48 protein-coding genes and 2 pseudogenes (1 of these 50 running past the window's edge) are annotated in these 57,671 nt (G+C 60.4%); 32 read left to right on the top strand and 18 right to left on the bottom strand.

Annotated features, from left to right (window positions below):
* Positions 1 to 114: the beginning of an HIT domain-containing protein gene (locus tag TK42_RS16875; protein WP_032879698.1), read on the bottom strand. It extends 312 nt beyond the left edge of the window; 114 of the gene's 426 nt are visible here — the first part of the coding sequence; the start codon lies at positions 112 to 114; the stop codon falls past the left edge of the window.
* Positions 115 to 855: 741 nt separating this feature from the next.
* Between TK42_RS16875 and TK42_RS16870 the strand changes: the two genes are divergently transcribed.
* Positions 856 to 2,151: an OprD family porin gene (locus TK42_RS16870; RefSeq protein ID WP_032879697.1), complete on the top strand. Its 1,296-nt coding sequence runs from the start codon at positions 856 to 858 to the stop codon at positions 2,149 to 2,151.
* A gap of 181 nt (positions 2,152 to 2,332) precedes the next feature.
* Here TK42_RS16870 and TK42_RS16865 read toward each other — a convergent pair whose 3' ends face one another.
* Together TK42_RS16865 and TK42_RS16860 are read right to left on the bottom strand one after the other, a co-directional pair.
* On the bottom strand, positions 2,333 to 3,175 hold the full coding sequence (locus tag TK42_RS16865; RefSeq protein ID WP_032879695.1) for a mechanosensitive ion channel family protein: 843 nt from the start codon (positions 3,173 to 3,175) through the stop codon (positions 2,333 to 2,335).
* Positions 3,176 to 3,311: 136 nt separating this feature from the next.
* A complete protein-coding gene (locus TK42_RS16860; protein ID WP_003193880.1) occupies positions 3,312 to 3,797 on the bottom strand; it encodes a YajQ family cyclic di-GMP-binding protein in 486 nt (161 codons plus the stop codon).
* Positions 3,798 to 3,920: 123 nt separating this feature from the next.
* Between TK42_RS16860 and TK42_RS16855 the strand changes: the two genes are divergently transcribed.
* The 3 genes from TK42_RS16855 to TK42_RS16845 are packed head-to-tail and all read left to right on the top strand — an operon-like array spanning position 3,921 to position 7,502.
* Positions 3,921 to 4,838 (top strand): putative 2-dehydropantoate 2-reductase, encoded by a 918-nt coding sequence (locus tag TK42_RS16855; RefSeq protein ID WP_103734711.1) that lies wholly within the window; start codon positions 3,921 to 3,923, stop codon positions 4,836 to 4,838.
* Positions 4,839 to 4,884: 46 nt separating this feature from the next.
* Positions 4,885 to 6,921 carry an ATP-binding protein gene (locus TK42_RS16850; RefSeq protein WP_103734710.1) on the top strand — a complete coding sequence of 679 codons (2,037 nt, stop codon included), beginning with the start codon at positions 4,885 to 4,887 and terminating at the stop codon, positions 6,919 to 6,921.
* 2 nt (positions 6,922 to 6,923) lie between these two features.
* Positions 6,924 to 7,502 (top strand): cob(I)yrinic acid a,c-diamide adenosyltransferase, encoded by a 579-nt coding sequence (locus TK42_RS16845; RefSeq protein WP_005790941.1) that lies wholly within the window; start codon positions 6,924 to 6,926, stop codon positions 7,500 to 7,502.
* Between the two features lie 118 nt (positions 7,503 to 7,620).
* Here TK42_RS16845 and TK42_RS16840 read toward each other — a convergent pair whose 3' ends face one another.
* The 3 genes from TK42_RS16840 to secA form a co-directional block, all read right to left on the bottom strand.
* The gene (locus tag TK42_RS16840) at positions 7,621 to 8,565 is read right to left on the bottom strand and encodes a Nudix family hydrolase (protein WP_103734788.1); all 945 of its coding nucleotides are present in this window, start codon (positions 8,563 to 8,565) and stop codon (positions 7,621 to 7,623) included.
* 19 nt (positions 8,566 to 8,584) lie between these two features.
* A complete protein-coding gene (argJ, locus tag TK42_RS16835; protein WP_005790945.1) occupies positions 8,585 to 9,802 on the bottom strand; it encodes a bifunctional glutamate N-acetyltransferase/amino-acid acetyltransferase ArgJ in 1,218 nt (405 codons plus the stop codon).
* 124 nt (positions 9,803 to 9,926) lie between these two features.
* Positions 9,927 to 12,662, bottom strand: coding sequence for a preprotein translocase subunit SecA (secA, locus tag TK42_RS16830; protein ID WP_005790947.1), 2,736 nt, complete (start codon positions 12,660 to 12,662; stop codon positions 9,927 to 9,929).
* Between the two features lie 306 nt (positions 12,663 to 12,968).
* Here secA and TK42_RS16825 point away from each other — a divergent pair, with 306 nt between their 5' ends.
* Positions 12,969 to 13,424, top strand: coding sequence for a DUF721 domain-containing protein (locus TK42_RS16825; protein ID WP_005790949.1), 456 nt, complete (start codon positions 12,969 to 12,971; stop codon positions 13,422 to 13,424).
* Between the two features lie 3 nt (positions 13,425 to 13,427).
* On the opposite strand, the gene TK42_RS16820 is transcribed toward TK42_RS16825, so the two are convergent.
* Positions 13,428 to 14,906: a helicase HerA-like domain-containing protein gene (locus TK42_RS16820; RefSeq protein WP_103734709.1), complete on the bottom strand. Its 1,479-nt coding sequence runs from the start codon at positions 14,904 to 14,906 to the stop codon at positions 13,428 to 13,430.
* A gap of 205 nt (positions 14,907 to 15,111) precedes the next feature.
* Here TK42_RS16820 and TK42_RS27380 point away from each other — a divergent pair.
* The 5 genes and pseudogenes from TK42_RS27380 to TK42_RS16800 form a co-directional block, all read left to right on the top strand.
* Positions 15,112 to 16,143, top strand: a pseudogene (locus TK42_RS27380) (cache domain-containing protein); the annotation flags it as partial.
* Positions 16,144 to 16,236: 93 nt separating this feature from the next.
* Positions 16,237 to 17,001 carry a methyl-accepting chemotaxis protein gene (locus tag TK42_RS27375; RefSeq protein WP_371920269.1) on the top strand — a complete coding sequence of 255 codons (765 nt, stop codon included), beginning with the start codon at positions 16,237 to 16,239 and terminating at the stop codon, positions 16,999 to 17,001.
* A 148-nt stretch (positions 17,002 to 17,149) separates the two neighbouring features.
* Positions 17,150 to 18,271 (top strand): glycosyltransferase family 1 protein, encoded by a 1,122-nt coding sequence (locus TK42_RS16810; RefSeq protein WP_103734707.1) that lies wholly within the window; start codon positions 17,150 to 17,152, stop codon positions 18,269 to 18,271.
* Positions 18,264 to 19,007: a DUF2334 domain-containing protein gene (locus tag TK42_RS16805; protein ID WP_103734706.1), complete on the top strand. Its 744-nt coding sequence runs from the start codon at positions 18,264 to 18,266 to the stop codon at positions 19,005 to 19,007. The genes TK42_RS16810 and TK42_RS16805 overlap by 8 nt, the downstream gene beginning before the upstream one ends.
* On the top strand, positions 19,004 to 20,113 hold the full coding sequence (locus TK42_RS16800) for a lysylphosphatidylglycerol synthase transmembrane domain-containing protein (RefSeq protein ID WP_103734705.1): 1,110 nt from the start codon (positions 19,004 to 19,006) through the stop codon (positions 20,111 to 20,113). The genes TK42_RS16805 and TK42_RS16800 overlap by 4 nt, the downstream gene beginning before the upstream one ends.
* 124 nt (positions 20,114 to 20,237) lie before the next feature.
* Here the strand turns inward: TK42_RS16800 and purU are convergent, their stop codons facing one another.
* On the bottom strand, positions 20,238 to 21,086 hold the full coding sequence (gene purU / locus TK42_RS16795) for a formyltetrahydrofolate deformylase (protein ID WP_005790961.1): 849 nt from the start codon (positions 21,084 to 21,086) through the stop codon (positions 20,238 to 20,240).
* 350 nt (positions 21,087 to 21,436) lie between these two features.
* Here purU and mvaT point away from each other — a divergent pair, with 350 nt between their 5' ends.
* Positions 21,437 to 21,811 carry a histone-like nucleoid-structuring protein MvaT gene (mvaT, locus tag TK42_RS16785; RefSeq protein ID WP_005790963.1) on the top strand — a complete coding sequence of 125 codons (375 nt, stop codon included), beginning with the start codon at positions 21,437 to 21,439 and terminating at the stop codon, positions 21,809 to 21,811.
* Between the two features lie 90 nt (positions 21,812 to 21,901).
* Here the strand turns inward: mvaT and sbcB are convergent, their stop codons facing one another.
* Positions 21,902 to 23,329: an exodeoxyribonuclease I gene (sbcB, locus tag TK42_RS16780; RefSeq protein ID WP_103734703.1), complete on the bottom strand. Its 1,428-nt coding sequence runs from the start codon at positions 23,327 to 23,329 to the stop codon at positions 21,902 to 21,904.
* A 167-nt stretch (positions 23,330 to 23,496) separates the two neighbouring features.
* Here sbcB and TK42_RS16775 point away from each other — a divergent pair, with 167 nt between their 5' ends.
* Genes TK42_RS16775 through TK42_RS16750 form a run of 6 tightly spaced genes read left to right on the top strand, consistent with a single transcriptional unit; the run spans position 23,497 to position 30,167 of the window.
* Positions 23,497 to 24,189, top strand: coding sequence for an RDD family protein (locus TK42_RS16775; protein WP_032879683.1), 693 nt, complete (start codon positions 23,497 to 23,499; stop codon positions 24,187 to 24,189).
* Positions 24,186 to 25,166 (top strand): stage II sporulation protein M, encoded by a 981-nt coding sequence (locus TK42_RS16770; RefSeq protein WP_103734702.1) that lies wholly within the window; start codon positions 24,186 to 24,188, stop codon positions 25,164 to 25,166. The genes TK42_RS16775 and TK42_RS16770 overlap by 4 nt, the downstream gene beginning before the upstream one ends.
* On the top strand, positions 25,153 to 26,682 hold the full coding sequence (locus tag TK42_RS16765) for a DUF4129 domain-containing protein (protein ID WP_032879680.1): 1,530 nt from the start codon (positions 25,153 to 25,155) through the stop codon (positions 26,680 to 26,682). The genes TK42_RS16770 and TK42_RS16765 overlap by 14 nt, the downstream gene beginning before the upstream one ends.
* Complete coding sequence (locus TK42_RS16760) at positions 26,679 to 27,836, top strand: DUF4350 domain-containing protein (RefSeq protein WP_103734701.1); 1,158 nt, start codon at positions 26,679 to 26,681, stop codon at positions 27,834 to 27,836. The genes TK42_RS16765 and TK42_RS16760 overlap by 4 nt, the downstream gene beginning before the upstream one ends.
* A complete protein-coding gene (locus TK42_RS16755) occupies positions 27,833 to 28,828 on the top strand; it encodes a MoxR family ATPase (protein WP_078822203.1) in 996 nt (331 codons plus the stop codon). The genes TK42_RS16760 and TK42_RS16755 overlap by 4 nt, the downstream gene beginning before the upstream one ends.
* 7 nt (positions 28,829 to 28,835) lie before the next feature.
* Complete coding sequence (locus TK42_RS16750) at positions 28,836 to 30,167, top strand: DUF58 domain-containing protein (RefSeq protein ID WP_103734700.1); 1,332 nt, start codon at positions 28,836 to 28,838, stop codon at positions 30,165 to 30,167.
* A 9-nt stretch (positions 30,168 to 30,176) separates the two neighbouring features.
* On the opposite strand, the gene TK42_RS16745 is transcribed toward TK42_RS16750, so the two are convergent.
* Complete coding sequence (locus TK42_RS16745; RefSeq protein ID WP_032881230.1) at positions 30,177 to 30,536, bottom strand: PilZ domain-containing protein; 360 nt, start codon at positions 30,534 to 30,536, stop codon at positions 30,177 to 30,179.
* A 223-nt stretch (positions 30,537 to 30,759) separates the two neighbouring features.
* The gene (locus TK42_RS16740; RefSeq protein ID WP_103734699.1) at positions 30,760 to 31,134 is read right to left on the bottom strand and encodes a tol-pal system YbgF family protein; all 375 of its coding nucleotides are present in this window, start codon (positions 31,132 to 31,134) and stop codon (positions 30,760 to 30,762) included.
* 176 nt (positions 31,135 to 31,310) lie between these two features.
* Here TK42_RS16740 and pyk point away from each other — a divergent pair, with 176 nt between their 5' ends.
* On the top strand, positions 31,311 to 32,762 hold the full coding sequence (pyk, locus tag TK42_RS16735) for a pyruvate kinase (protein WP_005790976.1): 1,452 nt from the start codon (positions 31,311 to 31,313) through the stop codon (positions 32,760 to 32,762).
* Between the two features lie 160 nt (positions 32,763 to 32,922).
* Here pyk and TK42_RS16730 read toward each other — a convergent pair whose 3' ends face one another.
* Positions 32,923 to 33,855, bottom strand: a complete 933-nt coding sequence (locus TK42_RS16730; protein ID WP_078822206.1) for an iron-sulfur-binding ferredoxin reductase — start codon at positions 33,853 to 33,855, stop codon at positions 32,923 to 32,925.
* Between the two features lie 217 nt (positions 33,856 to 34,072).
* Between TK42_RS16730 and TK42_RS16725 the strand changes: the two genes are divergently transcribed.
* The 5 genes from TK42_RS16725 (at position 34,073) to TK42_RS16705 (ending at position 41,168) form a co-directional block, all read left to right on the top strand.
* Positions 34,073 to 35,596: a fumarate hydratase gene (locus tag TK42_RS16725; protein ID WP_032879675.1), complete on the top strand. Its 1,524-nt coding sequence runs from the start codon at positions 34,073 to 34,075 to the stop codon at positions 35,594 to 35,596.
* Positions 35,597 to 35,849: 253 nt separating this feature from the next.
* Complete coding sequence (locus TK42_RS16720) at positions 35,850 to 37,616, top strand: ATP-binding protein (RefSeq protein WP_103734698.1); 1,767 nt, start codon at positions 35,850 to 35,852, stop codon at positions 37,614 to 37,616.
* Entirely contained in the window at positions 37,610 to 38,935 is a 1,326-nt protein-coding gene (locus TK42_RS16715; protein ID WP_032879673.1) for a sigma-54 dependent transcriptional regulator, read from the top strand. The genes TK42_RS16720 and TK42_RS16715 overlap by 7 nt, the downstream gene beginning before the upstream one ends.
* A 206-nt stretch (positions 38,936 to 39,141) precedes the next feature.
* Positions 39,142 to 40,461 (top strand): MFS transporter, encoded by a 1,320-nt coding sequence (locus TK42_RS16710; protein WP_005790985.1) that lies wholly within the window; start codon positions 39,142 to 39,144, stop codon positions 40,459 to 40,461.
* A gap of 74 nt (positions 40,462 to 40,535) precedes the next feature.
* On the top strand, positions 40,536 to 41,168 hold the full coding sequence (locus tag TK42_RS16705) for a flavin reductase family protein (RefSeq protein WP_032879672.1): 633 nt from the start codon (positions 40,536 to 40,538) through the stop codon (positions 41,166 to 41,168).
* Between the two features lie 124 nt (positions 41,169 to 41,292).
* Here the strand turns inward: TK42_RS16705 and TK42_RS16700 are convergent, their stop codons facing one another.
* Both TK42_RS16700 and TK42_RS16695 read right to left on the bottom strand, forming a co-directional pair.
* Positions 41,293 to 41,541 carry a hypothetical protein gene (locus TK42_RS16700; RefSeq protein WP_032879671.1) on the bottom strand — a complete coding sequence of 83 codons (249 nt, stop codon included), beginning with the start codon at positions 41,539 to 41,541 and terminating at the stop codon, positions 41,293 to 41,295.
* A gap of 45 nt (positions 41,542 to 41,586) precedes the next feature.
* Positions 41,587 to 41,928: an antibiotic biosynthesis monooxygenase family protein gene (locus tag TK42_RS16695; protein WP_103734697.1), complete on the bottom strand. Its 342-nt coding sequence runs from the start codon at positions 41,926 to 41,928 to the stop codon at positions 41,587 to 41,589.
* A gap of 328 nt (positions 41,929 to 42,256) precedes the next feature.
* Here TK42_RS16695 and TK42_RS16690 point away from each other — a divergent pair, with 328 nt between their 5' ends.
* Complete coding sequence (locus TK42_RS16690; RefSeq protein WP_032879669.1) at positions 42,257 to 43,186, top strand: AraC family transcriptional regulator; 930 nt, start codon at positions 42,257 to 42,259, stop codon at positions 43,184 to 43,186.
* A 21-nt stretch (positions 43,187 to 43,207) separates the two neighbouring features.
* Here TK42_RS16690 and TK42_RS16685 read toward each other — a convergent pair whose 3' ends face one another.
* From TK42_RS16685 to edd, 4 genes are all read right to left on the bottom strand, one after another.
* On the bottom strand, positions 43,208 to 44,635 hold the full coding sequence (locus TK42_RS16685; RefSeq protein WP_201772885.1) for an ATP-binding protein: 1,428 nt from the start codon (positions 44,633 to 44,635) through the stop codon (positions 43,208 to 43,210).
* Positions 44,636 to 44,666: 31 nt separating this feature from the next.
* Positions 44,667 to 45,443: a response regulator gene (locus tag TK42_RS16680; RefSeq protein ID WP_282443035.1), complete on the bottom strand. Its 777-nt coding sequence runs from the start codon at positions 45,441 to 45,443 to the stop codon at positions 44,667 to 44,669.
* A gap of 94 nt (positions 45,444 to 45,537) precedes the next feature.
* Positions 45,538 to 46,494: a glucokinase gene (locus tag TK42_RS16670; RefSeq protein WP_078822212.1), complete on the bottom strand. Its 957-nt coding sequence runs from the start codon at positions 46,492 to 46,494 to the stop codon at positions 45,538 to 45,540.
* The gene (gene edd / locus TK42_RS16665) at positions 46,491 to 48,317 is read right to left on the bottom strand and encodes a phosphogluconate dehydratase (RefSeq protein WP_032879666.1); all 1,827 of its coding nucleotides are present in this window, start codon (positions 48,315 to 48,317) and stop codon (positions 46,491 to 46,493) included. Before edd ends, TK42_RS16670 begins: the two co-directional genes overlap by 4 nt.
* A gap of 222 nt (positions 48,318 to 48,539) precedes the next feature.
* On the opposite strand from edd, the gene gap reads away from it, so the two are divergent.
* From gap to TK42_RS27365, 8 genes and pseudogenes are all read left to right on the top strand, one after another.
* A complete protein-coding gene (gap, locus tag TK42_RS16660) occupies positions 48,540 to 49,541 on the top strand; it encodes a type I glyceraldehyde-3-phosphate dehydrogenase (RefSeq protein WP_005791003.1) in 1,002 nt (333 codons plus the stop codon).
* A 132-nt stretch (positions 49,542 to 49,673) separates the two neighbouring features.
* Positions 49,674 to 50,192 (top strand): RNA polymerase sigma factor, encoded by a 519-nt coding sequence (locus TK42_RS16655; protein WP_005791005.1) that lies wholly within the window; start codon positions 49,674 to 49,676, stop codon positions 50,190 to 50,192.
* 75 nt (positions 50,193 to 50,267) lie between these two features.
* Complete coding sequence (locus TK42_RS16650) at positions 50,268 to 51,236, top strand: FecR domain-containing protein (RefSeq protein ID WP_032879665.1); 969 nt, start codon at positions 50,268 to 50,270, stop codon at positions 51,234 to 51,236.
* A 115-nt stretch (positions 51,237 to 51,351) separates the two neighbouring features.
* Positions 51,352 to 53,916 carry a TonB-dependent receptor gene (locus TK42_RS16645; RefSeq protein WP_103734695.1) on the top strand — a complete coding sequence of 855 codons (2,565 nt, stop codon included), beginning with the start codon at positions 51,352 to 51,354 and terminating at the stop codon, positions 53,914 to 53,916.
* A gap of 137 nt (positions 53,917 to 54,053) precedes the next feature.
* Entirely contained in the window at positions 54,054 to 54,662 is a 609-nt protein-coding gene (locus TK42_RS16640) for a biliverdin-producing heme oxygenase (protein WP_078822215.1), read from the top strand.
* 108 nt (positions 54,663 to 54,770) lie between these two features.
* Positions 54,771 to 55,184 carry a YbaN family protein gene (locus TK42_RS16635; protein ID WP_103734694.1) on the top strand — a complete coding sequence of 138 codons (414 nt, stop codon included), beginning with the start codon at positions 54,771 to 54,773 and terminating at the stop codon, positions 55,182 to 55,184.
* Positions 55,185 to 55,310: 126 nt separating this feature from the next.
* Positions 55,311 to 56,591 (top strand): annotated as a pseudogene (locus tag TK42_RS27370) (HAMP domain-containing protein); the annotation flags it as partial.
* 102 nt (positions 56,592 to 56,693) lie between these two features.
* On the top strand, positions 56,694 to 57,449 hold the full coding sequence (locus tag TK42_RS27365; RefSeq protein WP_371920268.1) for a methyl-accepting chemotaxis protein: 756 nt from the start codon (positions 56,694 to 56,696) through the stop codon (positions 57,447 to 57,449).
* Positions 57,450 to 57,671: the final 222 nt, after the last annotated feature.

Genomic DNA, 57,671 nt, shown 5'->3' with positions numbered 1-57,671 from the left:
TGGCACCAGAATGAACCAGGGGTAATTGGCGTCATTGGACAGCAGCAGGCGACAGAGCGGGAAGTCCCCAATGGCCAAGGTATCTTGTTGCAGGCGTTGATCTAAGGCGAACACGTGGGCACTCCGTTCGGCAGGTCGGGACAGGCGCCCAGCATACCTTTGAACGCCTGAGGCTTCACGGCCAATCCTGGCACTGTTGAGGCAGGCGGGTAAAAAATGCACCTTTTGGAGGCAGAAAAACAGTTGATCTACGCTAGACCGGGCCTTTAGGGCACGCACCAAAATGACCCATTCGTGCGTCAAAGGGATCCGCCAATTACCCACTGATGGGGGTGAACCGGTAACGTTTTACCCAAGTGAAGGTTTTGCGGGGCACCCGACAGTGGTAACACCCTGGACGTCAAGCCCAAACCAAACGGCGTAAGAGGCCCGTGCTTATGCGGTTTTTACATTCCCATCACGTTTTTCACGAAAAAATGACATTCGGTCGCCCGTTTGAGCACGCTTGTTGCATTCACCCCCGTATCGTCGGCAACGGCACCCGTCTGGAAGCAGGTGTTTCGCGATAAAAGTAGCGGCGTTTCAGTGTGTATCAAGGAAGTGTTCAAACTTTGAAAGAAGTCTGAAAAACAGCATTGAAGTTGTCAGCCTGGATACATTTCTGGCTGTGAATTTGCGACATGGATCTAGCGATTTACGACAGCCTCGTAAAGAAGCTGAAAGGATAGTTGAGTAAGTATCGTCAATAGGGTCTGCGTGAGATAACTTTGCGCCGACACAAAAAGAAAGAGCCGCCCAGATAAAAATACAGGTGGGACGGCAGTACTCTTCCTAAAACCAAAGGAGCAAATCACGATGCGCGTGATGAAGTGGAGCATGATCGCCCTGGCTGTTTCAGCAGGCACCTCGCAGTTCGCAATGGCGTCCGCCCAGGACGATTCCAAGGGCTTTATTGAGGACAGTACGGCCAGCATTCTGACTCGTACCCTTTATTTCAGCCGTGACTTCCGTAACAACGATTCCGGCCAGAGCCGTCGTGAAGAGACCGGCCTAGGTTTCCACGGCCTATTCAGCTCGGGCTACACCCAAGGCACCATCGGTGTCGGTGTCGATGTCATCGGCTTGATGGGCATCAAACTGGACAGCGGCAAGGGCCGCGCGAACACTGGACTGTTCCCTAACGGCTCCGATGGCCGCGCGCAGGATGAATACTCTAAAGGTGGCGCCGCAGTAAAATTTCGCATTTCTAACACAGTGCTGAAAGTCGGCGATCAATACACTACCGCCCCCGTCTTTGCCTCGGATGACAGCCGCTTGCTGCCGGAACTGCCGCAAGGCATCTCCATCACCAGCAACGAAATCAAAGACCTGAAACTGGAAGCCGGTCACTTCACGTCGATTGTTGCTCAGGACCAAACCTACAGGGACAGTATCTCCAGCTCCGAGCCAGGCTCAAGCCGCGGCCTGCGAGACGCCAATTTCGTGGGTGGCGTTTACGCCTGGACTCCAGAGTTCACCACCAGCCTCTACTACTCGAAGGTCGAAGACTACTGGAAGAAGCTCTACGCCAACGTGAACTGGACTCATGCGCTTAGCGATGACCAGTCCGTGGCGGTCGATTTCAACATCTACGACACCAAGAGCGACGGCGCAGGCCTGGTACGTGCTGATAAAGACGGTACTACCAAACTCGACAACCGTGCGTTCAGCTTGCAAGGTGCGTACACCATTGGCGCTCACACCTTTACCCTCGCAGCCCAAAAGGTCAGCGGCGACGGCCAGTATGGCTACGGCGTAGACGGCGGCGGCACGGTTTTCCTGGCCAACTCCATCGCCCGTTCCGACTTCAACGCTGAAGGCGAGAAGTCGTTTCAAGCTCGCTACGACATCAACATGGCGACCTTTGGTATTCCTGGCCTGAGCTTCATGACTCGTTACGTAACAGGTAGCGGCGCCAACACCAACCTCACTAGCAACGGCAAAGAGTGGGAGCGCGATATCGAGGCTAAATATGTGATCCAAAGCGGTGCGGCCAAAGATCTGAGCCTACGTCTACGTCAAGCGACTTATCGCTCCTCGGATAACGTCTACGGATCGCCGTCTCTGGACGAACTGCGTCTGATCGCACAGTACCCGCTGAACATCTTGTAATTGCCGGTTTAATTACAACGATGACTTGAGGCCTCGGCCTTAAACAAAAAGCCGCTCCTCTGTTTAAACAGGGAGCGGCTTTTTTATTGCAGTTTTATTTCATCCCGAAAACAACTAGCAAGCTAAGTAACTAGCTTGTCAAAGCTGACCTTTCGGCCAACTTCGATAGCAGTACGCCAAGTTATTTCGGCGCACTTTCCTGCATCACGCGAATAACCCGTTGTGGAAACGGAATATCAATCCCTGCCGCTTTCAAACGGTCACGTGCCAGTTCATTAAACATAAACATCACGTCCCAATAATCCGGGGTATTGGTCCAGCAACGCAGGGAAACGGTGATGGAGCTATCACCCAGGGTCGATACCACCGCTACAGGCGCAGGATCAGCCAGCACGCGGGGATCTTTGGCCAGCTCCAGCAACACTTCACGGGCTTTTTGCAGGTCGGCCTCGTAGTCCACGCCCACATCAAAAACCACCTTGCGGGTCGGCTGGCGGTTGGTATTGGTGATGATGCCGTTGGACAGGATGCCGTTCGGCACGATCACTGTCTTGTTGTCACCGGTACGGATCACGGTGTGGAAGATCTGGATGCTATCGACGGTACCCGAGGTGCCCTGCGCTTCGATCCAGTCACCGATGCGGAACGGACGAAACAGCAGAATCAGCACACCACCAGCGAAGTTCGCCAGGCTGCCCTGCAATGCCAGGCCGATCGCCAGGGTTGCCGCACCGATGGCGGCGACGAACGAGGTGGTTGCCACGCCGATCATCGAGGCCACGCTGACGATCAGCATGACTTTCAGCGCAATGTTCGCCAGGCTGGTGACGAAGTGCTGCAGCGCCAGGTCGGCGTTGCGCACGGCCAGCAAACGGCCTACACGATGGGTAAAGACATTGATCAGCCACCAGCCAATGGCCAGGGTGATCACTGCCAGTAATACCCGGCTGCCATATTCCATGATCATGGGGATCCAAGACTGAGAGGTCTTGATCAGGTGATCCATTTCAGCGTTCAAATCCATCTACTTTCTCCTGTGGTGCGGCGATAGGGCTCTATTGACTGCCTGAAAACGCAATTGAGCCCCGAAGGGCTCAATTGTAGGCACTGATTCTGGGGCGTGGGACGTCAAAAACACCCACAGGTTCCCCAAAGTGCCATCAGTCGCGGAAGTTATTGAACTGCAGCGGCATATCGAAAGTCTTGGCACGCAGGGCCGCAATAGCCTCTTGCAGATCATCGCGCTTCTTGCCGGTGACACGCACCTGCTCGCCCTGAATGGCGGCCTGGACTTTCAGCTTGGCATCCTTGATATGCGCGACGATCTTCTTCGCCAGCTCCTTGTCGATGCCTTCCTTGAGCACGGCTTCCTGCTTCATCAGCTTGCCGGAGGCGTAGGCGTCCTTGACTTCAAGGCACTGCACGTCGATCTTGCGCTTGACCAGGGCCAGCTTGAGGATCTCGATCATCGCTTCCAGCTGGAAATCGGCTTCAGCGGTCAGGTTGACGGTCAGTTCCTTTTCCTTGAATTCGAAGCTGCCCTTGCCTTTCAGGTCATAGCGACGGTCCAGTTCCTTGACGGCGTTCTCGACGGCGTTGGTGACTTCGTGTTTGTCCAGTTCAGATACCACGTCGAACGAAGGCATGTGATTTCTCCAATATAAGGGGCGGGCTCAGTAGAGATGGAGCGCGCCCGAGCTAAAATTCCGGGGCATTATAGCGGTTCTTTCGCGCCGTTCACCGCTGGCGACCTTATGGAGCACACACTGATGTCGACCCCCTGGCATATTCTTGGCGCCGGCAGCCTGGGCACCCTCTGGGCCACGCGACTGGCGCGCGCCGGCGTGCCCGTCAGGCTGATTCTTCGTAACCAGGCGCGCCTGGCCAGCTATCGCGCCGGCCAAGGGCTGACCCTGGTGGAACGCGGTGTGGAACACACTTATCCGGTCATCGGCGAAACGCCTGACAACCCGGAGCCGATTCGGCGTCTGCTAGTAGCATGCAAAGCCTACGACGCTCAAAGCGCCATCGCCCAGTTGCAGCATCGGCTGGCGCCGGACGCCGAATTGATCCTGCTGCAAAACGGCCTCGGCAGCCAGGACGCAGTGGCTGCGCAATGGCCATCGGCGCGCTGCATCTTTGCCTCCAGCACCGAGGGCGCATTTCGCGATGGCGATTGGCGCGTGGTATTCGCCGGCCATGGCTACACCTGGCTGGGGGACGCGAGCCATCCCACCCCGCCGCTGTGGCTGGATGATTTGCAAGCGGCAGGCATTCCCCATGAATGGGCCACCGATATCCTGACGCGCCTGTGGCGCAAGCTCGCGCTCAATTGCGCCATCAACCCACTGACCGTGTTGTACCACTGCCGCAACGGCGGTTTGAGCGCCCACCACTGCGAGGTCGCCACGCTCTGCGCCGAACTGGCCGAACTGCTGGAGCGCTGCGGCCAGCCTGCGGCTGCACAGGACTTGCACAGCGAAGTCGAGCGAGTAATCCAGGCCACCGCCGCCAACTATTCCTCCATGTACCAGGACGTCGCCAACGCCCGACGTACCGAGATCAGCTACCTGCTGGGCTACGCTTGCCAGGCCGCGGCCCGCCATCAGTTGGCAGTGCCGCATCTGCAACAGGTGCACGCGCGCCTGGTGACGCATTTGCTCGCACGCGGATTGGCCAGCGACTGAGGCACGCGCTACCCTGCCTACCTGTCTATCACCTGGGAAAACCCTGATGCCACTGCGCCAGCGTCTTGAAAATCTACCGGTAGGGCAGAAACTGCTGGCGGCCCTGCTAGTACTGTTGACCACCGTATTGCTGGTGGCCAACCTGACGTTTATCAGCGCTGCTTACTGGATCTCCCAGGAAAGCATGGCCCCCCAGGCCTTGCAGGCCATCGGTCGGCTGGTGTCCAACCCGTCGCTTGCCGCACAGGCGCTTGAATCCCCGACCAAGGCCGAGGCACTGCTCAACGAACTGACCAGCTATTCACCGTTGCGCGCCGCCGCCCTGTATGACGGCGAAGGCAACCGCCTGGCGCAGATGCAACACGGCGACCGCCTGCACCTGCCGGACCACTACCGGCATATTGAAGCGTGGCGTGTTACCGAGTTTCGCAGCAACCAGGTCATCACCCTGCCCCGTGGCAACCAGCCTTCCGGGCATTTGTTGCTGGTGGCCACAAGTGAGCTGCCGGTGGCCTTCTATACCGGCACGCTGACCGCGAGCCTGGGCATCCTGATCTTCAGTGTGTTGCTGTGGCTGGTCATCGCCCGGCAGATCAAACGCCTGATTACCCGCCCCATCCATGAACTGGAAGAGCTTTCGCGCCAGGTCACCCGCGAAGAGAACTACGCCCTGCGCGCAGGGCCTGGCAACCATGATGAAATCGGCAGCCTGGCCGAAGCTTTCAACACCATGCTGTCGCGTATCGAAGCCCGCGAGCAGCAACTCAAGCGCGCCCGCGACGACTCCCAGGCCGCCTACGACCAGGCCCAGGGTTTGGCCGAAGAAACCCGGCATACCAACCGCAAGCTCGAACTGGAAGTTCAGGTGCGCAGCAAGATCGAGAAAAAACTCACCGGTTTCCAGAACTACCTCAACAGCATCATCGACTCGATGCCCTCGGCGCTGATCGCCCTGGATGAACAGCTCTACGTCACTCAGTGGAACCAGGAAGCCACTGCTCTCTCCGGCACGCGCCTGGACGAAGCCCTGAACCAGCCGATCTTTCTGGCCTTCCAGCCCCTCAAGCCGTACCTGCCACAAATCAAGGCAACGGTGGAGCAACACTCGGTGGAGCGGATAGAACGGGTCACCTGGATCAAGGACGACGAGCCCAAGCATTACGCCCTGACGTTCTATCCATTGATGGGCGGTGCCGGGCGCGGCGTGGTGATCCGGATCGACGACATCACCCAGCGCCTGTCCCTGGAAGAAATGATGGTGCAATCTGAGAAGATGCTCTCGGTCGGCGGCCTCGCGGCCGGTATGGCCCATGAGATCAACAACCCTCTGGGCGCCATCCTGCATAACGTGCAGAACATTCGCCGCCGCCTGTCCCCCGACCTGCCCAAGAACCTGGAGCTCGCCGAACAAGTGGGGATTGAACTGGACACGGTCAATCGCTACCTGCAAGGCCGCGAAGTCCCGCAGTTGCTCGACGGCATCCAGCAAGCTGGCGCCCGCGCCGCGAAAATCGTCACCCACATGCTCAGCTTCAGCCGGCGCAGTAATCGCCAGATGGCCCCCTGCGACTTGCCGGCCTTGATCGACCAGGCCGTGGAAATTGCCGGCAACGATTTCGACCTCACCATCGGCTTCGACTTCAAGGGCCAAGCGATCATCCGCCAGTTCGACCCGCAACTGGGCCCCGTGCCCGGCACCGCCAACGAGCTGGAACAAGTGCTGCTCAATTTGCTGAAGAACGCCGCCCAGGCCATTCACCTGCGTGAAGACGACAGCGAACCGGGGCGCATTATCCTGCGCACCCGCCTCAACCCGCCGTGGGCAGAAATCCAGGTGGAAGACAACGGCATCGGCATGAGCGAAAACGTGCGCAAACGCACGTTCGAGCCGTTCTTCACCACCAAGGAAATCGGCCAGGGCACCGGGCTTGGGCTGTCGGTGTCGTATTTCATCATTACCAACAACCACAAGGGCCAGATGGAAGTGCATTCCACCCTGGGCCAGGGCACGTGCTTTACCTTGCGCCTGCCGCTTGCCGGCAGCCTATTGCCCCCCACTGAACTTACCCAACTGGAGCACTGACCATGGGCTTTCGCCTGTCGAAGATCTACACCCGTACCGGCGACAAGGGCGAGACCGGCCTCGGCGACGGCCGCCGCGTGCCCAAGGACCACCCACGCGTGGAGGCGATTGGCGAGGTGGATACGCTGAACAGCCAGTTGGGCTTGCTGCTGGCCAACCTTGAAGAGCAAAGCGGCAAGCATCCGGCGCTAATGGATGTGATTGAGGTGCTCACACCTTGCCAACATCGCCTTTTCGACCTGGGCGGCGAGCTGGCGATGCCGGTGTACAAGGCATTGAATGCGGCGGAAGTGGATCGGCTGGAAGCGGCGATTGATCGCTGGAATGAGGAGGTTGGGCCGCTGGAGAACTTCATCCTGCCTGGCGGCTCGGCGTTGATCGCCCAAGCCCATGTGTGTCGTAGCCTGGCGCGCAGTGCGGAGCGGCGGTGTCAGCACCTGAATGCGCTGGAGCCGCTGGAAGGCGTGGGATTGGCGTATATCAATCGGTTGTCGGACTTGCTGTTTGTGGCGGCCAGGGTGATTGCCCGGCGCCAAGGTGTTGCTGAAGTGTTGTGGCAGGCGGCTGCCAAGCCACACTGAGATTTATCGGGTGACTGGCAAGACCTCATCGGGAGCAAGCCCCCTCCCACATTTTGAATTGTGAATACATTCAAGTGTGGGAGGGGGCTTGCTCCCGATAGGGCCCGTCAGCGCAACATCAAACCTGCGGCCAGAACGCCCGAATCCCAGCCACGCCTTGCGCCCCGGCTTCCCAGGCCTGCTCCCGCTGCGCAGGCCCAACCCCGCCCAGCAGAAACACCGGCTTACTGAACCCGGCGATCAACTGCGCCGCCTGCTCCCAACCTAAAGGCTGCGCATCCGGATGCGTCTGGGTCGGCTGTACCGGCGACAGCGTGACAAAGTCCACGTCCATCATCTCTGCCAGTGCCAGCTCTTCGGCGTTGTGGCAAGAAGCCGCCAACCAGCGATCCTTCGGCAGCGGTCGGCCTTTGCTCGCATACTTACGCAGTTGCGCCGAGGTCATGTGCCAGCCGGCGGCAGGGAAATCCCCCAGCCATTCGAACGGCCCTTTAAGCATCAGTTGTGCCTTGCCGGCACACAAGCCAACCGCATCCACCGCCAGATCGCGGTATTTGGGGTCATAACCGTTGGGCGCACGCAGTTGAACCAGCTTGATGCCACCAGCGATGGCCTTCTGGATACCGCGCAACAACATCGGGGTTTCCAGCTCACCGGGGGTGATCAGGTACTCGGCGGGCAGGCGCGCAGCAGCAACAATCGGCGCATTCGCCGCCGGGAACTCATAGTTGAGCAAGTCCCGCGGCGACACCCATTCCAACGGCTGCCCTTCGGCCCCATGAGGCTCGCCGGTAAAAGCCGAGACTTCCCAGACATCCAGCAATACCTGCTTGTCCGGGTAGTCGTGCTGCACCTTGATCAGCGGCCGCGCCGTGGTGACCTGGATACCCAGTTCTTCCTGCAATTCACGGGACAAGGCCGTGGAGACCGACTCATCGGCCTCCACCTTGCCGCCGGGAAATTCCCAGAGGCCGCCTTGATGCTGGGTATCGGCACGGCGCGCCAACAGGATCCTGCCGTCGACACCGCGGATCACCGCTGCTGCTACATGCACTCGTTTCACCACCAGTTTCCTCTTGGTATCAGGTACGGTATTCCGCGTTGATCTTCACGTATTCGTGGGACAGGTCGGTAGTCCAGATGGTTTCGCTGCACTCGCCGCGGCCCAGTTCGATGCGGATGGTGATTTCTTCCTGCTGCATCACCGCCGAGCCCTGGGCTTCGGTGTAGGTTTCGGCACGGGCACCGCGGCTGGCGATGCATACGTCGCCCAGGAACACGTCGATCTTGCTCACGTCCAGGTCCGGCACGCCGGCACGGCCAACGGCGGCCAGGATACGCCCCCAGTTAGGGTCCGATGCAAACAGTGCGGTCTTGATCAGCGGCGAGTGAGCAACGGTGTAACCCACATCCAGGCATTCCTGATGGTTGCCGCCGCCATTGACTTCAACCGTAACGAACTTGGTCGCGCCCTCGCCGTCGCGCACGATGGCCTGGGCCACCTCCATGCACACTTCAAACACGGCCTGTTTCAACGCCGCAAACAGCGGGCCTTCGGTGGACGTGATTTCCGGCAAGTTGGCCTGGCCAGTGGCGATCAGCATGCAGCAGTCGTTGGTGGAAGTGTCGCCGTCGATGGTGATGCGGTTGAACGACTTGTTGGCGCCATCGAGCATCAGGCGCTGCAGCACATCGCGGGAGACTTTGGCGTCGGTGGCGATATAACCGAGCATGGTGGCCATATTCGGACGGATCATGCCTGCGCCCTTGCTGATACCGGTCACGGTGACGGTCACGCCGTCATGCACGAACTGGCGGCTCGCGCCTTTTGGCAAGGTGTCCGTGGTCATGATGCCGGTGGCCGCAGCCGCCCAGTTATCCACAGACAGGTCATCCAGCGCAGCCTGAAGGGCGCCTTCGATTTTTTCCACTGGCAGCGGCTCACCGATCACGCCGGTGGAGTACGGCAGCACTTGGCTGGCGTCCACGCCGGCCAGTTGCGCCAGCTTGGCGCAGGTGCGCGCAGCCGCCACGAGGCCAGGCTCGCCGGTGCCGGCGTTGGCGTTGCCGGTATTGGTCAGCAGGTAGCGAATCGACCCGGCCACCCGCTGCTTGGCCAGGATCACTGGCGCGGCGCAAAAAGCGTTGAGGGTGAATACACCTGCCACGGTCGAGCCTTCGGCACAGCGCATCACTACCACATCCTTGCGCCCCGGGCGCTTGATGCCGGCCGAAGCGATACCGAGTTCAAAACCGGCGACCGGGTGCAATGTGGGCAAAGGACCAAGACCAACAGCCATGTATGCGCTCCTTGAAATAGATGATGTCTGTGCCGTCGCTATCGACGGTGGGAATTAATGGCAAAACGCCGCGACGGCTGGTGCCGGTCGCGGCGCGGGGGTGTTGCAGCGTCAGGCGAAAATCTTATTCGATCTGGCCGTGGCAGTGTTTGTATTTCTTGCCCGAACCGCAGAAGCACAGCTCGTTGCGGCCCAGTTTCTGATCATTGCGAACCGGGCTTTGAGCCAGGGCCACGTCGACCTCTTCACCCAACGCTTCAGGCGCTTCCAGGCCCGGAGCCTCGTCATGCTGGAACTGCATCCGCGCAGCCAGCGCCTCGGCTTCCTGACGCAGGCGTGCCTCTTCCTCGATCGGGTCTTCGCGACGCACCTGAACGTGGGACAGCACGCGAATCGAATCGCGCTTGATCGAATCCAGCAGCTCGGAGAACAGCGTGAACGACTCGCGCTTGTACTCCTGCTTCGGGTTCTTCTGGGCGTAACCGCGCAGGTGGATGCCGTGACGCAGGTGGTCCATGGTCGACAGGTGGTCTTTCCACAGGTCGTCCAGCACGCGCAGCACGATTTGCTTCTCGAAGGTGCGCAGTGCTTCGGCACTCGCCTGCTCTTCTTTCTCGTTGTACGCGGCCAGCAGTTCGGCCATCAGTTTTTCGCGCAGGGTTTCTTCGTACAGGTGGTCGTCTTCGTCCAGCCATTGCTGAACCGGCAAGTCGACACCGAAGTCGCTCTTCAACGCGGCTTCCAGGCCGGCAACATCCCACTGTTCAGGCAGGGACTGTGGCGGGATATGGGCGCTGACGGTGGCGTTGAGCACGTCCTGACGGAAGTCAGCGATGGTCTCGCCAATATTGTCGGCGGCCAGCAACGTGTTACGCATGTGATAGATCACTTTACGCTGTTCGTTGTTGACGTCATCGAACTCGAGCAGTTGCTTGCGAATGTCGAAGTTGCGGCCTTCGACCTTGCGCTGGGCTTTCTCGATGGCGTTGGTCACCATGCGGTGCTCGATCGCTTCACCGGACTGCATGCCCAGGGCCTTCATGAAGTTCTTCACCCGATCAGAGGCGAAGATGCGCATCAGGCTGTCTTCCAGCGACAGGTAGAAACGGCTGGAACCGGCGTCCCCCTGACGGCCGGCACGGCCACGCAGCTGATTGTCGATACGGCGCGATTCGTGACGCTCGGAGGCGATCACCTGCAAGCCACCGGATTCCAGCACGGCCTGGTGGCGCTTCTGCCAGTCAGCCTTGATCTGGGCGATCTGCTCAGGGGTCGGGTTGTCGAGCGAGGCCACTTCCACTTCCCAGTTGCCGCCCAACAGGATGTCGGTACCACGACCGGCCATGTTGGTAGCGATGGTCAGCGCGCCAGGGCGACCGGCCTGGGCAATGATCTCGGCTTCCTTTTCGTGGAACTTGGCGTTGAGTACCTTGTGCTCGATGCCTTCCTTGTTAAGCAGGTTGGACACGTGCTCGGAAGTTTCGATAGTGGCGGTACCCACCAGGATCGGGCGGCCCTTGGCCATGCCGTCCTTGATATCGTTGATGATCGCCGCGTATTTCTCTTCGGCAGTCAGGAACACCAGGTCGTTGTAGTCTTTACGCGCCAACGGTTTGTTCGGCGGAATGACCATCACGGCCAGGTTGTAGATCTGGTGGAATTCGAACGCTTCGGTGTCGGCCGTACCGGTCATGCCGGACAGTTTGTTGTACAGACGGAAGTAGTTCTGGAAGGTGGTGGACGCCAACGTCTGGCTTTCGGCCTGGATGTTGAGGTGTTCCTTCGCTTCGATGGCCTGGTGCAGGCCTTCGGACAGACGGCGACCGGGCATGGTACGACCGGTGTGTTCGTCAACCAGCACGACCTGGCCGTCCTGCACGATGTATTCGACGTTGCGATGGAACAGCTTGTGGGCGCGCAGGCCGGCATACACGTGGGTCAACAGGCCCAGATTGTGCGCCGAGTACAGGCTTTCACCCTCGGCCAGTTCGCCGATCTGGGTCAGCATCTCTTCGACGAACTGGTGACCGGCTTCGTTGAGTTCGACCTGGCGGGTCTTCTCGTCGATGGTGAAGTGACCTTCTTTGGTCACCACGCCTTCGACTTCCTCGATGTGCTGCTCCAGGCGCGGGATCAACTTGTTGATCTCGGTGTACAGGCGCGAGCTGTCTTCGGCCTGACCGGAGATGATCAGCGGCGTACGGGCTTCGTCGATGAGGATGGAGTCGACTTCGTCGATCACGGCAAAGTTGAGTTCACGCTGGAATTTTTCTTCCATGCTGAACGCCATGTTGTCGCGCAGGTAGTCGAAACCGAATTCGTTGTTGGTGCCGTAGGTGATATCGGCGGCGTAGGCAGCGCGCTTCTCTTCCGGCGGCTGGAACGGCGTTACCACGCCGACGGTCAGGCCGAGGAATTCATACAGCGGGCGCATCCAGTTGGCGTCCCGGCGGGCCAGGTAGTCGTTCACCGTCACAACGTGCACGCCCTTACCGGACAGTGCGTTGAGGTAAACGCCCAGGGTTGCCACCAGGGTCTTGCCTTCACCGGTACGCATTTCGGCAATCATGCCTTCATGCAAGGTCATGCCGCCGATCAACTGGACGTCGAAGTGGCGCATGCCCATAACGCGCTTACCGGCTTCGCGGGCGACCGCGAAGGCTTCGGGCAGCAGCTTGTCGAGGGTTTCACCTTTGGCTATGCGGGCCTTGAACTCTTGGGTCTTGGCGCGCAATTGCTCGTCCGACAGAGCAACCATCTGCTCCTCGAAGGCATTGACCAGCTGCACCGTCTTGAGCATGCGTTTGACTTCGCGCTCATTCTTGCTTCCAAAAAGTTTCTTTAACAAAGGCGCAAACATATCGGCAGGTTCTTCCACACATAGGGATGGAGGGCGCACCGTGAGTGGCCCGAGCAGCCCTCACGGCCGCATTGCGAACGCGCATTCTACCCGGAATCGTGGGTGAGGAAAGTAACGTTGTTTCCCGATGCAGGCGCGGCGCTATGAGAGGGCTTGTTTAAAATAAGGGCTTTTGCGCGAACTTCAACCCATAGAGCGCAGAAGTTACTTATTGATTTCATGGGTAAAGCCCAGCCAAGGCATGGCTGCGGGGCATACCGGCGCTTTCTGGTAAGATAACCGCTCTGTTACCTAAGGTGTCTAAACATGGCATTTCGCCCTCTTACAGCCCGCGCTCCCGGCGTGTTGCTTCGCGAAGCCAAGCCGTTGAAAGCCATCTTTGGCCATGCGCAACGCTTGGGCCGTTTGCAGCGCCTGCTTGAAAGCCAGTTGCAACCGGCCGCACGTGAGCATTGTCATGTGGCGTCCTGGCGAGAAGGCAATCTGCTATTAATTGTCACTGATGGCCATTGGGCCACACGCTTGCGCTATCAGCAAAAACGCTTGCAGCGCCAGTTGATGGTCTTTGACGAGTTCGCCGGTTTGACGCGCATTCAGTTCAAGGTACAGCCGCCCACCGTGCCGCAAGGCGCAGTGGGGCATACAATGGACCTGTCGGAAAATGCGGCCGAAACCCTCCAGGCAACCGCCGAAGGGATCAGCGACCCAGGCTTGCGCGCAGCCCTGGAACGGCTGGCCGCTCATGCCCGGCCCAAAGCCTGAACACTACTTGCGTTTGCTGCCGCCCAGCAACGAGCCCAACAGGCCACGTACCAACTGGCGCCCCATTTGATTGGCCGCCTGCTGCATGGCTGACTTCAGCGCCTTGCCGGCAGTAGTCCCCAGGAATGCACCGGCCTTGTCGGTAAAGCTCGGTTCTTCGGCGGTCGGTGCGGTTTCCTCGGTGGGCCCAAGTTCCTTGCGAGCCATCAGCACTTCATAGGCCGACTCCCGGTCAACCGGTTTGTCATAGCGGCCCAACAGCGGCGAACTGGCGACCAATGCCGCACGCTCTGCTGCGCTGAGCGGCCCGATCCGCGATTGCGGGGGAGCAACCAGTACGCGCTGGACGACTTCCGGGGTGCCCTTTTCCTGCAAGGTTCCCACCAACGCCTCACCCGTCCCCAACTCTGTGAGCACCGACAAGGTATCGAAGGTCGGGTTGGGCCGGAAACCGTCGGCCACCGCCCGCAGGGATTTCTGCTCTTTGGCGGTGAACGCACGCAAACCATGCTGAATGCGCAAACCCAGTTGCGCCAGCACCGTATCCGGCAAGTCGCCCGGCGATTGGGTGACAAAGTACACGCCGACGCCTTTGGAGCGGATCAAGCGTACGACTTGCTCCAGACGTTCCTGCAAGGCTTTTGGCGTATCCGCGAACAGCAAATGCGCCTCGTCGAAAAACAGCGCCAGCAGCGGTTTGTCGGCATCGCCACGCTCCGGCAACTGCTCAAACAACTCTGCCAGCAGCCACAACAGGAAGGTCGCGTAGACCTTCGGCGCTTCATGCACCAGCCGGCTGGCATCGAGCAGATGAATGCGCCCGCGGCCATCGCTGGCCGGTTGCAGAATATCTTCAAGTTGCAGGGCCGGCTCGCCAAACAAGGCTTCGGCGCCCTGCTGCTCCAGCACAGCCAGGCGTCGCAACAGCGCCTGGCTGGAACCGGTGGTCATCAACGCCGCGTCTTCACCCAGCAGCTCCGGGTGATAGCGCAGGTGATTGAGCAGTGCCTTGAGATCCTTGAGATCCAGCAGCAACAGACCTTCGCGGTCGGCCACCTTGAAGGTCGCATAGAGCGCCGATTGCTGGCTGTCAGTCAGCTCCAACAAGCTGCCGAGCAACAACGGGCCCATTTCGCTGATGGTGGTGCGCAGCGGATGGCCGGACTGCCCGTGGATATCCCACAGGGTGACCGGATACGCCTGGGCCGTGTAATCCAGGAACGGCATACCGGCAATGCGCTCGGCCACTTTGCCCTGAGGGTTGGCGGCGGCGCCCAGGCCACAGAGGTCGCCCTTGATGTCAGCGGCGAACACCGCCACGCCCGCATCACTGAAGGCTTCGGCCAGGCGCTGCAAGGTGACGGTCTTGCCGGTGCCGGTGGCGCCGGCGATCAACCCGTGACGGTTGGCCAGGCGCATGGACTGGGCGATGGGCTGGCCGTCAAGGCCGGCACCGATAAGCAGTTGTGTGGAGTCAGGCATTTCGTCACCTATGGTTAATCTTTAGTGCCGCGAGGTCGATATAGACGGATGTAAGCCCGACAAAGACTAAAAAATGGTCAGATAATTCCGATATGGACCAACGGAGCTATCACCAGAAATACCACACCTTTTTTAACGCTGCCATTTTGCGCCTCCCCTATAGGACGCGCCTCGGATATTAAGACCTTAGCGGACCCTACAAGCCATGAATAAAAATCTGCGCTTCAGCCACAAGATCCTGCTTGCAGCCTCCCTTATCGTCATCGCCGCCTTTGCGTTGTTTACCCTTTACAACGACTACCTGCAGCGCAATGCGATTCGTGACGATCTCAATAACTACCTGCACGAAATGGGCGACGTTACCGCCAGCAATATCCAGACCTGGCTCACCGGGCGTATCGCCCTGGTGGAAAACGCTGCGCAAAACATTGCCATCAACCCTGAACCGTCCGTGGTTGCCAGCCTGCTGGAACAGAAAGCGCTGACGTCTTCGTTCATGGCGACCTACGTGGGTGACAGCCAGGGCACCTTCACCATTCGCCCTGACACCAAGATGCCCGACGGCTTCGACCCGCGTGTTCGCCCCTGGTACAAGGGCGCCCAGGCCAGCAATGGCTCAACCCTGACCGAACCTTATATAGACGCGGCCACCGGGCAACTGATCATCTCCGTGGCCACCCCCAGCGCCAAGGGCGGCCAAAGTATCGGTGTGGTAGGCGGCGACCTGAGCCTGCAAACCCTGGTGGATAACATTGGCGCGCTGGATTTCGGCGGCATGGGTTATGCCTTCCTGGTCAGTGCCGACGGCAAGGTGCTGGTGCACCCGGACAAAACCCTGGTGATGAAGACCCTGGCTGACGTGTATCCAAAGGACACGCCGAAGATCAGCAGCGACTTCAGCGAAGTACAAGCCAACGGCAAAACCAACATCGTGACCTTCACCCCGATCAAGGGCCTGCCATCGGTGAACTGGTACCTGGGTGTGTCGGTGGATAAAGCCAAGTCGTTCGCCATGCTCAGTGAGTTCCGCACATCAGCCGTGATCGCCACGATCATCGCGGTGGTGATCATCATCGCCTTGCTGGGCATGTTGATCCGCGTGCTGCTACAGCCGTTGCACCTGATGACCCGGGCCATGCAGGACATCGCCGACGGCGAGGGCGACCTGACCCGGCGCCTGATCATCCAGAACAACGATGAGTTCGGCACCCTGGGTACGGCCTTCAACCGCTTCGTGGAGCGCATCCACACCTCGATTCGCGAAGTCTCGTCAGCCACCGAGCAGGTCAATGAAGTGGCGCTGCGCGTGGTCAGCGCCTCCAATTCGTCGATGGTCAACTCCGACGAACAGGCCAACCGCACCAACAGCGTCGCCGCCGCCATCAACCAACTGGGTGCCGCCGCCCAAGAGATCGCGCGCAACGCTGCGCAAGCCTCCAATCAGGCCAGCGACGCCCGGCATTTGGCTGAAGACGGCCAGCAAGTGGTTGAGCGCAATATCAAGGCAATGACGCAGTTATCGAGCATGATCAGCGCCTCCAGCAGCAATATCGAAGCACTTAACAACAAAACGGTGAATATCGGCCAGATCTTGGAAGTGATCACCAGCATTTCCCAGCAAACCAACCTGCTGGCGCTCAACGCCGCCATCGAAGCGGCGCGCGCCGGGGAAGCCGGGCGTGGCTTTGCGGTGGTGGCCGATGAAGTGCGCAACCTGGCCCATCGCACTCAGGAATCGGCGCAACAGGTGCAAACGATGATCGAGGAGCTACAAGTGGGCGCGCGCGATTCGGTCAGTACCATGAGTGAAAGCCAGCGTCACAGCCTGGACAGCGTTGAAATCGCCAACCTGGCCGGTGAGCGCTTGAACAGCGTGACCCAGCGCATTGGCGAGATCGACGGCATGAACCAGTCGGTCGCCACCGCCACTGAAGAACAGACCTCGGTAGTGGAGTCGATCAACATGGACATCACCGAGATCAACACCCTCAATCAGGAAGGGGTGGAAAACCTGCAATCGACGCTGCGCGCCTGCTCGGACCTGGAACAACAGGCCTCGCGCCTGAAGCAATTGGTGGGTAGCTTCCGGATCTGAGGTCCCCCACCTTAATCCACCTGTAGGAGCGAGCAAGCTCGCTCCTACACAGTGCATTTGTCCGCTCCCGCCACCTTCATCCTGCGAATCTAAACCGAACATCTATCCTTACCTCAGGTCCATCTAGGGAGAGCAATGGATCGGAGGGATGTTCATCGTGCATATCGCTGACATAACCATGTTCTACGCCCCGGCAAGCGGTGGCGTACGCACTTACCTCGATGCCAAGCATCGACGTCTGGCGCTCAAGCCCGGGATTCGCCATAGCCTGTTGATCCCCGGCGCGCACTTGAGCGAACAGGACGGGGTCTTCAAAGTACCGGCCCCTGCCCTGCCCTTTGGCAAGGGTTACCGCTTCCCCCTTCGCCTGGCGCCCTGGCGAAATGTCCTGCACGATTTACAGCCCGATCTGATCGAAGTCGGCGATCCATACCTGACTGCCTGGGCCGCGCTGGATGCCCGGCGTCAGTTGGATGTGCCGGTCATCGGCTTCTACCACTCCGACCTGCCGCTGCTGGTGAGCAACCGCATGGGTCCCTGGTTTACTCCCAACGTTGAAGCCTATGTCAGCAAACTCTATGGGAATTTTGACCGGGTGCTCGCCCCCAGCCAGGTAATGGCCGACAAACTGAGTGGACTCGGGGTAAAAAACGTCTTCGTCCAACCCCTGGGGGTTGACCTGCACACCTTCACCCCGGATGTGCGCGACCCCGGCCTGCGCGCCGAACTGGGGATTGGCGAGGATACGCGGCTGTTGATCTTCGCCGGACGCGGTTCCAAGGAGAAGAACCTGCCGGTACTGCTCAACTGCATGAAGCGCCTGGGCGAGGGCTACCACTTGTTGCTGGTGGGCTCCGGTATGACAGCCAGCGTGCCGGACAATGTCACTGTGATAGATGGTTTCCGCCCCGCTCACCATGTCGCCCGGCTGATGGCCAGCGCCGACGCCTTGTTGCATGGCGGCGACCAGGAAACCTTCGGCCTGGTGATTCTGGAAGCCATGGCCAGTGGCATCCCGGTCGTCGCCGTCGCGGCCGGGGCCTTTACCGAGATTGTCGATGAGCGCTGTGGCCTGCTGTGTGCCCCCAACGACCCCAAGGCGATGGCCGATTCGGTGCGCGAACTGTTCAGCACCGACAGCCGGCGTTTGGGCGCCCAGGCTCGGCGCCATGTCGAGCAGCATTACGCGTGGGACACGGTGGTCGACAGCCTGCTGGGGCATTACCACTCGGTGCTGGGCAGTCACAAGCCGATGCTCGCCCATGGCTGAACCTGCGCTGATGCTGGTGCTGCACGACGTGGCACCGAGCACCTGGGCCGACTACCGGCCCTTTGTCGAGGCCGTCGATGCCTTGGGCAACGTGCCCATCACCTGGCTGGTGGTGCCGGATTTCCATCACCATGATGCCCTGGCAGCCCACCGCGATTTTCGCCAGCTGCTCGACAGCCGCATCGCCAAGGGCGACGAATTGGCCTTGCACGGCTATTACCACTGCGACGACCAACCTGCGCCGCGTTCGCTGAAAGAGTGGTTCATGCGGCGCATCTACACCCATGAAGGCGAGTTTTACCAGTTGTCCGAGGCCGAGGCGTTACGGCGTCTTACTGCCGGCATCGAAATATTCCAGCGCAATGACTGGCCGTTGCACGGCTTTGTCGCCCCGGCCTGGTTGATGAGCGAAGGCACCCGCCAGGCGTTGCGCCAGTTACCGCTTTGCTACACCAGCGACCCGCAGCATCTTTATCGCCTGCCTGACTTCACTCCTATCGATGCCCCGGGTCTGGTCTGGAGCGCCCGCAGCGCCTGGCGCCGCGGGCTGTCCAAAGTGCTCAGCGACCGGCGCGAACAGCGCTGGCGCGAGGCCCCGCTGATCCGATTGGGATTGCACCCGGTGGACATGCGCCACGAGTTTTCCCGTCGTTATTGGCTGCAAACCCTGCAACGCCTGCTCAACGCGGGTCGTCGCCCCCACACCAAGGCCGCCTGGCTGAAGACGCTGTCATGAGCCGACTGATCTGGCTGCTGTTGGCCCTCTTGGTCGCGCTGTTGATACCCGTATGGCTGGGCGGCGGCGAAACGGTTGCGCGCCTGCGGCAGTTTCCCTTGCCCCAACTAGTGGGGATGTTTGCCATGATTATCGGCTGCTGGCTGATCAACAGCCTGCGTCTGCGCCTGTTGCTGGGCGAGCAAGGCAGCCAACTGGGACGACTCAAAAGCCTGGGGGCAGTGATATCGACCGAGTTCGCCATGTGCGCCACGCCCGGCGGCAGCGGCGGACCGCTGACCCTGATGGCGTTGTTGGCGCGCAATGGCATACGCCCTGCCCGTGCGAGCGCGGTATTCGCCATGGACCAGTTGAGCGATTTGCTGTTTTTTCTGTGCGCCTTGGCGGGAATCGTTTTGTATGCGCTGTTCCATAGCCTCAACCCGCGCCTGGAATGGTTGCTGGGGCTCAGTGTCATATCGATGATCGGCGGGATCATCAGTGGCCTGGCGGTGGTGCGTTTTCATCGTCGGCTGATTCGCCTGGCCGGCGCGATGCTCAAGGCCATTAGGGTAAGGGCCCCCACCCGTCGGCGCTGGGCTCGCAGGTTGCTGCGTTTTCTCGCGGCGTTCACTGCCACACTGAAATTACCCTGGCCCTTGTTGCTCGGAGTGTTCGCGCTGACCAGCCTGCATTGGTTGTTGCGCTACAGCGTGTTGTACCTGGCGCTGCGCGGTTTGGGCGGGGATGTGCAGTGGGCCTTGAGCTTCCTGATCCAGATGCTGTCCCTGACGGCGGGGCAGTTCAGTCTGTTGCCGGGCGGGGCGGGAGCGGCAGAGCTGACATCAGCGGCCTTACTGGCCCCCATGGTCGGCAAGTCCACTGCGGCAGCGGCAATCCTGATCTGGCGGGCGGTCACCTATTACTTCTATCTGCTGGCCGGCGCCCCGGTCTTTGTGCTGATGGTCGGCAAACCGCTGTTCAAGCGTCTTTTACAGGGTCGACAGGCGGCTCGTCCTGCGCCTGCAGCTGTTCCCACAAACGGGCCGCATCGGGAAACTCAGTACCATCCTCGGCGCCCAGTGCCTGCGGGTCGTAGCGACTCAGACAACCCTCGCCCACCGTAGCGGGCGCCCTGGAGGTGGCTTTATCGAGTGGATCGGTCATAGAGGCCTCCTTGATAGCAGGAATAAAAAAGGGCCTGAGGAGTTTTACTCCCAGGCCCCTGCTTATTCAACCAAACCCGAACGATCAGAACACCACGGTCTTGTTGCCGTGTACCAATACCCGATCTTCCAGGTGGTAACGCAGGCCACGGGCCAGCACCATCTTCTCGACGTCCCGGCCAAACCGCACCATGTCTTCGATGCTGTCACTGTGGCTGACACGCACCACGTCCTGTTCGATGATCGGGCCGGCGTCCAGCTCTTCGGTGACGTAGTGGCACGTCGCGCCAATCAATTTCACGCCGCGCAGGGAAGCCTGGTGATACGGCTTGGCCCCAACAAACGATGGCAAGAAACTGTGATGGATATTGATCACCTTGCCGGCGTATTCGCGGCACAGTTCAGGTGGCAGGATCTGCATATAGCGCGCCAGCACCACCACATCCGCTTCGTGCTGCTTGACCAGGCGCGACACCTCGGCGAATGCCGGCTCCTTGTCCTGCGGGTTGACCGGTACGTGGTAATACGGGATGCCATGCCACTCGACCATGCTGCGCAGGTCGTCATGGTTGGAGATCACGCAGGCGATCTCGCAGTCCAGCTCGTCGCTGTGCCAGCGGTGCAGTAGATCTGCCAGGCAGTGGGATTCGCGGCTGGCCATCAGCACCACGCGTTTTTTCTGTTCCGTGTCGGTGATGTGCCAGGTCATCGAAAACTCTTCAGCGATGGGCGCAAACGCCTCGCGGAAAGCTTCCAGGCCAAAGGGCAGCGTATCGGCACGAATTTCGTGACGCATGAAAAACCAACCGCTGAGATCGTCCGAGTGATGGCTCGCCTCGGTGATCCAACCATTGTGGGAAGCCAGAAAGTTACTGACCTTGGCAACGATGCCAACCCGGTCCGGGCAAGCAATCACCAGCCGAAAAGTGCGCATTAGGGGGAAACTCCAGAACTTCGCAAAGGCCGCTATTCTAGCGATTGCGCAGAAAAACTGCAGTATTCCTTGCGCCTTATTCTGCAGCCGCCTGGTGGCAACAGCCCTTAATAGCGTAAGGCTTTACCATCGCTATATGACCGTACAACGGTACGCCCAGACAGTTAGCGAAAAATTAAGGTATTTATCTTTCGGCGTAACGGCTGCCAATTAACACTTTTGCATCGCTTTGCCACAAACATTCAATCTGCTTCACATAAATATCTTCTTAAATGTTTACTTGGTGAAATTGCCTGACTATTATTAGGCCACTCACCCTGTCAATCAGCGTTCTACATAAGGTAGTCCACATGTCCCTGATCAACGAATACCGCGCCACCGAAGAAGCAATCAAAGAGCTGCAAGCCCGTTTGAAGAACCTGTCCCAAGACGACAAGCTGCAAACCGAGCTGGAATTCGAAGGCAAACTGCGCACCCTGATGGGTGAATACTCCAAATCCCTGCGTGACATCATCGCGCTGCTGGATCCAGAGTCGAAAGTTAAAGCGCCGCGCGGCGCTGTAAAAACTACCGGCACCAAGCGTGCTCGCAAAGTCAAGCAATACAAAAACCCGCACAACGGCGAAGTGATTGAAACCAAAGGTGGCAACCACAAAACTCTGAAAGAGTGGAAAGCCAAGTGGGGCGGCGACGTAGTTGAAGGTTGGGCGACTCTGCTGGGCTAAGCCTGGTCGGACGTTCACCCGATACGCTACACATTAAAAACGCCAGCTTGCTGGCGTTTTTTATTGTCTGAATACTCAGCAATTACCGGCCTACAGGCTCAGGCGGGCTGCTAAAGAATCGGCATAGTCCTGCCATTGATCCAGCACCTGGCACTGAAATGAGGTGGCACTAAGCGCCAACTCCTCGCGCGCCTGCTTAAATGCCATCAGGGTATTCGGTGCTCCCCACTGCGGATCTGACAAACGTTGCCGACAGAAAAGTCTCCAGCGTTGTTGCTCCTCTGTATTCAAGGTTTCAGGGAAGTTACGTGCGCGATAGCGAAATAATAATTCCGGCAAACGATGATCATCGAACGGCCACGATTGATGTGCTAATTGGGCGGGCTCTGCCATGCGAACTTGTTCACATAACCGGCGATCCCGATCGCCAATAAAACCATCGTAGAGCTGCTGCTCCGGGTCTGCATTCGAGGCAAAGTCTTCCTCGGCGTAAATGGCCGCCAACTTGTCGCGCCAAACTTCCTGTGCGTCAGTTAGCCGCAGCGCCCGCGCCTGATAGGTGCTCATATCCAATTGCAGACGCTCGCGGTCTTGCGCACGCAACACCTTCAACGGTGCTACCACCGGGCAGCGGTTGATATGCAACAACTTGAGGGGCACTGGCAGTTCACCGTCCGCCAACTCATCACGGCGTGTATAGAGGCGCTCGCGCAAGGTCTGTGCATCCAGGTCCAGCAACCCCTGTGGGTCGAGCCCAAGGTCGCAGACGATCAACGCATTGCGGTTGCGCGGGTGCCAGGCCAGGGGCAAGACCACGCCCAGGTAATGGCGCTCGGCGGAAAAACGCCCGGAGATATGCACCATTGGTTGCAACAACCGCACCTCATCCATAACTCGCTGCTTGCTGCGCAGTTGAAATAACCACTCGTACAGCCTGGGCTGCTTTTGCCGAACCAATCGCGCCAGGGCGATGGTTGCACGCACATCAGATAACGCATCGTGTGCCTGACCATGGTCGATACCATTGGCGTGGGTCAGCCGCTCCAGCTTGAGCGTCACGCGCCCGTCCTGCTCAGGCCAGATAATGCCCTCCGGCCGCAGCGCATAGGCAGTGCGCATCACGTCGATCAAATCCCAACGGCTGTTACCGCCCTGCCACTCGCGCGCGTAAGGGTCGAAAAAATTGCGGTACAGGCTGTAGCGCGTCATTTCATCGTCAAACCGCAGCGTGTTGTAACCGGCGCCGCAGGTGCCTGGCGCGGCCAACTCGGCGTGCACCCGGGTCATGAAGTCGGCTTCGGCAAGGCCCTTCTGTGCCAGGACGCCTGGCGTGATACCGGTGATCGCGCACGCAGCCGGATGGGGCAGAATATCGTCGCCGGGCTGACAATAAAGATTGATCGGCGCACCGACCTCGTTGAGTTCGAGATCGGTGCGAATACCGGCTACCTGGAGCGGGCGATCGTTGCGCGGGTTGATACCGGTGGTTTCATAGTCGTACCAGAAAATCGAGGTCACGGGCTATTCCTGTGCTGAAGACCGACAAAGTCTAGGCGCTGCAAGGTGCCTGGGGCCAGCGATACCTTTACTGTATAAATATCCAGCAAAACCTTGAGTGGTTGCTTCCAGCGTCGACACTGCTAGCATCCGTGTCTCCTAACCACTTTGCACTGCCAGGGATCGCAATGCCGCCAGCTCCTTTGGATACCCATTACCAAATCGAGACCCCGGAGGGGATCGACCTGCCCTTGCGCCCTGCCGGCCTGCCATCCCGGGCATTGGCTTTTGCATTCGACCTGGGTGTGCGTGGCATCATCATGGGCATCCTGCTGGTGCCCCTGGCGCTGCTGGGCAATATTGGCATCGGGCTGGGGTCGCTGCTGCTGTTCCTGGTGAGCTGGTGGTACATGGTGCTGTTTGAAGTGCTCAACCAGGGCTGCTCGCCGGGCAAGCAGGTCATGGGCCTGCGGGTGGTGCAGGATGACGGCACCCCGATTGGCTGGTCGGCGTCGCTGATCCGCAACCTGCTGCGCTTTGTCGACATGCTGCCTTTTGGTTATTTCCTCGGTGCGATCAGCTGCCTGCAACACCCGCACTTCAAGCGTCTGGGCGATCTGGCCGCCGGTACACTGGTGGTCTACCGCGAACTACCGCTGGTGCGCCCGCGTATCCCTCAAGCCGCCGCGCTGCGCCTGCCCTTTGCACTGGAGTTGAGCGAACAGCGGGCCATCCTCGGTTTTGCCGAGCGCCAGGCGGAGCTGTCTGCCGAACGCGTGCATGAACTGGCGGCGATCCTCGCCACGCCCCTGCAAGTACCTCCGGCGCGCGCCGTGGAGCAACTCAACGGTGTGGCCCGTGGCTTATTGGGGCCGACATGAAGCAGAGTCTTTTTGAAAGCCGCCACCAGCAGCAATGGCAAACCTACGCGCAGCAACTTGAGCAGTTGGAGCAAGGCAAAGCCAAGGCTGGCGGAGTGGCTGACTTCCCTCACCAGTATCGACGCCTGTGCCAACACCTGGCCCTGGCCCAACAGCGTGGCTACAGCAGCTACCTGGTAGACCGGCTGCAGCAACTGGCGCTGCGCGGCCATCAACAGTTGTATCGCCATCGCAGCCAACTGGCGGCCAAGATACTGGCGTTCCTGCTCGCCGATTTCCCATGCCTGGTACGTGAACAGTGGCGCTTCGTACTGATCGCCGGTCTGCTGTTCTTCGGCAGCCTGGTGGGCATTGCACTGCTGGTCTACCTGTTCCCCGACCTGATCTACAGCATCGTCAGCGCCCAACAGGTGGCCGAGATGCAGGGCATGTACGACCCCGCCGCCAGTCGTCTGGGGCGCGCTGCCGAGCGTGCAGCCAGCGAGGACTGGATGATGTTTGGCTATTACGTGATGCACAACATCGGCATCGCCTTCCAGACGTTTGCCGCCGGCCTGTTGTTTGGCCTGGGCAGCGTGTTCTTCCTGATTTTCAACGGCTTGGTCATCGGCGCGGTCTCAGGGCACCTGACCGACATTGGCTATGGTCAAACCTTCTGGTCATTCGTCATCGGTCATGGCGCATTCGAATTGAGCGCCATTGCGCTGGCCGGTGCCGCGGGTTTGCAATTGGGTTGGTCACTGATCGCTCCCGGGCGGCTGGCACGCAGCGAGGCCTTGCGCCTGGCAGCCCACAAAAGTGTGCGGATACTCTGCGGCGTCATGGTGTTTCTGCTGATCGCGGCGTTCATCGAAGCCTATTGGTCCTCCACCACCCACATCGAGCCCTGGCTCAAATACCTGGTAGGCACCGCGCTCTGGCTGCTGGTGGCCGTTTATCTGATCTTCGCCGGACGGACTCGCCATGCGCCTGACTGACGCCAGCGTGGTGATTCGCCCGCGTACTTCCTGGGAAGCCATGGACCTGGGCGTACTGATGGCCAGGGAACATCGTTTGCTGCTGATGGGCAGTTGGGCAATGGTGAGCCTGCCGGTGTTTATCTCGCTGACCGTGCTGCTGTGGAATTACCCGTCGCTGGCCATGTTTCTGTTCTGGTGGCTCAAGCCGGCCTTTGACCGCTTGCCGCTGTACATTCTTTCCAAAGCCCTGTTTGGCGAGCCCCCCCGTCTCAAACAGGCCGTTCGCCAGTGGCCGCAACTGCTCAAGGGCCAACTGTTCGCCAGCCTGACCTGGCGACGCCTGAGCATGAGCCGCAGCTTTACGTTGCCGGTAGGTCAACTTGAAGGCCTCGAGGGTCAGGCGCGGCAACAGCGCCTGGGGATATTGCTGCAACGTAACGCTGGTGCCGCCCGCTGGCTGACCATTATCGGCGTACACCTGGAAATCGGCCTGTGGTTCGGCGCCATGGCGCTGTTCTATTTATTCATCCCGCAGCAGCTGGAAATGGATTGGGACTGGCAACGCCTGGCACTGGCAACCAGCCCGAACGTGCTGTGGCTGGAGCACCTGGGCAATGCCTTTTACGCGCTGATCCTGGTGTTCTGGGAACCCATCTACGTTGCCTGTGGTTTCAGCCTGTACCTCAATCGGCGTACGGCTCTGGAAGCCTGGGACCTGGAGTTGGTATTGCGCCGTTTGCGTCAGCGCCTGAGCAGTGCTGCGTCGCTGTTGTTGCTGGTCGTCGGGCTGACGCTCATACCGTTCAGCCCACCCGCCATGGCCGATGAATCAACGGGCCATAAGCCACTCAATACCCAGGCTGCCAGTCAGTCCATCAAGGCACTGCTGGACAAGCCGCCCTTCAAGAATCCGGAAACCGTCACCCGTTATCGGTTTGGTGAAGAAAAAACACCGGTTAAAAGCACAGCCCGTGGCGACGGTAAATTACCCGGTTGGCTCCAGGCCTTACTCGACAACCTCAACAGCGACACCTTCAAACCCCTCGCCAAAACCCTGGAAATACTATTGTGGAGCCTGGTGATTGGTGGGCTGGCCCTGGTGGTGTGGCGTTACCGTGAGTGGCTACGCACCTTTGTCAGCCGCAGCCGGCGCGCCCGCCCTGCAACCGCCACACCTACCCCCGCTCAGTTGTTCGGGCTTGAGCTGGGGCTCGATACATTGCCGCAAGACATCGCCAGCGCCGCCGAACAACTATGGCCCACTCAGCCAAGGCAAGCCCTTGGCCTGCTGTATCGCGGCCTGCTCAGCCGGCTGCTGCATGAATTCGACCTGCCGCTCAAAAGCGCCGACACCGAAGGCCAGGTGCTGGAGCGCGTTCGACACTTGCAACAACCGCAGTTGCTGGCGTTCAGTGACGAACTGACGCGTCACTGGCAAAACCTCGCCTATGGTCATCGCCTGCCGCCCTCCTCGACCCAACAAAAGCTGTGCAGCGATTGGCGCGCTCTGTTCAATGACGGAGCCAGCCAATGAACCGGCCATTATCGTGGGTGGCGCTGCTGCTGGTGTGCCTGCTGGGCATGGGTGGCTTGTACGCCTGGCACAAGGCAATCCCCTATGACGAAATGGTGGATCGCGGCCCATCGCCGGATGCACTCGCCAATCCTTATCTGGCCGCCGAGCATTTCCTGCACCAGCAAGGCCTGGTGGTGGAACGCGCCAACGGCCTTGAACGGCTCGCGGACCTACCCGCCAAAGGTCATAGCCTGTTGCTGCTGGGGGAACGCAGCAACATGACCCCGCGCCAGGTCGAGCAACTGCTGGGTTGGACAAACGCCGGCGGGCACTTGCTGCTGGTCGCCGAGGCATTGTGGGACGAGGAGACCAGCAAGAGCGGCGACCTGCTGCTTGATCGCCTTGATATCCACCAGGCTTTGAGCGAAACCTTCGACGAACCGGCGCCTGCCCGTAAAAAGCCTGCGGCAGACTTGACCAGGCTTTATGTCGACAACGAAACCGCCTCGGCGTATTTCAGTTTTGACACCGACTTCAACCTCATCGACCCCAAACACCTGGCGCAGTTTTCCGCCAACAGCGCCCATTCAAGCCACCTGATGCAACTCAACCTGGGGCACGGCCGCGTCACTGTGATTACCGATAGCGACCTGTGGAAAACCCCAAGCATCGGCCAACACGATAACGCCTGGTTACTGTGGTACCTGACCCAGGAGACTGACGTCACCTTGCTGTTCAACAGTGAAACGGACGATCTGTTTACCCTGTTGATTCGATATTTCCCACAGGCCCTCGTCGCCCTTGCGGCACTGCTTGCCCTGGCGCTATGGCAGGCCGCCATGCGCCAGGGCCCGATCCAGGCACCGACGCCCAAGGCACGTCGGCAGCTCCAGGAACATTTGAAGGCCAGCGCCGATTTCCTGCTGCGCCGCAGCGGCCAGGGCACCTTGCTGCAAGCCTTGCAGCACGACATCCTGCGCGCCGCCCGGCGACGCCATCCAGGCTTTGAGCATCTCGATACAGCAGAGCAGTGGCAGGTGCTGGAACACCTGACGCGACAACCCCCTCACATCATCAGCCAGGCGCTCGAACCACTGACGCAGAAACGGCTCTCCAGCGCCGACTTCAGCCGACAGGTTGCGTGCCTGCAAACCCTCAGGAATGCCTTATGAGCGACTCTCCAATGGCCACCGCCCTGACCGCCGAGAACCTGCAACGTGCCAGCCAGCAAGCCCAGGCCCTGCGTGTGGAATTGCGCAAGGCAGTGATTGGCCAGGATCAGGTGATTGACGATGTGCTCACCGCCTTGATCGCAGGCGGCCATGTACTGCTCGAAGGCGTACCCGGGCTCGGCAAGACCTTGCTGGTACGTGCCCTGTCCCGATGCTTTGGCGGTGATTTCGCCCGTATCCAGTTCACCCCGGACCTGATGCCCAGCGATGTCACCGGCCACGCCGTGTACGACCTGCAGACCGAACAGTTCAAACTGCGCAAGGGGCCATTGTTTACCCACCTGTTGCTGGCCGACGAAATCAATCGCGCCCCGGCCAAGACCCAGGCAGCGTTGCTCGAAGCCATGCAGGAACGCCAAGTCACCCTTGAGGGCGAGGCATTGCCCATCGGCGAGCCCTTCATGGTGCTGGCGACCCAGAACCCCATCGAGCAGGAAGGCACCTACCCGTTGCCCGAGGCCGAGTTGGACCGGTTCATGCTCAAGGTCCGCATGGACTACCCCGACGCCCAACAAGAACTGGACATGGTCCGCGAAGTGACGCGCTCATCCAGGGCAGACATGCTGGATGTGCAGCCGTTGCGCACTGTGCTGCAGGCCGAGGATGTGGTGCTGATGCAGCAGATCGCCAGTGACGTGCCCCTGGATGAACAGGTGCTCGATTACGCTGTGCGCCTGGCGCGCGCCACACGCAGTTGGCCAGGACTGACCATCGGTGCCGGGCCCAGGGCCTCTATCGCCCTGGTACGCGGCGGCCGGGCTCGGGCGCTGTTGCGTGGTGCAGAATTCGTGACACCCGATGACATCAAGGGCTGTGCCCTGGCAGTGCTGCGGCATAGGGTACGCATCGCGCCGGAACTGGACATCGACGGCCTGGAGGTGGATCAGGTGCTCAAGCAGTTGCTGGATCAAGTAGCGGCGCCAAGGCAATGACACGCCCATGAAACCGACCCGTCTGCTCCTGATCTGGCTGGGTGTGCTGCTTGGCCTGAACACCTTGTTGGGCGCTTCCGTCGCGTTGCAGCTCAAGGTACCTGAAACCTTGCATTCAGTGGCCTGGGGCCTGCTGCTGGCTTTGCTGCTGCTGGCGCTGCTGGATGCCGTACGCTTGCACCGTCGCCCCACGGCGCGCGTCCACAGGAAACTGCCCGGCAGCCTGGCGCTGGGGCGCTGGGAAGAAGTGCGCCTGTGCCTGGAGCACGACTTTCCTCAGCCACTGACCGTGCAGGTATTCGATCACGTGCCCGATGGCCTGAGTGTGGATAACCTGCCTCAATCCATTGAATTGCGCCCCGGCGAGCGCGGCGAGTTGGGCTATCGCGTTCGTCCCTTGCGACGCGGACATTTCAGTTTCAGTCGCTGCGAACTTTGGCTGCCCAGCCCATTGGGGCTGTGGTCGGCACGGCGATGCGTCAAGACCCACGACGCCACCCGGGTCTACCCGGATTTCGCCCGCTTGTATGGCGCGCAGTTGCTGGGTGTGGATAACTGGCTGAGCCAGCTGGGCGTGCGCCAACATCAACGCCGGGGATTAGGCCTGGAATTTCATCAACTGCGCGAGTTTCGTGAAGGCGACAGCCTGCGCCAGATCGACTGGAAAGCCACCGCCCGTCAACGCACACCGATCGCCCGGGAATACCAGGACGAGCGCGACCAGCAAATCGTATTCATGCTCGATTGCGGCCAGCGCATGCGCAGCCAGGATGCCGAGCTATCTCATTTCGACCACGCCCTCAACGCCTGCCTGCTCTTGAGCTACGTCGCCCTGAGACAGGGCGACGCCGTGGGGTTGTGCACCTTTGCCAGCGACCAACCGCGCTACCTGAAGCCGGTCAAGGGCAGTGGCCAGTTGAACACTTTGCTCAATGCTGTCTACGATCTGGAGGCCACCCGAAACACCGCCGACTATGAGGCTGCCGCCCATCAATTGCTGGCACGCCAAAAACGCCGGGCACTGGTGATCATCATTACCAACCTGCGGGACGAGGATGATGAAGCGCTGATGAGCGCCGTCAAACGAATCGGTAGGCAACACCGCGTACTGGTAGCCAGCCTGCGAGAGGAAATCCTCGATCAACTGCGCCAGGCCCCTGTGCAAACATTGCCCGAAGCGCTGGCCTACAGTGGCACCGTCGATTACCTCAACAGCCGAAACCAACTCCATGATCGCTTGAGCGCTCATGGGCTTTCAATATTGGACACGTTGCCTTCAGAAATGGGCGCCACGCTGGTGACGCGCTACCTGGGATGGAAAAAAGCCGGGGTTTTCTAACTGCTGTGTTCAGACGGAGGCCTGTTGAGGATCAAAGCTGAAGTACTGCAACAGGGCATCAATCAATTGCCTGTACTCTTCGGATGCATTCTGCACCCGGAACCCGGAGTCATAGTGCTGAGGATTGACATCCTCATGACTCCATAAACAGGTCGCTGTGAGATCAATCGTCTGAAATTCGCCTTGTGCCGTTGGTACTTTCAGGCACAGCTCAAAATCCACATTGATCATCATGGGTAATTGGCTGATCAACATCAGCCCGTTTTCAGACACATTGCCCAAAAAACCGATTGGTTTGTCGGTGATACGGTTGAACACCTGCAAAAAGTAAGGCAATTGATGCCGTTCGATCCGTCGCGCAGTAAACATGATGAAAGTCGCCATCCAATAGCCAAGAGTCTGACTGTGCCAGTGATTCGGAGCGAGCAACCGCTCGCTCTCCCTGGATCCCGGTTTGACAACAGGTACCGCTCGTCACCAGACAGCTGCCAAATCCGGGCCTTGCATCCATTCGAATGAAAACTTATACAAACAGACCTTCAAAGAATAGCCCAAGACTGGCAACGGGCCAGCCATGAAATGACAAATTTCATTACAACGACGCTGGCCGTGGTTTTGCGACGCCACCGCCCTGGTAATGCCCCAGCTGCTGCAAGGTATCGAGCCGGGCGCGAGCGCGGTAGGCATACTCGCTCGACGGGTATTGGCTGATGATGAACTGATAGGTTTGTGCGGCATCGACAAACAGTTTCTGCCGCTCCAGGCACTGCCCGCGCAACATCGAAACCTCCGGTTGCACATAGCGACGGGTACGGCTTTCGCGATCGACCTGGGACAACTCCAGGGTGACACGTGCGCAGTCGCCCACCCCATAGGCACGGTAGGCGTTGTTCAAGTGGTGGTCCATCGACCAGCGGGTACAGCCGACAACACTGACGGCCAGGGCAGCAACAAGCAAAATTCGCATGGGGGTTCTCCTGTCTTGTGCAGTGTATCGACCCCCGGGCGAAAATCTTCAAGGCTGTTTGCCCATCCAACTGCAGCAAAAACAAAGGCAATCGTCGATAAGTAGTGCAAACGAACAATGACTACAACGAAAGAGCATAGTAGCCTTCCCCAGCGCTTGAACTCAGGAGTCTGTGCATGTCCGTCCGTCGTACCAAAATCGTCGCCACCCTTGGCCCGGCCAGCAACTCGCCGGAAGTCCTCGAACAGCTGATTCTGGCTGGTTTGGACGTCGCCCGTCTGAACTTCTCCCACGGCACCCCGGACGAGCACAAGGCTCGCGCCAAGCTGGTGCGTGACCTTGCCGCCAAGCATGGCCGCTTCGTCGCATTGCTGGGTGACCTGCAAGGCCCGAAAATCCGTATCGCCAAATTCGCCAACAAGCGGATCGAGCTGAAGATCGGTGACAAGTTCACCTTCTCCACCAGCCACCCGCTGACCGAAGGCACCCAGGACGTTGTCGGTATCGACTACCCCGACCTGGTCAAGGATTGCGGCGTCGGTGACGAACTGCTGCTGGACGACGGTCGCGTGGTGATGCGCGTCGACACTGCGACCCCGACCGAGCTGCACTGCACCGTGATCATCGGCGGCCCGCTGTCCGACCATAAAGGCATCAACCGCCGCGGTGGCGGCCTGACAGCGCCGGCCCTGACTGAAAAAGACAAGGCCGACATCAAGCTCGCCGCCGAAATGGAAGTCGACTACCTCGCGGTGTCCTTCCCTCGCGACGCCGCCGACATGGAATACGCCCGTAAACTGCGCGACGAAGCCGGCGGTACCGCCTGGCTGGTAGCGAAGATCGAACGTGCCGAAGCCGTGGCCGACGACGAAACCCTCGACGGTCTGATCAAGGCATCCGACGCCGTGATGGTTGCCCGTGGCGACCTGGGTGTGGAAATCGGTGACGCCGAGCTGATCGGTATCCAGAAGAAGATCATCCTGCACGCACGCCGCCACAACAAGGCGGTGATCGTCGCGACCCAGATGATGGAGTCGATGATCCAGAACCCGATGCCGACCCGCGCCGAAGTGTCCGACGTGGCCAACGCCGTGCTCGACTACACCGACGCCGTGATGCTCTCGGCTGAAAGTGCCGCCGGCCCGTACCCGCTGGAAGCCGTCCAGGCCATGGCACGCATCTGCGTCGGCGCGGAAAAGCACCCGACCAGCAAGACCTCCAGCCACCGCATTGGCAAGGTCTTCGAAAGCTGCGACCAGAGCATCGCCCTGGCAGCCATGTACACCGCCAACCACTTCCCGGGCGTTAAAGCGATCATCGCCTTGACCGAAAGTGGCTACACGCCGTTGATCATGTCGCGCATTCGCTCCTCGGTGCCAATCTACGCGTTCACCCCGCACCGCGAAGCCCAGGCCCGCGCAGCCATGTTCCGTGGCGTATACACCATCCCGTTCGACCCGGCGTCGCTGGCACCGAACGAAGTCAGCCAGAAGGCTATCGACGAATTGGTCAAGCGCGGCGTCGTGGAGAAAGGCGACTGGGTCATCCTGACCAAGGGCGACAGCTACCACACCACCGGTGGCACCAATGGCATGAAGATCCTGCATGTGGGCGACCCACAGGTCTGAGTGACAGGCTGAAAAATTAAAAGCCCCGCCATGAGAATGGCGGGGCTTTTTGCATTTCAAATACCGGCTCAGGTGTTAAACCGTCGGGCCTCATCGGGAGCAAGCCCCCTCTCACAGTTAATCGCGTACACCCGCAAAGCCTGTACTCGACAGTCAGCACTCAACCACGGGGCAGGAACACATCGGCCAACAGTTGATTACGCGGCAGCCCCGCCAGAAACAAGCGCTTGGAAAAGGCTTCGACGCTGGCAGGATGCCCGCAGACCAAGGCCAGGGTTTGTCGCGAAGCAAGCCGCAGTTGCCCCAATGCCTGGGCCAACTCATCTGCAGTCCATAACTCCACCACAAGGTTCTGATGCTGCGCGGTCAGCGCCGCCAGGGGTTCGGCCAGGTAGTGAGCCTGGGCATCATGGGCCAGGTGAATGACGCGGATGGCACCCTGGTGATCCTGGCGCAGCGCTTCGCGCAATACCCCCCACAACGGACCCAGCCCAGTGCCGGAGGCCAGCAGCCACAAGGGCCGGGCTTGCCAGTCAGGGTCGTAGTGCAACGCCCCGCCGCGCAACTCGCCCAAGCGTAACGGCTCACCGACTTTGAAGTGGCGAGCAGCATCGCTGAATTCCCCGGGTTGACGGCAATCGATATGAAACTCCAGGTACGGGTCCTGCTGGGGCACGCTCGCCAGGGAATAGGGGCGTGCCACCTGCCCTGCCCACAACACCAGATGCTGCCCGGCGCGGTACCGCAGGCCACGCTCGGGTTGAAGGCGCAGGCGCAGCACCGTCGGACTCAGCCAATCGGCACCCTCCACCCGCGCAGGCAGGCCATCACGCAACGGATCAAACGCCTCGACCCTCAGATCAGCGCTGATCCGGCACTGACACGCCAGGCGCCACCCGTCCTGGCGTTGCGCCGAGCTCAGCGCGTCAGGCTGCTGGTCGTCGACTTCGCCCTGGCAACGCACCAGGCACGCATGGCAACTGCCGGCCCGGCAACTGTAGGGCACGGCCACACCTGCCTGATTCAAGGCATCCAGCAGGTTGCTGCCGGTGGTGACCGGCCAGTGGCGTTCGCCGACGTACAGTTCAGGCATATCAAGGTCTCAAGCATAAGGAGCGCGCACAGGGAATCATGCCTGCGACAGTTTGACCATAGTCGGGTGTATCGGCCACCGTGCCGGGTTATACTGCCGCGCCTTTTTAGCGTCGCGCCTGCACCACTTTGGCGTGCCTTGGAAAGGTGGGCTCAGCCGACCGATGCAGCACTGAACCCACCTTTATTGAATGTTCCCTTATAGAGGAGCGCGACTCATGACTGTGATCAAGCAAGACGACCTGATTCAGAGCGTTGCCGACGCCCTGCAATTCATTTCCTACTACCACCCCGTTGATTTCATCCAGGCCATGCACGAAGCCTACCTGCGCGAAGAATCGCCGGCGGCCCGTGACTCCATCGCCCAGATCCTGATCAACTCGCGCATGTGTGCCACCGGCCATCGCCCGATCTGCCAGGACACCGGTATCGTCACCGTGTTCGTGCGCGTAGGCATGGATGTGCGCTGGGACGGCGCCACCATGGGCCTGGACGACATGATCAACGAAGGCGTGCGTCGCGCCTACAACCTGCCGGAAAACGTTCTGCGTGCCTCGATCCTCGCCGACCCGGCAGGCGCGCGCAAGAACACCAAGGACAACACCCCTGCGGTGATCCACTACTCCATCGTCCCGGGTAACACCGTGGAAGTGGACGTGGCGGCCAAGGGCGGCGGTTCCGAAAACAAGTCGAAAATGGCTATGCTCAACCCGTCCGACTCGATCGTCGACTGGGTGCTCAAGACCGTTCCGACCATGGGTGCCGGCTGGTGCCCACCAGGTATGCTCGGCATCGGCATCGGCGGCACTGCCGAGAAAGCCGCGGTAATGGCCAAGGAAGTGTTGATGGAATCCATCGACATCCACGAGCTGAAAAAGCGCGGCCCGCAGAACCGTATCGAAGAGATGCGCCTGGAGCTGTTCGAGAAGGTCAACCAACTGGGCATCGGCGCCCAGGGCCTGGGTGGCCTGACCACCGTGCTCGACGTGAAGATCATGGACTACCCGACTCACGCCGCGTCCCTGCCGGTGTGCATGATCCCCAACTGCGCCGCCACCCGTCACGCGCACTTCGTGCTCGACGGTTCGGGCCCGGCGTCGCTGGAAGCGCCATCGCTGGACGCCTACCCGGAAATCGTCTGGGAAGCCGGCCCATCGGCCCGCCGCGTCAACCTCGATACCCTGACCCCGGAAGAAGTGCAGAGCTGGAAGCCGGGCGAAACCGTATTGCTCAACGGCAAGATGCTCACCGGTCGCGACGCGGCGCACAAGCGCATGGTCGAGATGCTGAACAAGGGCGAAACCCTGCCGGTGGACCTCAAGGGCCGCTTTATCTACTACGTCGGCCCGGTTGATCCGGTGCGCGAGGAAGTGGTTGGCCCAGCGGGCCCGACCACCGCGACGCGGATGGACAAGTTCACCCGTCAGATCCTCGAGCAGACCGGCCTGTTGGGCATGATCGGCAAGTCCGAGCGCGGCCCTACCGCTATCGAAGCGATCAAGGACCACAAGGCCGTGTACCTGATGGCCGTGGGCGGCGCCGCCTACCTGGTGGCCCAAGCGATCAAGAAGTCCCGCGTGGTGGCGTTCGCCGAGCTGGGCATGGAAGCCATCTACGAGTTCGACGTGAAAGACATGCCGGTCACCGTTGCAGTCGATAGCAACGGCGAATCGGTACACATCACCGGTCCTGCCATCTGGCAGAAAAAGATCAGTGAGAGCCTGGCGGTGGAAGTGCAGTAAGCGCTTTCTCCACAAGCATAAAGGCGACTGCGGCCCATGGCCCAGTCGCCTTTTTTATACCTGAAGCGATTGCCATGGCGAACTCTGTCAAATGTGGGAGCTGGCTTGCCTGCGATGACATCAACTCGGTGTGACTGAAGCACCGAGGTGTCTGCATCGCAGGCAAGCCAGCTCCCACACAAGCTCGTTCGCCACAAGATCCAGACAGCTCATGCTATGGTGCTCGCCCCTCACTGTGCCTGCTCATCATCGTATGATCGTGATCCCTCGCCCTCTGCGTCTGACATTTTACTCGTTGCTGATCATCGCCGGCGCAGTGCTGGCCGCCGCCTTGGCCACCCGCCATGCCGAGCGCCAGGCCCTGGTGGATGAAGCCGCTCGAGCCAATCAACAGCTGGCGTTGTATGCCAACTCGCTGCATACCTTGATCGAACGCTACCGCGCCCTCCCCGCCGTGCTGGCGCTGGATTCGGAAATGATCAGCGCGCTGAAGGGCCCACTCGATAGCGCCACCCAGGATGTACTCAATCGCAAGCTCGAACGCATCAACGGCGCCGCCCAGTCCTCCACTCTGGAGCTGATGGACCGCACCGGCCTGGCGGTGGCCGCCAGCAACTGGAATTTGCCCAGCAGCTATGTCGGCCACAATTACGCGTTCCGTCCGTATTTCAGCCAGACCTTGAGCCAAGGCACGGGGCGCTTTTACGCGGTGGGGGTGACGACCGGCATTCCGGGGTATTTCCTGTCCAGCGCGGTGGTCGATGAACACGAGCAGTTCCTCGGCGCCATGGTGGTCAAGCTGGAGTTTCCCGAACTGGAACGCGAATGGGCTCAGGGCAATGACTTGCTGCTGGTCAGCGATGCACGCGGCATTGTGTTTATCGCCAACCAGCCGGGCTGGCGTTATCGCAACCTGCGGCCGCTATCAGAGAGTGACCTGGCGGAACTCAAGGCCACTCGCCAATACGACAAGAAGCAGCTGCAACCATTGGAGACCCAGACCCTGCAGCGCTTCGACGACAACAGCCACCTGATGCGCGTCAACGGCCCGGACGGCAGCGCCAACTACATCTGGGAATCCCTGCCGCTGAAAGCCGAAGGCTGGACCCTGCACCTGCTGCGCAAACCGCAGTTCCCGTTTGAAGACCAACGCAACGCCGGCCTCGCCGCCGCCGGGTCCTGGCTGGCGCTGGTGTTTCTTGTGCTATTCCTGAGTCAACGCTGGCGCCTGGCTCGCCTTCGCCAACGCAGCCGCGAAGAACTCGAACACTTGGTAGAAGAACGCACCCAGGCCCTGCGCACCGCCCAGGATGGCCTGGTTCAATCAGCCAAACTGGCGGCGCTGGGGCAGATGTCCGCCGCCCTTGCCCATGAGATCAATCAACCGCTGACCGCACAACGCATGCAGCTGGCCACCCTGCGGCTGTTGCTCGACCATGGCCGTGTGGACGACGCCTACAAGGCGCTCACGCCGTTGGATGACATGCTGACGCGCATGGCCGCGCTGACCGGCCACCTCAAGACCTTCGCACGCAAAAGCCCCAGCGGCCTGCGCGAACGCCTGGATCTGGCCACCGTGGTCGACCAGTCCCTGCACCTGCTTGACGCGCGCCTACGCGATGAGGCCATCGGCGTGGTGCTGGACCTGGCCCGCCCGGCCTGGGTACGCGGCGATGCGATTCGCTTGGAACAGGTGCTGATCAACCTACTGCGCAACGCCCTGGACGCCATGGCCGACAAGCCGCGCAAACGCCTGGAAATCCGTCTGCACGCCGATCAGCAGCTGTGGCAGTTGAGTGTCAGCGACAGCGGTGGCGGAATTGCCGAAGAACATTTGAACAACGTATTCGACCCGTTCTTCACCACCAAACCGGTGGGTGACGGGCTCGGCTTGGGCCTGGCGGTGTCCTACGCTATCGTGCATGAATTGGGCGGGCGCCTGATCGCCGGCAATCGTGGCGACGGCGCAGTCTTTACCCTGACCCTGCCCGTCGCGCTGGAGACACCTGGCCTATGTTGAACGCAGTGATTGTGGTGGATGACGAAGCCAGCATTCGTACGGCCGTCGAGCAGTGGCTGAGCCTGTCGGGGTTTGACGTTCAGTTGTACAGCCGTGCCGAGGAATGCCTGGCGCACCTGCCGAAGGACTTCCCCGGGGTGATCTTGAGCGATGTGCGTATGCCCGGGCTCAGTGGCCTTGAATTGCTGGCCGAGGTACAGCGGCGCGATGCCGACTTGCCGGTGATTTTGCTCACCGGCCATGGTGACGTGCCGATGGCCGTCGAAGCCATGCGCGACGGCGCCTACGACTTCCTGGAAAAACCCTTCAGCCCGGATGCCCTGCTCAACAGCCTGCGTCGGGCGCTGGACAAGCGCGGCCTGATCCTGGAAAACCGTCGCCTGCACCAACAGGCCGATCACCGTGCACAACTGGAATCCAGCTTGTTGGGGGTGTCCAAGGGCCTGCAAACCCTGCGTCGCCAGGTGCTGGACCTGGCGACACTGCCGGTCAATGTGTTGATCCGTGGCGAGACCGGCAGCGGTAAAGAACTGGTTGCCCGCTGCCTGCATGATTTCGGCCCACGAGCCAAAAAGCCGTTTGTGGCGCTCAATTGCGCGGCTATCCCCGAGCAATTATTTGAAGCCGAGCTGTTCGGCCACGAAAGCGGCGCCTTCACCGGCGCCCAAGGCAAGCGTATCGGCAAGCTGGAGTACGCCCATGGCGGCACCGTGTTCCTCGACGAAATTGAAAGCATGCCCCTGGCGCAACAGGTAAAACTGCTGCGCGTGTTGCAAGAGCAGAAGTTGGAGCGATTGGGTTCCAACCAGAGCATCAATGTCGACCTGCGCATCATCGCCGCTACCAAGCCGGACCTGCTCGAAGAAGCACGCGCCGGGCGTTTTCGCGAGGACCTGGCTTATCGCCTGAACGTCGCACAACTGCGCCTGCCGCCCCTGCGCGAGCGTCGCGAAGACATTCCGTTGTTGTATGAGCATTTCGCCCAAAGCGCTGCCGAACGTTTGGGCCGCCATCTTGAGCCATTGAGTGGGCCGCAGCTGAGTCGCCTGCTCAGCCATGACTGGCCGGGCAACGTACGTGAACTGGCCAACGTCGCCGAGCGCCAGGTGCTGGGGCTTGGAGAGCCTGAACCTGAAGGTATTGAACCTGGGCAATCGCTGGCGGCGCAGCAGGAGGCTTTCGAGGCGCATTGCCTGAAAGCCGCGCTGACCCGGCATAAAGGCGATATCAAAGCGGTGCTGGCCGAGCTGCAACTGCCGCGTCGGACCTTTAATGAAAAGATGCAGCGGCATGGGTTGGTGCGGGAAATGTTCCTCTGATCCTGCTTATGTAGCTCGCGAAGGGTCCAGCAGCCATAAGCGGATTTCCGCTCATCCCGCAAAAATAATCGGCAACTTTCCGCTCAAAAAAACCTCGCAACCCTTCTATTCCGGGCCTTCATCCACTTGGCACAGCTTCTGCTATAGCCCAAGCCAGGCAGTGCTCAAGCACGCTCCATAAAAACAACTAGATGAAGGATCCTTCAATGGATAACTCCAACTCCCTGCCTCTGGGATCGGCGTCTGCGCCGGCAAAAGAACGCACCACTTCCAGCCGCATCAAGTCGATCTTCAGTGGATCGGTCGGCAACATGGTCGAGTGGTACGACTGGTACGTCTACGCCGCCTTCTCGCTGTACTTCGCCAAGACGTTCTTCCCCAAAGGCGACACCACCGCCCAACTGCTCAACACCGCCGCGATCTTCGCCGTGGGCTTCCTGATGCGCCCTATCGGTGGTTGGCTGATGGGCCTGTATGCCGACAAGGTCGGGCGTAAAAAAGCCCTGATGGCCTCGGTCTACCTGATGTGCTTCGGCTCGCTGCTGATTGCCCTGAGCCCTGGCTATGAACTCATCGGTATCGGTGCGCCGATCCTGCTGGTGTTTGCCCGTTTGCTGCAGGGCCTGTCGGTCGGTGGCGAATACGGCACTTCCGCCACTTACCTCAGCGAGATGGCGACCAAGGAACGTCGTGGTTTCTACTCCAGCTTCCAATACGTGACCCTGATCTCCGGCCAACTCATCGCGCTGGCGGTGCTGATCGTGCTGCAACAACTGCTGACTACCGAACAGTTGTACGCATGGGGCTGGCGTATCCCGTTCGCCATCGGCGCCTTGTGTGCAGTGGTCGCGCTCTATCTGCGTCGTGGCATGGAAGAAACCGAGTCGTTCACCAAGAAGGAAAAGGCCAAGGAAAGCGCAATGCGCACCTTGATGCGCCACCCCAAGGAACTGATGACAGTGGTCGGCCTGACCATGGGCGGCACCCTGGCGTTCTACACCTACACCACCTATATGCAGAAATACCTGGTGAACACGGTCGGCATGAGCATCTCCGACTCCACCACCATTTCGGCAGCCACGCTGTTTCTGTTCATGTGCCTGCAGCCGATCATCGGCGGGCTTTCGGATAAAGTCGGTCGTCGCCCGATCCTGATTGCCTTCGGTGTCCTGGGTACCCTGTTCACCGTGCCGATCCTCACCACCCTGCACACCATCCAGAGCTGGTGGGGCGCGTTCTTCCTGATCATGGCAGCGCTGATCATCGTCAGCGGCTATACCTCGATCAACGCCGTGGTGAAAGCCGAACTGTTCCCCACCGAAATCCGCGCCCTGGGCGTGGGCCTGCCGTATGCGCTGACGGTGTCGATCTTCGGCGGTACCGCTGAATACATCGCGCTGTGGTTCAAGAGCATCGGTATGGAAACTGGCTACTACTGGTACGTGACCGCGTGTATCGCAGTGTCGCTGATGGTCTACGTGACCATGAAAGACACCCGCAAGCACTCGCGGATTACCACGGACTAAAAAATGTGGGAGGGGACAACCCCCCTCCCACATTGGATATGATGTGGGCCCCAGAATCGAGAGCAGAACAGGTCATGTCCGACGATATCCACTTCTACGAACCCGCCAACGGCCACGGCCTGCCCCATGACCCGTTCAATGCCATCGTCGGCCCACGCCCGATTGGCTGGATCTCCTCGCACGACAGCGAAGGCCGCCTGAACCTGGCGCCTTACAGCTTCTTCAATGCATTCAACTACATCCCACCGATCATTGGGTTTTCCAGTGTGGGGCGCAAAGACAGCTTGAATAACATTGAGCAAACCGGCGAGTTTGTGTGGAACCTGGCCACTCGCCCGTTGGCCGAGCAGATGAACCAGAGTTGCGCGGCGGTCTCACCGGATGTGAATGAATTCGAGTTGTCCGGCCTGACGCCGGTGGCTTCGAAAGTCGTCGCTGTACCCCGCGTCGGCGAGAGCCCGGTGTCGTTTGAATGCAAAGTGACGCAGATCATCCAACTGCAACGCGCCGACAAGGAGCTGGTGCCGAGTTGGCTGGTGCTGGGCGAAGTGGTTGCGGTGCACATCGCCAAGTGGTTGCTAAAGGATGGGATCTACGACACTGCTGCCGCCGAGCCGATTTTGCGCGGCGGCGGCCCGGCGGATTACTTCCAGTTGGGGCCGCAAGCGCTGTTCAAGATGTACCGCCCAGGCGCCACAAAACCCTGACTGAAATGCAATAAAAATGTGAGAGGGGGCTTGCCCCCGATGGCTATGTATCAGCTTAAAATTTGCTGGCTGATACACCGCTATCGGGAGCAAGCCCCCTCCCACATTTGATCGGCAGCGTTCGTTAGTTGGAAGCCGTTGCCCAAGTCAGTTGACCTTCCGCGTCCACGTCGACCAGGTCCTCTAGCTGCACAGTGGCCGCATCATCGGCATCCGAAGCCGTCTTGAACTTCTGCCCGTCAAGGATCTTGTGGAACTTGGGGGCGCCCATGCCATCCAGTGCCTTGACGGCGATGGCAGCGCTATAGCCACCCTCTTCTTCACGCACCAAGGCGGAAACGGCTTCGTGGTGGGCAAATTGTTTACGTGCCATGTTGCAGGTCCTGGCCAATGGAAAAGTCGGCCATTGTAAACCGGTTCAACCGGCCAGTTGCAGGTACTCGCCGTAGGCGTTGACGGCAGATGAATCGGTGAAGGTCTGGAAGTCCATGCTGCGCACGACCATGTCGTTGAGCAACTCCGTAAAAATCATCAAGGTCGGTGAGCTGAAGTAGGCACTCATGGCCTCCTCGCTGCTCCAAAAACCTGATACCAGCCATATATCAGGATCGACCTGGGAATGCTGCAACGAAAATTGCAGGCAACCTGGGGCTTGGCGGCCCGGTTCGATCAAACTGCTCAAGCGTGCACCGAGTTCGGTGCTGCACCCGCTACGGGCGCGGATAAAGGCCATGTGGCTCGCGGGAATGGGGGTGGACATGTTCGACTCTCCCGTTGAGAAGTGATGCTCGGCAAGCACGGTGAGGGTGTGTTGCCACAGGATCAAAGATAGCGGCCCAGCTGTGGATGCGGTTAGTCGATTCCTGCAGGCTTATTGCACAATCCTGCGAGAAACATAGAGAGGACGTTTGGCCCCCGGGATTTATTCCATGCACCGGTCCAGTGTTTCAGGGAGATGACAGGCGGCCTGCTTGCCTGATTCACTACCTATCGCAGGATCAGGCAAGGATCCTGCAGAATCGACGTAACACTTTTTGAAAAGCTGCCGCTAAGCTGAGCCCATCAAAGCAGCGTGTAGAGGACGCCCCATGTCGTCGCCCGAACCAAAGCCCATCCCCGTCGATGCCGAGATGGAGAAACAACGCGCCGAGCTGGCCAGTATCGTGCACCGCCACACCTGGGAAGATGGCTCCTACGGCACGGCGATCACCTCGCTGTATCTGAACCGCCACAACACGCCACGGGATTTCATGCCGGTGCTGGTGGAACCTGCGCTGTGCATCCTCGCCAGCGGCAGCAAGGAAGTGCGCCTGGCCGACGAAATCTTTGCCTACGACCCGCTCAATTATCTAGTGTTCTCGGTCGCCATGCCGGTAGCCGGCAGAATCATCGATGCCACCCCGCAAGACCCCAACCTGTCGGTCCGCATCAATATCGATCCGGCCCAGCTCACCGCGCTGATTGCCGAAGCCGGGCCTATGGGGGTGCCGTCGCGTCCCACCTCTCGCGGCATGTATGTGGACCGCATCGACACCCCGTTGCTCGACGCCGTGCTGCGCCTGGCCCGCCTGCTGGACACGCCCAAAGACATCGCCATGCTCGCGCCGTTGATCAACCGTGAAATTCTCTATCGCTTGCTGCGGGGCCCACAGGGTTATCGCCTGTATGAAATTGCCGTGGCCAACAGCCAGAGCCATCGCGTCAGCCAGGCGATCAAGTGGTTGAACGGCAACTACGAACAACCGCTGCGCATCGACGACCTGGCCAAGGAAGTGAACCTGAGCGTCTCGACCTTGCACCATCGCTTCAAGGCGATTACGGCCATGAGCCCGCTGCAGTACCAGAAGCAGCTGCGCTTGCAGGAAGCCCGGCGCTTGATGATTGCCGAAGGACTGGAAGCCTCGGCCGCGGGGTATCGGGTGGGGTATGAAAGCCCGTCGCAATTCAGCCGGGAATACAGCCGGTTGTTTGGGGCGCCACCGCTGCGCGACCTGGCCCGGTTGCGCCAAAGCATCTGATGTACGCAGCTCAGGTGTTTGTTAGTCCAAGGTTCTTGGTAGTTGCAGGGTGACGCGCAGGCCGCCTTCGCGCAGGTTCTGCAAACTCACTTCACCGCCATGGCTATGGGCAATGTTGCGCGCGATCCCCAGCCCCAGGCCATACCCCTGCTGCTGGCCGGCCAGGCGAAAGTGCGGTTCGAACACCTGCTCCAGACGCTGCTCCGGCACACCGGGGCCTTCGTCATCCACATGCAGGACGAACTGCACACCATCGTCCTCGATATGCAGATGCGCGTTCTGCCCGTACTTCAAGGCGTTGTCGATCAGGTTACCGATGCAACGCTTGAGCGCCAGCGGCTTGCCCGGGTAGGCCGCCAGGGCCGCGCCTTCAAGGGTTACCCGCCCGTTGCCGTTGGGCGCCAGGTACGGTTCCACCAGGCATTCGAGTACATGATTGAGGTCAACCGGCTGGATGTTTTCGTGGATGTCGGTGTCTTTCACGCATTGCAGCGCGCCTTTGACCAGCAGTTCCAGCTCATCCAGGTCGCGGCCGAATTTGGTTTGCAGGTTCTCGTCTTCGAGCAATTCCACACGCAACCGCAGGCGGGTAATCGGGGTGCGCAAGTCGTGGGAAATTGCGCTGAACAACTGGCTGCGTTCGGTCAGGTAACGGCTGATGCGTTCGCGCATTGCGTTGAATGCGCGGCCCACCTCCACCACTTCACTGCCGCCGCCTTCGGCCACCGGTTCTACATCAGCTCCCAGCGACATATCCCGCGCTGCCCGCGCCAGGCGCTTGAGCGGCCGGCTTTGCCAATGCACCAGCAAACCGATAAACAGCAGCAAAAAACCACTGGTCAGCACGATAAACCACACCTGCTGGGACGGCAGGCCCTGTTCTTCAAGGCTGGTGTACGGCTCTGGCAACAGCGAGGCGATGTACAGCCATTCGCCGGGAGCCAGTTGAATCTGGGTGACCAATACCGGTGGGTTAACCGGCTCCAGGGTTAACGCGTAATGGGCCCAGGAGCGTGGCAGTTCGTCGAGCTTGAGGCCGGCATTGAAGATGCGCAGGTCTTCGGCGCTGACGAACTCCACCGAGATATGTACATCGGCGCCCAGGGTTTGGCGTAGCACCTCATCGACCGCCTCCAGCACCGCTTGCTTGCGTGGCGTCTGCGGCAGGATCGCCATATCCAGCGGGCGATCATTGAGGGTCACTACAAAGCGGGTACCGCCCATGCTGCGCAACTGATCAAGGACCAAAGGTCGATAGGCCACCGGCAGCGAACGGAAATAACTCACGCTGGCGGTCATCGAGTGCGCCAGGCTGCGGGCGCTGGTCACCAGGCCCTCAAGCTGGGTGGCGCGCAATTGCGACACCCAGATCACGCTGGACAGCGCCTGGGCGAACAGCACGGCGAGCAAGGTCAGCAGCAACATGCGCCCCAGCAGCGAGCGTGGCACCGGAAAGCGGCGGCGGCGCTCGGTCAAAGGTTCAGTGGGCATTGCCGGCAACCACGCTGGCTGCCAGTTGATAACCGCTGCCGCGCACGGTGCGGATCAGCCTCGGGGGTTTTTCGGTATCGCGCAGGCGTTGGCGCAGACGGCTGACGGCCATATCGACGATACGGTCAAGCGGCATCAGGTCACGGCCGCGGGTAGCGTTGCCGATAGTGTCGCGGTCGAGGATCTGTTGCGGGTGATCAAGAAACAACTTGAGCAAGGCAAAGTCAGCGCCGGAAAGGATGACCTCTTCGCCATCAACGTGAAACAAGCGGTGGCTGATCATGTCCAGGCGCCATTCATCGAAGACCAGCACATCACCGCCAGTGCTGCGCTCCTGGCCGAATTGGCAACGGCGCAGCAGCGCCTTGATCCGCGCCTGCAACTCGCGAGGGCTGAACGGCTTGCCGATATAGTCGTCAGCGCCCAGTTCCAGGCCGATCACGCGGTCGGCTTCGTCGGAACTGGCGGTGAGCATGATGATCGGTACCTGCGCCTGGCGCGGGTGCTGGCGGATCCAGCGGCACAGACTGAACCCGTCTTCATCCGGCAACATCACATCGAGGATGACCAGGTCGCACGGCGCCTCGTTCATCGCCTGGCGGAACCCCGCACCATCGGCCACGCCACGGACCTGGAAGCCGGCGCGACTGAGGTAGGTTTGCAGCAATTCGCGGATCTCCTGGTCGTCGTCGACGAGGAGAATGGATTTACTGATTACGCTCACGGGGGCCTCCTTGTTGTTATGGGGTGTTCTGTAGGGCCTCATCGGGGGCAAGCCCCCTCCCACATTTGCCTGCATTCCAGAGTTGGAACGCGGTCAAATGTGGGAGCGGGCTTGCTCGCGAAGAGGCCATCACAGCCTATGCAAAAGCCTGCTCAAGCGCCACGCCAGCCCCGGTCAGCCCCGAATACGGCGCTGTCACCAACCACACCGGAATACCTTTGAAGTAGTCGCTCATGCAGCCTTTATCCGCAAAACTTTTGGCGAAACCGCTGGCGATAAAGAAGTCGGCAAACCTGGGTATCACCCCACCCACGATGTACACGCCACCGCGCCCACCGGTGGTCAAGACGTTATTGCCCGCGACCCGCCCCAGCCAGATGCTGAACTGGTCCAGCACTTCCATGGCTACCGCGTCACCGGCCAGGCCCGCTGCGGTGATGGCTTCGGGCGTATCCAGCACCGGCTCGTGCCCGTCCACCGCACAAATAGCGCGATACAGACGCGGCAACCCGCCGCCGCTCAATACGGTCTCGGCGCTGACATGGCCGATCTCCGTGTAAATATGCTGCCACAGCTGGGTTTCCCGCGGGCTGCTCAGGGGCAGGTCGACGTGCCCGCCCTCCCCCGGCAATGCCGCGAAACGCCCGGCGCCAAGGTCCAGCAAGGTGCCAACGCCCAGGCCAGTGCCCGGGCCGATCACCACCGCTGGGCGCAAAGGCTCCGGCGTGCCTTCGCAGACCACGCGGAACTCGTCGGGCTTAAGACGCGTCATGCCCAGGGCCATGGCCGAGAAATCATTGACCAGCAGCAGTTCATCCACTTGCAGGGCTTGGCAAAACGCCGTCTTGCTCAGGCGCCAGTGATTGTTGGTGAACTTGAACTCCTCGCCACTCACCGGCCCGGCCACCGACAGGCACACCGCACCGATGTCCCCGATTTCCAGGCCTTCCTCTGCAAGATAGACCTTGATCGCTTCTTCAGGGCTTTGGTGATCCGCTGTGGCATGCACGCGGATCGAATGCAGCTCCTGATCTCGCCATAACGCAAAACGGGCGTTGGTACCCCCGATATCACCGACCAGCGCAAGCTTCACTTAAGCGTCTCCAAGGCAGAGGTAAAGGCGCTGGCGCCCTGCTCTGCGGAGCTTGCGGCCAAGCGCATGAATGCAAACAGCTCGCGACCTGCTCCCACGTTATTGCCCAACAGGCCCGTGGCAGGCGCGCGCGCTGCAAATACTTCGGCGTCCACTTTAAGCTCCAGGGTGCCGGTGACGCCATCGACGCGGATGATATCGCCATCCTGCACCCGCGCCAGCGGCCCGCCGCTCTGGGCTTCGGGGTTGACGTGGATCGCGGCAGGGATCTTACCCGAGGCGCCGGACATTCGCCCATCTGTTACCAACGCCACTTTGAAACCACGGTCCTGCAACACGCCGAGAAACGGGGTCATCTTGTGCAATTCCGGCATACCGTTGGAACGTGGCCCCTGAAAGCGCATCACCGCAACGAAGTCTTTTTCCAGCTGGCCCGCCTTGAAGGCGTCGGCCAGGTCTTGCTGGTCCTGGAACACCACCGCCGGCGCTTCAACCACCTGATGCTCGGGCGCGACAGCCGAAACTTTCATCACGCCACGGCCAAGGTTGCCTTCCATCACGCGCAAGCCGCCTTCCGGCGAGAACGCACGGGCCACGGGGCGCAGGATGGTTTCGTCGAGGCTCTCGATCGGGCCATCGCGCCAGACCAGCTCGCCGTCCACCAGGAACGGCTCCTGGATATAGCGGCTCAAGCCCTTGCCGGCCACGGTGTTGACGTCTTCGTGGAGCAGGCCGGCTTCGAGCAGTTCGCGGATCAGGAACGACATGCCACCCGCCGCCTGGAAGTGATTGATGTCGGCCTTGCCGTTTGGGTACACGTGGGACAGGGTCGGCACCACCTCGGAGAGGTCGGCCATGTCTTGCCAGGTCAGGATGATGCCCGCCGACATGGCAATGGCCGGCATGTGCAGCGTATGGTTGGTGGAACCGCCGGTAGCGTTTAGCGCAACGATGGAGTTGACGATGGATTTCTCGTCGACGATCTCGCCGATCGGCGTGAAGTTGCCATTGGCCTTGGTCAAGCGCGTGACCTGGTGCGCCGCTTCGCGGGTCAACGCGTCACGCAGTGGCGTGTACGGATTGACGAATGACGCGCCCGGCAAATGCAGGCCCATCACTTCCATCAACAACTGGTTGGTGTTGGCGGTGCCGTAGAAGGTACAGGTACCGGGGCTGTGGTAGGACTTCATCTCCGATTCCAGCAGCTCTTCGCGGCTGGCCTTGCCTTCGGCGTAGCGCTGGCGCACATCGGCTTTCTGCTTGTTGGAGATACCCGACGGCATCGGGCCGCCGGGCACGAAGATCATCGGCAGATGGCCGTAGCGCAGCGCGCCCATCATCAGGCCGGGGACGATCTTGTCGCAGATCCCCAGCATCAGCGCGGCGTCGAACATGTTGTGGGACAGCGCTACCGCCGTGGACATGGCGATGACTTCACGGCTGAGCAGGCTCAGTTCCATGCCTGGCTCGCCCTGGGTCACGCCGTCGCACATGGCGGGGGTGCCGCCGGCGAACTGGCCGACCGAACCTACTTCACGCAGGGCTTTCTTTATTTGTTCAGGGAAATGTTCGTAGGGCTGATGCGCCGAGAGCATGTCGTTATAAGAAGAAACAATTGCCACGTTGGCGGCATTCATCATGCGCAGGCTGTTTTTGTCTTCGGTGCCGCAACCGGCCACGCCGTGGGCGAAGTTGGCGCATTGCAGCTTGCCGCGCATCGGACCGTCGCTGGCTGCGCCGCGGATGAGCGCAAGGTAAGCCTCGCGGGTGGCGCGGCTGCGGGCGATAAGCCGTTCGGTGACCTCAAGAACGCGGGGATGCATGTATAGAACTCCAGGCTAACGGATGTGGCGACCTGAGTGTCTATGCTGATCAAACGCCCACAGCTCATGGGATGGCAGGGGGTCGTTTGGATCATCGGACCAGTTGATTCAGGTCACTCGTTGTAGATTGAACAAAATATTGCCACTAAAAAGGCTTGTTTTCTATTTTTATGCGAATAATCTTGTAATTCTTACAACAAATCGACGACAGGCACTTTTCCAATGACTCTACGTATCGCAATCAATGGTTTTGGCCGTATCGGCCGTAATGTCCTGCGCGCACTGTATACCCAAGGCTATCGCCAGGATTTGCAGATCGTCGCCATCAATGATTTGGGCGACAGTTCGATCAACGCCCACCTGCTCAAGTACGACACCGTACACGGCACTTTCGATGCAGAGGTCGCCCACGATCAGGAAAGCCTGACCGTCAATGGTGACCGGATTGCCGTCAGTGCCATTCGCAACCCCGCCGACCTGCCGTGGGCTGCGCACAAGATCGACGTGGTGTTCGAATGCACCGGCCTGTTCACCGACCGTGACAAGGCTGCCGCCCATATTACCGCCGGCGCGCGCAAGGTGATCATCTCGGCTCCGGCCAAGGGCGCGGATGCCACTGTGGTTTATGGCGTAAACCATGACATTTTGCGTCAGTCCCACCAGATCATCTCCAACGCGTCGTGCACCACCAACTGCCTGGCGCCGGTCGCGCAGGTGCTGCACCGTGAGCTGGGTATCGAAAGCGGCCTGATGACCACCATTCACGCCTACACCAACGACCAGAACCTGACCGACGTCTACCACACCGACCCGTACCGCGCGCGCTCGGCCACCCAGAACATGATCCCGAGCAAAACCGGCGCGGCTGAAGCCGTTGGCCTGGTGCTGCCGGAACTGGCGGGCAAGCTGACCGGCATGGCGGTGCGGGTACCGGTGATCAACGTGTCTCTGGTGGACCTGACTGTGCAGTTGAAGAAAGAAGCCACGGCCGATGAAGTCAACGCCCTGCTGAAACAGGCCAGCCAGCACTCGAAGATCCTCGGTTACAACACCCTGCCGCTGGTTTCCAGTGACTTCAACCATAACCCGCTGTCGTCGATCTTCGATGCCAATCACACCAAGGTCAGCGGCAAGTTGCTCAAGGTGCTGGCCTGGTACGACAACGAGTGGGGCTTCTCCAACCGTATGCTGGATAACTGCCTGGCGCTGTGCAACGCCGAGTAATCCCACCTGTGGGAGGGAGCAAGCCCCCTCCCACAGTTACATTTTGTCCAGAGTAGGTTCAGGGAAATAGCCACTTGCCATTTCGGTTGATGATAAGCATTATCATTCTCTGCAAATCGGTCTGGTATCACTGTGAGCCAATCTCGCTTCAACCAAGTCTTTCTCACCCAACGGGTGATTCTGCTACGCACCTTGCAGCGGATGGTGAATAACCACAGCACTGCCGAGGACCTGTTGCAGGAAACCTACCTGCGCGTCACTCGGGCCCTGAGCGAGCGGCCGATCGACCACCTTGAACCCTTTGTGTACCAGACCGCGCGCAACCTGGCGCTGGATCACCTGCGCTCGCGCCGGATCCAGGCCCGCACGTTGCAGGAAGACGTCCCGCTGGACGTGCTGCAAAGCGTCGCCGCCCCTGCCAGCACGCCTGAAGAAGCCATTCAGGCCGAGCAACTGCTGGAGCATCTGAGCGTCAGCCTCGGCCAGCTGAGCGCTCGTCAGCAGCGGATTTTCATCCTCAGCCGCCTGCACGGTTGCAGCTACCAGGAAATTGCCGATCAGTTGAACGTGTCCTTGAGCACCGTACAAAAGGAACTGAAATTGATCATGGCCATCTGTGTAGGTGTGGCCGAACGGCTGGATCAGCCTTAAGCTCCATCCGATAGAGCTATCGATCCATGCTGTACGAAAAAATGAATAGAACGTGGCGAAGACCCGAGGAACACCGTGACGGACCCGAATAAACTGCGCCCCCATGCGTTGGCTCATGAGGTGCTGCAAGACACGGCCATGGACCAAGCCCTCGATTGGCTGATCGCCTTGCAGTGCCCGCAACCCGGGCAGCAGGCCGAGTTCGACGCCTGGCTGGCCGCGGACCCGGCGCATGTCCACGCGTTCAGCAAGGCTCAGGCGGCCTGGGCAGGTGCACCGGTACACAGCGCCGCCGTGGCCCTGGCGGTGCCACGCAAGCCAAGCGGCTGGCGCCGGATCAAACCGCACTGGAAGCCCTTGGCCACCGCGGCCGTGCTGTTGATCGGTCTGTTCAGCTTCAGCAACTTGCCGATGCGCTTGCAGGCCGATCACCTCACCGTGGTCGGCGAGCGCCAGCGCCTGCAACTGGACGATGGGTCCAAGGTGCTGCTCAACACCAACTCGGCATTTTCCAGCCGCATCACCGACCACCAGCGCATTGCGCGCCTGTACCAGGGCGAAGCGTTCTTCGACATAGCCCCCAGCCGTGGCCTGGCCCTGGAAATCGACGCCGGCCCCGTGCGTGCCAGCGTGCGCGACACCGCCTTCGCCGTGCGCTACCTCGATGGCGAGGCCCAGGTACAGGTGCAGCGTGGCGATGTCGACCTGAGCAACACCTTCGACGATGCCCGCGTACGCCTGAGTGCCGGGCAAAGCATCCGCATCGGCCCCAAGGGTTTCGGCCAACCGGCCAAGCTCGATGTCGGCAAGGATCTGGCGTGGGTGCAGGGTCGTCTGGTGTTCGAAAATTGCCCGCTGAGCGAAGTCCTGGCTGAACTGCGCCGCTATTACCCTGGCTGGATCGTCAACAACAATGAGCAACTGGCCAGCGTCGCCGTCACCGGCAACTATCGTCTCGACCAGCCCCTGGACGTGGTGCGCTCCCTGGCCCACATCACCTCGGCCAAGCTGTCGGAATACCCGGCGCTGGTGATTCTGAACTAAATGAGAATTATTTTTACTCGATGTTAACCGGCGATACGTCTCGTTATAGCCAATGCAACTGATTCCTATTTGGTTCAGTTCGCAACTATAAGATTCGTATCCCGGAGCGCTCTCGATGTCCTCTCGTTTCAACCGCCGGTGTTCTTCGCCCGTTTTGTCTTTGCTGACCGCTGCGATCCTGCTGGCTGGCGCGCCCGTCATGAGCGCCACCGCCGCCGAACCCGCCCCTCGCAGCCACGGTAATTACAACTTCAGCATCGAGCAGCAACCGCTCGTGTCGGCGCTCAACGCCTTTACCGCGGTGACCGGCTGGCAAGTCGGCCTGCCGGCAGAGCTGGGCCAGGGAGTGTCGTCCCCTGGTGTGCGCGGCCCGCTGTCGCCGGAAAAAGCCCTGGAGCGGTTGTTGGTGGGGACCAACCTGAGCTACCGCAAACTGGGTAATAACAACATCGTGCTGGAGAAACGCGCCGCGGGCGGCGCCCTCGCCCTGCAACAGGTGACCATCAGCGCCACCCGTAACGAACAGGATGTGAACAGCGTACCCAGCACCGTCAGCGTGCACGACCGCGAGGAACTGGACCGCCAGAACACCAACAACATCCGCGAACTGGTGCGCTACGAGCCCGGTGTCTCCGTCGGCGGCGCCGGCACCCGCTCAGGCAACGCGGGCTATAACATCCGTGGTATCGACGGCGACCGCATCCTCACCCAGGTGGACGGCGTCGAAGTGCCCAACAACTTCTTCAACGGCCCCTACGCCAAGACCCGTCGCAACTACGTCGACCCGGAAATCGTCAAGCGCGTGGAGATCCTGCGCGGCCCGGCCTCGGCCCTGTACGGCAGCAACGCCATCGGCGGCGCGGTGAGCTATTTCACCCTCGACCCGGACGACATCATCAAGCCCGGCAAGGACGTCGGCGCCCGCCTGAAAACCGGCTACAGCTCCGCCGACGAGAGCTGGCTGACCTCCGGCACCTTCGCAGGGCGGGTACAGGACTTCGATGGCTTGCTGCACCTGAGCCAGCGCAATGGTCATGAAACCGAATCCTACGACGGCAACAACGCCACCGGCCTGGCCCGCACCGGCGCCAACCCGGAAGACGCGCGCACCACCAACGTGCTGGCCAAGCTGGGCTGGAACTATGGTGATGAAAACCGCCTGGGCCTGACCTACGAGAAGTTCAAGGATGACCGCGACGTCAACCTGAAGAATGCCGTAGGCGGCCCGTTCATCGGCGGTCGAGGCATGAACCTCTACCGTGCCCGCTCGGGCAACGACACCATCACCCGCGAGCGCTTCGGTCTGGAAAACACCTTTGCCCTGGAGTCGCCGATCGCTGATCGCATCAAGACCAGCCTCAACTACCAGATCGCCAAGACCGACCAGACCACCGCCGAGATCTACCAGGCTGGTCGCCGCGTACTGCGTACCCGCGACACCCTTTACGAAGAAAAACAGTGGGTCTTCGACGCTCAACTGGACAAGGCGTTCAGCGTCGGCGAAACCGACCACCAGGTGACCTACGGCACCACCCTCAAGCAGCAGAAAGTCACCGGCTCGCGCGAAGGCTCCGCCTCGTGCCTGGCCATTGGTGGCGGCTGCACCGCCATCGGCGCGCCCAGCCCGCAAGCAAGCGACAGCGTGAAGAAGGCCAGCGACTTCCCCGACCCGACCATCAACACTTACTCGTTGTTTGCCCAGGACCAGATCAGCTGGGATAAATGGACCTTCCTGCCCGCCGTGCGGTATGACTACACCCGGCTCAAGCCCAAGCTGACCCAGGAGTTCCTCAACACCGTCAACCCGACCGGCGAATATGCCGTCGATGGCAAGGACAAAACCTGGCACCGCGTCACGCCAAAGTTCGGCCTGACCTACGCCCTGACAGATAACTACACCTGGTTCGGCCAATACGCCGAAGGCTTCCGCACCCCCTCGGCGAAGGCCCTGTATGGCCGCTTCGAAAACCTCAACATTGGCTACACCGTCGAACCCAACCCCGACCTCAAGCCGGAGACCAGCAAAGGCATCGAGACCGGGATACGCGGCAAGTTTGACGAAGGCTCCTTCGACATCGCGGTGTACTACAACAAGTACCGCGACTTTATCGACGAAGACAACGCCGTGGTCGGCGGCACCGTGGAGCAATTCCGGGCCGTCAATATCAAGCGCGCCACCATCAAGGGCGTGGAAGCCAAGGGCCGCCTGAACCTGGATGCGTTCGGCGCGCCGAAGGGCCTGTACACCCAGGGTTCGATTGCCTACGCCCACGGTCGCAACGACGACAATGGCGAACCATTGAACAGCGTCAACCCGCTCAAGGGCGTGTTTGGCCTGGGCTACGACCAGGACAACTACGGCGGCCTGCTGAGCTGGACCCTGGTGAAAAAACAGAACCGCGTCGACAGCACCACCTTCCACGCTCCCGACGGCAGCACCGACGGCCCGTTCAAGACCCCGGGCTTCGGCATCCTCGACCTGACCGCCTACTACAAGGTCACCAACGACGTGACCATCAACGGTGGCCTCTACAACCTCACCGACAAGAAGTACTGGAACTGGGATGACGTGCGCAGTTACGACAGCGTCGGCGAAGCTGGCGTAACCGGCCCGGCCAACCTTGACCGCCTGACCCAGCCCGGTCGCAACTTTGCGATCAACCTGATCTGGGACATCTGATCCACCCGCCTCACCTCGCCGGAATCCATCAGCGGCGTGGTGAGGATTTTTTACTGTGCCACGTCTTCTTGTTCGTCTAGTTGATAACAGCTCTCTTTAAGGGCACCCAGGCGCTCCCTCTTTCAAGGACTTTTTACATGACCGCTTCTCCTACCGCAGAACGCCCAAGCCTGCGCTCCCAGCGCCTGAACCAGATCACCAATGAACCGCACACCAAGCTGGATGCGTTGGTGAAGGCTCATGCGCCGTTCGAAACCCAAGCCAACTTCGCCCGCTTCGTGGTGGCCCAGTACCTGTTCCAGTCGGAACTGGTGGCGCTGTACAACGACGCCGCGCTGAACACGATCATTCCCGACCTGGCCGCCCGCTGCCGCGCCGAAGCCGCCAAGCTCGACCTGGCTGACCTGGACACCGACGTTCCGGCTCCAGTCGCCGGCGCGGTGAAAAACCCAAGCCAGGCCGAAGCCCTGGGTTGGCTGTTCGTGTCCGAAGGCTCCAAGCTGGGCGCCGCGTTTCTGATCAAGCGCGCCGTGGGCCTGGGCCTGAGCGAAACCTTCGGGGCCCGCCACCTGGGCGAGCCGGCCGGTGGCCGCGCCGAAGGCTGGAAAAGCTTCACCCGCACCCTCGACAGCCTGGAGTTCAGCGCCGAAGAAGAAGCTGCGGTAGAAAAAGGCGCGATCGATGCGTTTGTGCGCTTCACCGTGTTGCTGGAACAGGCGTACGCTAGCGCCCCAGAAATGGCGTAAATGTTCCGGTAGACATCGGTTCAATGTGGGAGCAGGCAAGCCAGCTCCCACATTTGAGTGCATTTCATGGCAGATAATGTGTAAACCCTCCCACCAGAAAACTGCAGCATGACCGGCAAAACCCAATCCTCCTCAAAGATCGCCCAACTTCTCTATGGCCTGCTGGCCTACGTCAGCCTGGGGATCGGTTTGGTCGCGATTGTCATACCGGGTTTGCCGACCACCGAATTCATCCTGCTGGCCGCCTGGGCCGCCACCAAAAGCTCACCGCGCTTAAGCGCCTGGCTGGAAAACCACCGCCTGTTCGGGCCGATCCTGTTCAACTGGCGCAACGGCAAGATCATTGCGCGCCGGGCCAAGGTCAGCGCCACCGTAAGCATGTTGCTGTGTGCCGTGTTGATGCTGGTGATGCTTGATCATGGCTGGCCCGTGTACCTGGCAATCGCCGGGATGAGCCTGGGCAATCTGTGGATCTGGTCCCGCCCCGAGCAGCTCGCACGGCCCGTATCACGCCCGGCGTAGGCATTTTCCTACCGCTCATCGCCTATTACTCATGAATTGATTTGTGACGCCGATGTTTCAGGAACGGCGCCGAATGGACTTGGCTCTGCTGCGTGCATACCCACAAGTCCATTCGTGAGTGAACCTATGTTCGACACCCTTTCTATCCGCTTGAAAATCGTGCTGCTATCCGGCCTCTGCCTGCTGGGAGTGATCGCACTGGTGGTCGGCATCAATATCTACAACACCAACCAGAACGATCGGTTGGTCAGTGATTCAAGCTCACGAATGCTCACCGCCAGCGTGGAACAGCTGCTGCAAGCCAAGGCCGCCGAACAGGCCGGGCACTTGCAAAAGACCTTCGGTGAAAACCTGCTGGCAGTCACCGCCCTCGCCGACCAGATCAAGGACCTGCGTCAGTTGGGGACCAAGCGCTCCATTGAAGCCGGCGCCCTGCGCGAAGAAATCAACCAGAGCGTGAAAACCGCGTTCGAGCGCAACACCAAGGTACTGGGCATCTGGCTGTCGTTCGAGCCCAACGGCCTGGATGGCAAGGACAGTGAATTCGTTGACGACAAGGCACGCGTCTCCAACGAAAAAGGTCGCTTTTCCAGCTACTGGAGCCGTGCCGGCGGCGAAAGCCTGAACACCATCATGGTCGAGGATGACCTGACCAAGACCACCCTCAACCTCAGCGGCACGCCTTACAACATTTGGTATACCTGCCCACGGGACACCCGCAGCACCTGCCTGCTGGACCCGTATGAAGACACGGTGGCCGGCAAACCTGTGCTGATGACCACCATTTCCCTGCCTCTGATCGTCGACGGCAAAGTCATCGGCGTCGTGGGTGTCGACATCGCCCTCACTGCCCTGCAAGCCACCACCGATGCGGCACAAAAGGACGTGTTCAACGGGGCTGCTCACCTGGAAATCCTGTCCAGCACCGGCCTGATTGCAGCCTACAGCGGCGAACCGGCCAGGGTCGGCAAGAACCTGGTCGACACCCTCGGCGCCGAAGGCAAGGAGATCGTGCAACTGCTGGGCAATGATCGGCCCATGATCCGCGAACAGAACGACACGATTCGCGCCGTGTACCCGGTCAAGCCGATTGCCGATGCCAAATCCTGGGGTGTGGTGATCAAACTGCCTAAAAGTGTGATGCTGGCTGATAACGAAAAGCTGCAAGCCGTGCTCGACGAAGCCCAGGCTACCGGCACCCTCAAAGCCTTGCTGGTGGCAGCCGCCGCCGGCTTGCTGGGCTTGTTGCTGATCTGGCTGACCGCCACCGGCGTGACCCGTCCGATCAACAGCGTGGCGGCCATGCTCAAGGACATTGCCAGCGGCGACGGCGACCTCACCCAACGCCTGGCCTACACCAAGAAAGACGAACTGGGCGAGCTGGTGAATTGGTTCAACCGCTTCCTCGACAAGCTGCAACCGACCATCGCCCAGATCAAACAAAGCATCACCGAAGCCCGAGGTACGGCGGATCAATCCTCGGCCATTGCACGCCAGACCAGCGAAGGTATGCAGGTGCAGTTCCGTGAAATCGACCAGGTCGCCACCGCGTCGAATGAAATGAGCGCCACCGCCCACGACGTCGCCAACAGCGCCTCCAATGCCGCCAGCGCGGCACGCGGCGCCGATCAGTCGGCCCGCGAAGGCATGTCGATCATCGAGCAGAGCACCCGCGACATCACCACCCTTGCCGAGGAAGTCAGCAAGGCCGTGACCGAAGTTGAAGCCCTGGCAGTCAACAGCGAGCAAATCGGTTCAGTCCTGGAAGTGATCCGCAGCATTGCCGAACAGACCAACCTGCTGGCATTGAACGCCGCGATCGAAGCGGCACGCGCCGGCGAAAGCGGGCGCGGGTTTGCGGTAGTGGCCGACGAAGTACGCAACCTGGCCAAACGCACCCAGGATTCGGTCGAGGAAATCCGCGTGGTGATCGAGCGTATCCAGAGCGGCACCCGAGGCGTGGTAGCGACCATGCACTCCAGCCAGCAACAGGCCCAGAGCAATGCCGGGCAGATCCACCAGGCGGTGCAGGCCCTGGGCAAGATCAGTGACGCGGTCACGGTGATCAGCGACATGAACCTGCAAATCGCCAGCGCTGCCGAAGAGCAGAGCGCGGTGGCCGAAGAGGTCAACCGCAACGTCTCGGCGATTCGCACCGTGACCGAAACCCTCACCGGCCAGGCCACCGAGTCGGCGGCGATCAGCAGCCAGCTCAATGCCCTGGCCAGCCAGCAGATGAAGTTGATGGATCAGTTCAGGGTGTAATTCACACCACAGGTCCAATGTGGGAGGGGGCTGCGCGACAGCCCCACGTTGACGATGTGACCGGGTGGTTGGGTGGTTGGGTGGTTGGGCCGAGTACATATCCGTTATTTAGGTAACGGCCACTATAGGTTCCGCTCTTACAGCGGGTCACTTTCGAAAAGCGTGTATAGACCGGACACATGGTGGACACATGTGCGGGGACATGGTTGACACATTATGGGC

This window comes from Pseudomonas sp. GZJR-8, assembly GCF_002916705.1.
GTDB lineage: Bacteria > Pseudomonadota > Gammaproteobacteria > Pseudomonadales > Pseudomonadaceae > Aquipseudomonas > Aquipseudomonas synxantha_A.
This window is presented reverse-complemented; position numbering and strand designations above follow the sequence as displayed.

Coding starts and splice junctions, on each gene's coding strand:
- TK42_RS16870 (WP_032879697.1), top strand. CDS start 856: ATGCGCGTGATGAAGTGGAGCATGATCGCCCTGGCTGTTTCAGCAGGC.
- TK42_RS16865 (WP_032879695.1), bottom strand. CDS start 3,175: ATGGATTTGAACGCTGAAATGGATCACCTGATCAAGACCTCTCAGTCT.
- TK42_RS16860 (WP_003193880.1), bottom strand. CDS start 3,797: ATGCCTTCGTTCGACGTGGTATCTGAACTGGACAAACACGAAGTCACC.
- TK42_RS16855 (WP_103734711.1), top strand. CDS start 3,921: ATGTCGACCCCCTGGCATATTCTTGGCGCCGGCAGCCTGGGCACCCTC.
- TK42_RS16850 (WP_103734710.1), top strand. CDS start 4,885: ATGCCACTGCGCCAGCGTCTTGAAAATCTACCGGTAGGGCAGAAACTG.
- TK42_RS16845 (WP_005790941.1), top strand. CDS start 6,924: ATGGGCTTTCGCCTGTCGAAGATCTACACCCGTACCGGCGACAAGGGC.
- argJ (WP_005790945.1), bottom strand. CDS start 9,802: ATGGCTGTTGGTCTTGGTCCTTTGCCCACATTGCACCCGGTCGCCGGT.
- secA (WP_005790947.1), bottom strand. CDS start 12,662: ATGTTTGCGCCTTTGTTAAAGAAACTTTTTGGAAGCAAGAATGAGCGC.
- TK42_RS16825 (WP_005790949.1), top strand. CDS start 12,969: ATGGCATTTCGCCCTCTTACAGCCCGCGCTCCCGGCGTGTTGCTTCGC.
- TK42_RS16820 (WP_103734709.1), bottom strand. CDS start 14,906: ATGCCTGACTCCACACAACTGCTTATCGGTGCCGGCCTTGACGGCCAG.
- TK42_RS27375 (WP_371920269.1), top strand. CDS start 16,237: ATGGTCAACTCCGACGAACAGGCCAACCGCACCAACAGCGTCGCCGCC.
- TK42_RS16810 (WP_103734707.1), top strand. CDS start 17,150: ATGTTCATCGTGCATATCGCTGACATAACCATGTTCTACGCCCCGGCA.
- TK42_RS16805 (WP_103734706.1), top strand. CDS start 18,264: ATGGCTGAACCTGCGCTGATGCTGGTGCTGCACGACGTGGCACCGAGC.
- TK42_RS16800 (WP_103734705.1), top strand. CDS start 19,004: ATGAGCCGACTGATCTGGCTGCTGTTGGCCCTCTTGGTCGCGCTGTTG.
- purU (WP_005790961.1), bottom strand. CDS start 21,086: ATGCGCACTTTTCGGCTGGTGATTGCTTGCCCGGACCGGGTTGGCATC.
- mvaT (WP_005790963.1), top strand. CDS start 21,437: ATGTCCCTGATCAACGAATACCGCGCCACCGAAGAAGCAATCAAAGAG.
- TK42_RS16775 (WP_032879683.1), top strand. CDS start 23,497: ATGCCGCCAGCTCCTTTGGATACCCATTACCAAATCGAGACCCCGGAG.
- TK42_RS16770 (WP_103734702.1), top strand. CDS start 24,186: ATGAAGCAGAGTCTTTTTGAAAGCCGCCACCAGCAGCAATGGCAAACC.
- TK42_RS16765 (WP_032879680.1), top strand. CDS start 25,153: ATGCGCCTGACTGACGCCAGCGTGGTGATTCGCCCGCGTACTTCCTGG.
- TK42_RS16760 (WP_103734701.1), top strand. CDS start 26,679: ATGAACCGGCCATTATCGTGGGTGGCGCTGCTGCTGGTGTGCCTGCTG.
- TK42_RS16755 (WP_078822203.1), top strand. CDS start 27,833: ATGAGCGACTCTCCAATGGCCACCGCCCTGACCGCCGAGAACCTGCAA.
- TK42_RS16750 (WP_103734700.1), top strand. CDS start 28,836: ATGAAACCGACCCGTCTGCTCCTGATCTGGCTGGGTGTGCTGCTTGGC.
- TK42_RS16745 (WP_032881230.1), bottom strand. CDS start 30,536: ATGTTTACTGCGCGACGGATCGAACGGCATCAATTGCCTTACTTTTTG.
- TK42_RS16740 (WP_103734699.1), bottom strand. CDS start 31,134: ATGCGAATTTTGCTTGTTGCTGCCCTGGCCGTCAGTGTTGTCGGCTGT.
- pyk (WP_005790976.1), top strand. CDS start 31,311: ATGTCCGTCCGTCGTACCAAAATCGTCGCCACCCTTGGCCCGGCCAGC.
- TK42_RS16730 (WP_078822206.1), bottom strand. CDS start 33,855: ATGCCTGAACTGTACGTCGGCGAACGCCACTGGCCGGTCACCACCGGC.
- TK42_RS16725 (WP_032879675.1), top strand. CDS start 34,073: ATGACTGTGATCAAGCAAGACGACCTGATTCAGAGCGTTGCCGACGCC.
- TK42_RS16720 (WP_103734698.1), top strand. CDS start 35,850: ATGATCGTGATCCCTCGCCCTCTGCGTCTGACATTTTACTCGTTGCTG.
- TK42_RS16715 (WP_032879673.1), top strand. CDS start 37,610: ATGTTGAACGCAGTGATTGTGGTGGATGACGAAGCCAGCATTCGTACG.
- TK42_RS16710 (WP_005790985.1), top strand. CDS start 39,142: ATGGATAACTCCAACTCCCTGCCTCTGGGATCGGCGTCTGCGCCGGCA.
- TK42_RS16705 (WP_032879672.1), top strand. CDS start 40,536: ATGTCCGACGATATCCACTTCTACGAACCCGCCAACGGCCACGGCCTG.
- TK42_RS16700 (WP_032879671.1), bottom strand. CDS start 41,541: ATGGCACGTAAACAATTTGCCCACCACGAAGCCGTTTCCGCCTTGGTG.
- TK42_RS16695 (WP_103734697.1), bottom strand. CDS start 41,928: ATGTCCACCCCCATTCCCGCGAGCCACATGGCCTTTATCCGCGCCCGT.
- TK42_RS16690 (WP_032879669.1), top strand. CDS start 42,257: ATGTCGTCGCCCGAACCAAAGCCCATCCCCGTCGATGCCGAGATGGAG.
- TK42_RS16680 (WP_282443035.1), bottom strand. CDS start 45,443: ATGAGGCCCTACAGAACACCCCATAACAACAAGGAGGCCCCCGTGAGC.
- edd (WP_032879666.1), bottom strand. CDS start 48,317: ATGCATCCCCGCGTTCTTGAGGTCACCGAACGGCTTATCGCCCGCAGC.
- gap (WP_005791003.1), top strand. CDS start 48,540: ATGACTCTACGTATCGCAATCAATGGTTTTGGCCGTATCGGCCGTAAT.
- TK42_RS16645 (WP_103734695.1), top strand. CDS start 51,352: ATGTCCTCTCGTTTCAACCGCCGGTGTTCTTCGCCCGTTTTGTCTTTG.
- TK42_RS16640 (WP_078822215.1), top strand. CDS start 54,054: ATGACCGCTTCTCCTACCGCAGAACGCCCAAGCCTGCGCTCCCAGCGC.
- TK42_RS16635 (WP_103734694.1), top strand. CDS start 54,771: ATGACCGGCAAAACCCAATCCTCCTCAAAGATCGCCCAACTTCTCTAT.
- TK42_RS27365 (WP_371920268.1), top strand. CDS start 56,694: ATGCAGGTGCAGTTCCGTGAAATCGACCAGGTCGCCACCGCGTCGAAT.